Below are 41,992 nucleotides of genomic sequence, written 5' to 3'. Positions count from 1 at the left end.
AGCGCCGATGGTAGTGTGGGGTCTCCCCATGCGAGAGTAGGGAACTGCCAGGCATTAATTTAGTGAAGAAGCCCATCCTGACGGATGGGCTTTTTTGCGTCTGCGGGAAATAGATTATTCATCTTCGTCGGCATATAGCTGCTTAAGTGCAGTGATATTAACGATCAAAATCTTGCCATATTTGGCATCGATCCATCCTAATTTCTCCCATGCCACCAACCGTTTATTGATTGTCTGCCGGGTCGTATTGATGATTGTCGCCAGATCGTCCTGGGTGAGATAGAGATTGATCAGCACTCCTCGCTCATGTGGCTCGCCATATCCCTCCGACAGACTGACTAACCGTTTTGCCAGACGAGCAGAAACGGATAGCAGCGTACTATCATGCAGCATGGTGAAGGCATTACGCACCACTTTGCACAACAGCAAGGCCAAAAAGCGGTGAAGAATAGGGTAGTTTTGCAGGAGATGTTCAACGTCGCGGGGTTTGAGCGTGAGTAATATTGTCTTGCCTACCGCTCTGGCATCGTGGGTACGCGTTGATTTATCGATCATCCCGATTTCGCCAAACCAGTTACCCGGCGAAAGATAGCGGAAGATACATTCCCGGCCGTCGGCAGAGACGGAACTGACCTTCACAGAGCCGGTGATGACGGCATATAACCCAAGCGACTCATCACCGCGGTAGTGAATAACCTCTCCATTGTCATATTGATATAAGCTGGCCAGGGATATCATCTGTTCAATAAGATAATCAGGTAACGCCCTGAACCAGCTGCTGCCCAGCAGGACAGTGTTGAGATCTTCCTGCGAAATGATGGGGTCATGCGATTGTGCTACGGCAAATATCTTAACCATTGTTGCGACTGCCCTGCGGTTGACCGTTGTCATAGCACTGTATCATTTCCCATCAATCAGAGTGACGCAGATATTTTGCCTCGCTGGCTGGAACGTGATGGGATGAAGGCGGTGCGCTCATCGGTTTCTCAATCCCGAAACGACGCAGTGCCAGAATCATCAGACTGCCTGCGGCGGTAACCGCTGCCAGGAAGTAAAGCCCCGCTTGCGCAGAATTAAACGTCTGCTCAGCCCAGACGCGCAGGTTTGGCGCAACAAATCCACCGAGATTGCCCATCGAGTTAATCAATGCAATACCAGAGGCCGCTGCTGCGCCGCCGAGGTAAGAAGATGGGAAGGTCCAGTACAACGGTTGCATGGCAAGATGCCCAGCGGCGGCGACACATAGCGCCACGATCGCAATGACGGGAATACTGTCGGCCAGACCGGATACGGCGATCCCCGCCGCGCCTGACATAAAGGTTACCGCAGCCACGCAGCGACGCTCCTGCAGTTTTTCAGAAATACGCGGCACGTAGTAAACCGCAATGGCGGCACAAAGCGGTGGAATGGCGGTGACAAAGCCCACTAACAGGCCGACTTTCGTCCCCATCAAGGTCGCTATCTGCGTTGGCAGGAAGAAGTAGATCCCATAGCCGCATACTTGTACGGTGAACCAGATGAGACACAGATAGAGCACGCGAATATCCAGCAGCGCTTGCCATACCCCTTTCGGGCCGTGGGCGAGCTTCACCTGCTCCTCCAGATTCAGCGTGTGGTTGAGTGCTGCTTTCTCCTGCTGCGTTAACCATTTTGCGTTATCAGGGCGATCGTCCAGATAGAAGAAGACCCATACCCCAACGGCGGAGGCCAGAAGTCCTTCGACAAGGAACATGAGCTGCCAGCCGTGCAGGCCAAATGCTAGGACCGTTCCTTCTAGTGAGAGCAACGAACCGGAAAGTGGGCCACCGATGATAAAGGCCAGCGGTGCGCCAAACAGGAAATAGCCGGTAACGCGCGCACGGATATGCTGCGGGAACCAGAAGGTGAGATAGAGGATAACCCCCGGGAAGAAGCCCGCTTCACTCACGCCGAGTAAGAAACGTAAGAATATAAATACCGACTCGGTGTGGGCGAACATCATGGCAGATGACACCAGCCCCCAGGTCACCATTATACGGGCGAGCCAGACGCGAGCGCCGATGCGGTAAAGCAGGATATTGCTAGGGACTTCGAATAGGGCATAACCAATAAAGAAGATCCCAGCACCGAAGGCATAAGCGGCATCGCTGAGGCCGGTATCTAGCTGAAATTCTTGTTTTGCAAAGCCAATGTTGGAACGATCCAGATAGGCCAGGATAAACATCAACGTGACCATCGGGATGATCCGACGTATAGATTTGCGTATTGCCAGGGATAAATCCTGATCGGTAGGGGCGGGCATAAATCACCTCTGATTATTTTGTCATTATTGTTGTGACCCGGACTCATCGGTCCGGGCTATGCAGGTTGCCTTATCTTACGCTAAAGCGCTCAAGTGCATCCCGACGTAGAGTTGTACCCGCACCCGGAGCGGTGGGTAGGGTGTAGTACCCTTCTTTGACTTCCACCGGATCGACGAAGCAGTCCAGTGTCCAGGGGATAAACTCCAGCAGCGAGCAGGATGGGTGTGACATCACAAGGTGCAGCTGTGCCTGCATCATGTCGCCGTGGTGTGGTGTGACCGGCAGATTAAAGGCCTGGCCGAGGTCGGCAATTTCCCACACGGCGGTCAGACCGCCGCAGCGCGTAGCATCGGGCTGCAGGTAGTCTACTGCGCCAGCCAGGACGAACTCTTTAAAGGAGTCGAATTGATAAAGCAGTTCTCCCAGCGCGATTGGCGTGCTGATATGCTCCGACAGCGTACGGTGGCTTGCGATGTCATCGTGCCACATGGGCTCTTCAAACCAGGTAATATCAAAGTCGGCCAAACGCGAACCGTACTGTTTCGCCGTGCTGATATCCCACTTGGCGTTAGCGTCTACCATCAGGTTAACGTCATCGCCAATGGCTTTTCTGACCGCTTCAATGCGTTTAAGGTCTTCACGTGGGTCAGGCTTACCAATTTTCATCTTGATAGCGCTAAACCCTTCCTCAAAAATCATCTTCTTACAGTCATCAACCAGCTCTGCTGTATCGCGTACCAGCCAGCCGCAATCGGTGTTATATGCCAGAACCCGGGCATGTTTTGAGCCACCAAATACCTTCCACAGCGGCTGCTCTACCATCTTGGCTTTAAGATCCCACAGGGCGATATCAATGGCGGAGAGGGCCATTTGCATCAATCCTCCGCGACCTACCCAGATATTCGTCGAACTGCGCGACATTTTACGATGCAGGTGGCGTACTTCGCTCGCGTCTTCGCCGATCAGCATCGGGCCAAAAACATCGCTAATAATGGTGGTGATAAGACGGTCAGTGGTGATATCGGCATGTGTTCCGGTGTAGCCGTAGCCGACAAGACCGGTATCCGTTTCAATCATCACCCCCGGCATCCCCCAATGGGTGATGCTATGGGTGGAATCGCCAATAATATTTTTGGTTACCGGCACGTGCATAATAAAGGTGGTGAGTTTGGTGATTTTCATTGCTGCTTCCTGTGTCTGAATGTCCTGACTGATGCCCGCAATCTAGCAATGGCGTTTAGGCAAGGCTGTCAAACGGTTTACACATCATGGGAAGCGAGCGGGAATAACTGAATTCTTTGAAGTGGATCGCGAATTTGACGTCTGCCCGCCGGGGAGGCGGGCAGTGAAAGATCAGGCCATTTCGCCGATGGTTTTACGAAAACGTACCAGTGCAATACCAAAGAACGCTCCGCCAATGGCCAACAGCGTCAAAAACTGCGGCCAGACGATAGCAAAATCGGCACCGCGATAAAGAATAGCCTGCGCCAGGCTCACGAAATGCGTGGTGGGCATGGTAAGCATAATGTCCTGCACCAGCTGCGGCATGCTCTCTCTCGGCGTTGAACCGCCGGATAGCATCTGCAACGGCAGCAGCACGAGGATCATCAACAACCCCAGCTGCGGCATCGACCGGGCAATCGTACCCATAAAAATGCCGATCGACGTGGTCGCAAACAGACTTAGCGCGACCCCCAGCATAAATAGCGGGATTGACCCCTCTATCGGCACCTGCAGGATCCCCTGCACCATCAACATCAGCGACAGCCCCGACACCACCAGAACCACCAGTCCCATCGACCAGATCTTAGCGAGCATAATCTCAAACGGCGTCACCGGCATCACCAGCAGATGCTCAACCGTGCCGTGCTCGCGCTCGCGGATCAACGCCGATCCGGTAAGCACGATCGCCAGCATCGTAATGTTGTTGATGATCGCCATCACCGCGCCAAAACGTGCCTGTTCAAGGTTCGGGTTAAAGCGCATCCTCACTGCCAGCTCCACCGGCAACGCACTGTTATCCCGATACCGCGCGACAAAACTGTTCACCTCGCCGGTCACGATATTCTGGATATAGCTGTTGCCGGTGAACGCCTGGCTCATACGGGTGGCATCGACGTTAACCTGCAAATCCGGCCGCCTTCCTGCCAGCACATCCCGTTGAAAATTAGGCGGAATATTGATGGCGAAGGTATAGCGCCCGGCATCCAGCCCTGCGTCCATCTCGTCGGCGGTAATCAGCTCAGGCTCAAGGAACCATGGCCGATAGAAGCCGTTGATAATCCGTGATGAGAGCTGCGATTTATCCATATCGGCGATGGCAATCGGCGCCAGATGCAGAGAGCCCGGCATTACCGTTGCCGAAGAGTAGACCGAAACGGTAAAGGCAAACACAATCAGCGTCAGCATCGCCTTATCGCCCAGCAGGCTGCGCAGTTCCTTCACGCCGAGGTTATAAATATTGCGTAATCCGCGCATCATCCCTCCTGTTTTTTCAGCAGCCACACGCTTAATCCCAGCACCAGCGGCACGGCAATCAAGAGCGGAATAAACGATGCCCACAGGTCACCTAGCCCCAGCGCTTTTGAGAAGGTACCGCGTGCGATGGTCAGGAAGTGGCTGGTCGGGTAGATCTGGCCAATCCAGCGCCCGGGCCCTTCAAGCGACGCGACCGGATCGATCATCCCGGAGAACTGGGTGGCGGGAATCAGCGTAATGATCGCCGTCCCGAAAATTGCCGCGATCTGGCTCTTCATAAAGGTAGAGATCAACAGCCCCAGCCCGGTGGCGATGGTGACATACAGCAGCGCCGCTAGCGTCAGCGTCAGGAAACTCCCCTTATGTTGCACGCCAAAAACGAACACCGACAGCGCGCAGAGCAGCAGGAAGTTGAACATCCCCAGCACGATGTAAGGCATCTGCTTACCGAGTAGAAACTCGGTGCGGGTGGTGGGCGTGACGTACAGGTTGATGATCGAACCCAGCTCTTTCTCCCGCACTACGCTCAGTGCGCTGAGCATCGCCGGGATCATCATCAGCAGAAGGGGGATCACCGCCGGAACGATCGCTGGCAGGCTTTTCACATCCGGGTTATAGCGGTAGCGTGTTTCAATAGAAATCAACGATGTATCACGGTTGGCGGAAGGCTGCCGCCCCGCCATCTCCTGTAACCACGAAAGGTGCATCGCCTGCACGTAGCCGCGCACCGTTTCCGCGCGGTTTGGCATCGCGCCATCGACCCACACGCCTATCTGCACCGGCGTGCCGCGGGCAATATCGCGGCCAAAGTTTGGCGGAATTTCGATGGCGACCGCCAGCTCGCCATCGCGCATTCGGCGGTCCAGTTCGTCGTAGCTATGCAGCGGCGGCTGTTCGATAAAATAGCGTGAACCGGCAATGTTCTGCGACCAGCCCTGGCTGCTGACGGTTTGATCGCGGTCGAGCACCGCAAAGCGCAGATCCTCTACGTCCATGCTGATCCCATAGCCCATGATAAACATCAGGATCACCGTTCCCAGCAGCGCCAGCGTCGATCGCACCGGATCGCGTCGTAGTTCCAGCGCTTCGCGGCGGCTATAGCTGAACAGACGGCGCAGGCTAAAGGCCTGACGCGGTGGTTCGCTCTCGGTTTTCACGGGCGCTTCCGCCATCTCTGCAACGGGAATCGGATCGGAAGCCTCCTGCAGGTAAGCGATAAACGCCTCTTCCAGCGTGGCCGCACCGCGCCGTTCGACCAGCGCCTGCGGGGTATCGCTGGCCAGCACTTTGCCCGCGTGCATCAGCGAAATACGGTCGCAGCGCTCCGCCTCGTTCATAAAGTGGGTGGAGATAAAAATGGTGACCTTATCCTGGCGCGCCAGGTCGACCATCAGTTGCCAGAACATATCGCGGGCCACCGGGTCCACGCCGGAGGTCGGTTCGTCGAGGATCAGCATCTCCGGGCGATGAATAACCGCCACCGCGAGAGACAGGCGCTGGCGAATACCGAGCGGCAGCGCGGCGGGCAGAGCGTTTTCTACCTCGGTGAGCATAAATCGCTGGCTCATCTCGGCAACCCGTGCGGGGATTTCGTCATCCGGGATATGGAACAGCTTCGCGTGCAGTTCCAGGTTCTGCCGCACGCTTAGCTCGCTGTAGAGCGAAAAGGCCTGCGACATATAGCCTACCCGGCGGCGAGTCTCGATATCTTTTGGATCGACCGGCTGACCGAAGAGCCAGGCTTCCCCTTCGCTGGCGGGCAGCAGCCCGGTCAGCATCTTCATGGTGGTGGACTTGCCGCAGCCGTTGGAGCCGAGAAAGCCGAAAATCTCGCCGCGGGCGATACGGAAATTCACGTGATCCACCGCGACAAAGTTGCCAAAGCGCATGGTCAGCCCGCGCGCTTCAATGGCGATTTCTTCTTCGCGGGTATCGCGGGGCGGGATGATAACCTGCTGGTGCGCGTTGCGCTGCGCTTCTGGCAGCAGGGCGATAAACGCCTGCTCCAGCGTCTGGCTATGGGTGTGGTGACGCAGTTCTTCCGCGCTGCCGGTGGCCAGCACCTCCCCGGCGTTCATCGCCACCAGCCAGTCGAAGCGCTCGGCCTCTTCCATATAGGCAGTGGCGACCAGCACGCTCATCTCCGGCTGGCGCTCGCGGATGCTGTCGATAAGCTCCCAGAACTGCGCGCGCGAGAGCGGGTCCACGCCGGTGGTCGGTTCATCGAGGATCAGTAACTCTGGGTCGTGGATCAGCGCGCAGCACAGGCCGAGTTTCTGCTTCATCCCCCCGGAGAGTTTCCCCGCCGGGCGGTCGCGGAACGGCGCCAGCCCGGTGCTTTGCAGCAGCTCGTCGATGCGCGCTTCACGCTCGCTTTTATCGTGACCAAACAGCCGCGCGAAGAAGTCGACGTTTTCGTAGACCGACAGGGTGTGATAGAGGTTTTTGCCCAGCCCCTGCGGCATCCAGGCAATTTTCGGGCAGACGTCGCGGCGGTGCCGGGCATCGCGCATATCGCCGCCGAGCACCATCACGTTGCCTTGCTCAATCACCCGTGCGCCGGCAATCAGCGACAGCAGGCTCGATTTCCCCACGCCGTCCGGGCCAATCAGCCCCACCATACGGCGGGAGGGGATGGTCAGCGTGATATCGCGCAGCGCGACGGTGGCACCGAAATGCTGGCCGACGTGCTCCAGTCGGGCGACGGCGGGGTGGATATCCTGTTTCATTGCGGCAACCTCACCATCAGCGTGGCAGGCCACGGCTGCTGGTTATCCAGGCGCACATAGGCCATCACCGGCAGGCCGGTTTTCACGTACTCAAGGTGTTCAGCCAACAGTTCCGGCGGAATGCGCGCTTTAACGCGGAACATCAGCTTAAGCCGCTCATCGCTAGTTTCGACGGTTTTCGGCGTGAACTGGGCGACGCTTGCCACAAAGCTGATATTGGCAGGGATCACCAGATCCGGCGCGGCATCCAGAATGATACGTACCTCGCTGCCAATGGCTAACAGCCCGGCCTGCTCGGTCGGCAGGAAGAAGGTCATGTAGACGTCGGCGAGGTCGACCATATTCAGCACGCGCCCACCGGCAGCCAGCACTTCACCCGGTTCGGCCACGCGGTACTGAATGCGCCCATCGCGCGGGGCTTTCAGTTCGCTATCGTCGATATCGGCCATGATGCGGCGCTCGGTTGCCTGGGCGGCTTCAACGCGGGTTTGCGCCTGGATGATGCTGGTGCGGGCGGCTTCTATCGCCGCACGGGCGGCAGAGACCTGCGCACGCGCGGACTCGAGTGCAGCTCTGCCGCTTTCGGCAGCGGCACGGTCATCGTCGAGCTGCTGAGCGGACACGGCGCCGCGCTGCGACAGCGTGCTGGAACGGGCGTGACGTTTGGAGGTGGAATCCTGCTCTGCCTGGCGCTGTTTAACGATGGCTTCGCTAGCGCGCATTTCACTCTGACGCTGATCCAGCAAGGCTTTAGCGGCGGCCACGGCGCTCTGTGCCTCTTTAATTTGTGCAGCGGCTTCCAGGCGCTGTTCGTTCAGCACCCGGGTGTCCATGCGGGCCAGCACTTCACCCTGGCGGACAAACTGCCCCTCTTTGACGACAATCGATTCGATACGCCCGGCGGTTTTGGTGGCGATATCCACTTCAGTGGCTTCAATTCTGCCGTTACTGCTGGCGAACCCCGCCGGTAGCCCCGGCGGACGAAGCATCCACCATGCGATAGCGGCAATCACCACCGCGATACCGACGATATACCAGGCCCAATGCTGCTTGAATTTGTCCATACGCTACCCGCTCTGTTCCCTGTTGCTGAGTGCGCGCGTTTCGTCTTGAACGAAAGGAAAGGATGCTGTGAAGAGTGCTACTCATGTGGTCATCGTCAGCAATCCTGGCCGTAAATGAAACACGCATAAATATAGCTACTGTCAATGTCATACTAACACCGACATCTGTGATGTCCATGCTGTTAACATGGGTTTGCGAAAGCATTAACACAATTATTCAAAGTGGATGAGGGCTCGGCAACGTCCGTGCCCTCATGGCGTTCAGAACAGCACCGGCAGCCCAAGCCCGCGTTTGACCGCATGTAGCGTCTTCTGGGTCACCTCGTGCGCCCGTTCGCTGCCTTGACGCAGCAGCTCCAGCAGCATGCCTTTATCCTGAATCACGGTTGCACGGCGTTCACGGATAGGGGCCAGCAGTTCCTGTAAGCACGCTTCCAGCTCGTTTTTACACTGCCGGTCACCCAGCCCGCCCCGCTGGTAGTGCGCCTTCATCTCTGCGACCAGCGCTTTATCGGGATGGAATGCATCGAGGTAGGTGAAGACCACGTTGCCGTCGACTTGCCCGGGATCGGCTACGCGCAGGTGGTTAGGGTCGGTGTACATGGCACTGACGGCCTGGTGAATTTCTGTCTCGCTGGCGCCAAGGGTGAGCGTATTGCCCAGCGATTTCGACATCTTCGCGCCGCCATCAATGCCCGGCAGGCGGCTCACGTCGCTCAGCAGCGCTTTGCAGTGGCGCAGCACCGGCTCGGTGGTCAGGCTATTCATTTTGTGCACGATCTCGTTGGTTTGTTCGATCATCGGCAGCTGATCGTCCCCCACCGGTACGAGATCGGCGTGAAAGGCGGTAATGTCGGCGGCCTGGCTAATCGGATAGGCCATAAAGCCAACCGGCAGCGAGCGGGAGAAGCCTTTCTGCGCAATCTCGTTTTTCACCGTCGGGTTACGCTCCACGCGGGCCACGGTAACGATATTCATGTACAGCGCGGTCAACTCCGCCAGCGCGGGTAGGGCGGATTGCAGACAAAGGGTGGTGCGGCTTGGGTCAATGCCCACCGCCAGATAGTCGGCCATCACTTCCAGGAGATTGTGGCTGATTTTTTGCGGGTTGCTGCCGTTGTCGGTCAGTCCCTGCAGGTCGGCAATCAGAATAAACTGCTGATGTTCATGCTGTAATTGCACGCGCTGGCGCAGCGAACCGACGTAGTGGCCAAGATGCAGTTGGCCGGTAGGACGGTCGCCGGTCAGGATAGTATGGGTGGTGTTCATCAGTCGTTCCTTATGAGATATAAAGCCGAAAGACGAGACAGAGAAACAACAAAGCCGCCTTTCGGCGGCTTTGAAAAAAGATAACGTAACCCGAGCCGCCTGTTATGAAGGCAGCCACCAACGGTTGGAGCGGGTAACGGTTACGTTTGTGTTCATCTTTTTATCCTGCCACCAAACTGCCTACGCTGTCTACCCTTTCACCATAAAACGACTTTATTTCTGGAAACGGGTCGCCAGAAATATATAAAAATAGGCGTTTTGTATTATTAGACTTCGTTATTTTGATGGTGTAAAAATAAATAGGAAGATTAATTAAGGTAACGGCATAAAACAATTAAAGGAGATTAACAACAATCAGTATGCATATATTATGGTAACTCATCTTTTTTACTGAGTTATTTATTCGATATTTACGCAACAATACCAACGGGTGGGTTTACATACCCCCTGATGTTTCTAGAATACCCGATGTGATAATACGTTAACTCAACCTAACCTACCTTCAGCATGAAAAAGACATTATTAGTGACTGCACTATTTTGTGGCCTGCTGACTGCAGGCGTTTCGACGATTTGCGTTGTTCATGAAACCTTCCACGATACGACATCGGCCTGTCGTCCGGATTTCTCCCGTAAAGCGCTGCTGCGGGTGAAAGAGGACTATTTACGCGGCCGCTTCCCACACTGGTATCAGGAAAAAAGTCAGCTCGGTACGATGACCCCCGAACTTCGTTTCGGCGAGGTGACCATTGAAGATGAAGAGTACCATGTCCCTTTTACCGCGCGGGGGCCCATCACCTCGCTGGCGCGCATCGGCCTTGTTGACTGCGTGTCCATGGATGTGGAGTACATCGCCGCCAGGTAGGCCCGTTTTACAATCCATGCGGTTTAGCCTCTCCGTTCCTTGATACTTATCATGGTAAGTATTATCGTAGTGGTACGAAACGATCGGAGAGTGTGATGACCGAAGAAGAGCTGTTTGCCCGCCGCCCAATGGGCATGCGTATGGCGATGGTGGTACGCCAGTGGCGTTCAATCATCGATCATGCCATTACCGATACCGGCCTGACGCAGTCTAGCTGGACGGTGCTGATGCAGCTTCATCAGCTGGGTGACAATGTTTCGGTCAGTGAGCTTGCGGAGACGCAGGGCATTGAACTGCCGCCGCTGATGCGCACGCTCACGTTACTGGAACAGCAGGGCTACCTGCAGCGCACCGTCTCACCGTACGACAAACGCATCCGCCTGCTGACGCTCACCGACGAAGGTCGGGCCGTGCTCCAGACGCTAAACCAGGTGATTGAAGCCTTCCAGACTCGCGTCGCTAACGGCATTCCCGCCGCCGACATCGCGAAGTTTAGCGACACCCTGAATCAAATAGCCTGCAATCTGCGGAATATCCGCGAAGAAAATAATAAAACCGACTAAACACCATGATGACGCCAGAACAGAAGTTTGCCCGCTGGGTAAGGGTCAGTATTGCCTCTTTCCTGCTGATGTTTCTCTATTTTATCGTTGCCGATATCTGGATCCCGCTGACGCCGGACTCCACGGTGATGCGCGTCGTGACGCCTATTTCTTCGCGCGTCTCCGGCTACGTTTCACAGGTCTACGTGCACAACAACAGCACGGTGAAAAAGGGCGATCTGCTGTATGAACTGGATCCAACCCCATTCCAGAATAAGGTCGATTCCGCTGCGTTAGCGTTGGCGCAGGCCAAGCTGAGCAATCAGCAGCTTGATGCCCAGATTGCTGCCGCGCAAGCGAACCTCAAGACCGCACAGCTCACGGCCCGCAACGACCGCGTGACCTACGATCGCTACCAGAGCCTGAGCCGGATGCAGAACGTCTCGCAGTCAGATCTCGATAAAGTTCGCACCACCTGGCAGACCAGCGAGCAGTCGGTTAGCGCGCTGCACGCCTCCATTCATAACCTGCAAATTCAGCGCGGCGAGCGTGACGATAGCCACAACGTCACTCTCCAGCAGTATCAGACGGCGCTGCGGGAAGCCCAGCTCAACCTCGACTGGACCAAAATCCGCGCCGAAGCGGACGGTACCGTCAGTAACCTCCAGCTTAGCCCCGGCCTGTATGCCTCGGCGGGCAGTGCGGTGATGGCGGTGGTGAATCAGAAAACCGATATCGTGGCCGACTTCCGCGAAAAGAGCCTGCGTCATACCAAACAGGGGACCGATGCCGCGGTGGTGTTTGATGCGCTGCCGGGTCAGGTGTTTGCCGCGAAGGTCACCAGCAGCGATGCGGGGATCCTCGCCGGCCAGGAAGCGGTGAACGGTGAATTGTCTCAGCCGGAGCAGTCCACCCGCTGGGTGCGTGACGCGCAGCGTATGCGCATTCACGTCGCGCTGAACGAACCGCTGGATAAAACCCTGCCGACCGGCGCGCGCGCCACGGTGCAGTTGTATAACAGCGAGGGCGGCTTTGCCCGCTTCTTCTCAGGGCTGCAAATCCACCTGATTAGCTGGTTGCACTATGTCTATTAAAACCCTCGCGCAGGTCTTTACCCCTCACGGCAACATCGTCTACACGGCGAATGATTTCCGTCAGACCTTGCGCATTGCCTTTGCCGGTATGGTGGCGCTGAGTATCTCGACGTTTTACGATACTCACTACGGCGTGTTCTTCGTCGTTTACCCGCTGCTGTTAATGTCTTTAGTACCGGTATTTAACCGCCACGTCGCCAAGCAGTTTATCTTCAGTGCGTCGTTGAACTGCCTCGAAATGGTACTGATCATCGGCTATCTCAGCCAATGGCCGGTTATCATGACGGCGGTAGTGTTTGCGCTGTACGTGGTGCGTTTTCGTTTTATGAGCCAGGGACCGCTGTTCCTGTTTGGCTCGATGGGCGTGGTCTGCCAGAGCGTGATGCTCAACTTTATGAGCTACCCTTCCGCCAACTGGCACACGCTGCTGTTTTCCAATATTGAGGCCAGCGTGATGGCGGTGGCATTGAGCGCGCTGATGCATTACCTGATCCCGGATGCCGAACCGCGTAAGCCGCCGCCGTTGATTGAAAAAGATGCAGCGCGGGTGCGCCATGAATCGCTGCTGTCCGGCACGGTGGCGACGATTATCTTTATCGTCTTCCAGGTGAGCGACCTGAGCGATTCGCTCTCGGCGCTGATGGCCGGGATCCTGATCCTCTTCCCGATGCACTATCGCGGCGCGGTGATCAGCTCCATCTGGCGCGTGGCGGGTGTGGTGCTGGCCTGCCTGTACATTCTGGTGATACAGCTGATCCTCTACGATCACAGCAGCCATATGCTGTTGATGATGCCGCTTATCGGCTTAGGGCTGGCATTCAGCGCACGGCTGCACGTGATGGAAAAAGTGGGGGCGGGCGTTGGTTTCGCCAGTATCACCACCATCGGCATTATGTTTGGTCAGAATCTACAGCCGGACGGCGATCTGGTGTTCAGCGATGTGTATCGCGCCACCTCGGTGACCATCTCGCTGCTGGCGACCCTGACGATGGTATTTATCCTGCATCGCCTGCTCAACTGTTTCGCCCCAACGCGCTTTATTGTGAAGTAGCGCACTTCAGGACGCTGATTCTTCTCCCCCATTTGTGCTAACAATAGCCGCTCGCCACGGTGGCGTGAGGGAGAAGACGATGTGGAAAACGCGTGCGCTGGAACTGAATAATCAAGAGTTCTGGAACTGGGAGAAAGCCTGCGAGCTGGTGCAGTGGGCCGCTCGCCATGATTTTAATACCGTGATTGTCGGCCAGGTCGACCTGTTCGACAAGCTGGTCTCGCCGAAGGGCTACACGCCGCACCAGTACAACGATCGTCTCTCCAGCCAGCAGCGCGCCCGCTGCGTCTACCTCAACCGTCTTGCCGGTTATTGCCACAAACAGGGGCTGCGTTTTTACCTCCAGGCCAAAGAACTCAGTTTCCCCGCCGACCTGCTGGCGGCGCACCCGCAGCTGATTGATAAAGACGGCAGCATTCGTTTTGACGTGGAATTCTGGTGTCAGTATCTGGCGGATAAACTCATGCTGCTGTGTCAGCAAATTCCCGCCATGAGCGGGTTGCTGGTGGCGCTCTCCAATACCGACGGCCTGCTGCCGGTCTCTCGCCCCAACTGGGAGTTGACCGGGCAGGACGACCCCTCGCCGCACATCGACCCGCGCAGCCTGTCGCGCTATACCCAGTGTTTTAGCGCCATGGCGCGGGCGATGATGCGCGAGAACAAACATCTGGTGCTGCGCGCCTTCCCGGCGGGCAACCACGACATCGCCAACGTGATGGAGGCGATTCGCACCCTGCCGGAATGCGTGTCGGTGTCGATAAAACTCACGCCGGAGCGTTTCTGGCCGACGTTCCCCAATAACCCGGCGCTGCTCGACGTAGAAAATCGCGATGTTTGGGTGGAACTGGATCTGGTGGGTGAAGAGGTGGGCTGGGGCGTGTTTCCGTTTCCGCGTATCGACGAACTTCAGGGGCGCTTGCTGTGGTGCCGGGGCAATACCAGCATTAACGGCGCGGTGTGCAAAACCAGCTGGGAAGGGGTCGATAACCACTGGGTGATCGGCACGCTGAGCGAGTGCAACCTGGTGGCCTGTAGCCAGATCCTCTCGCGGGAAAATGAACACCTGACCCGTGCAGCGCTGCTGACGCACTGGCTGGATGAATGCTACGGCTGGCGGCCCGATGAGGCGACGTTTGAGGAATTTCAGTCGCTGATGGCGCAGGCCGGACAGGTGCTGTATCAGGCCATCTACGTGCGCGATCACGTCTTCCATCGTCACAGCCAGGTGCCGGCAAGCTACGGCCAGGCGGTCTGGAGCCTGTACGGCCAGCTCAACCGCAACCACTGGCTGCCGGGCTCTGAGCGCGACATCTTCTTCAGTGCCAGCGACGTTGAGACCTCCGGGCGCAACCTGTCGCTGATTGCCGAAGAGAAAGACGGTGCCTGGCAGGCGGCGGTGACGCTGCGCGAACAGGCGCTGGCCTTTGCCGACCGCGCGGCGTTCCCGTATTCATTGCAAAAACGCTGGCAGGAGGAGTGGCAGGGCTTCGACCTCTACTGCCTGCTGTTCCGCCACGCCCAGAAAGCCTTCTTCACCCTCCACTTTGCGCGGCTGGTGGAAAACAGCTGGAGCATGCGCGAGATTTGTCAGGTCAATATCCAGGAGCTGTACCGCTGCGCGGCGGAAATGGACAGCTTCTGCGCCCTGCACACCGACGCGTCGCCGGGGCTGCACGTGATGTTCGACCCGACCCGCGTGCGCATGCTGGCCGACAGCTTGAGCCACGAACTGACGCAGTTGAAAGGGTAAAGTGTGATGGCGATCACCATGCTTTCAACCGCCGCAACCGTGAAACGTGAAATTCCCCGTTTCATCGCAGGTGACTGACTCTCTTCATGTGATATTCATCACGTTTTATCCCCGCGCCCGGTCAGGATTGTGAATGACCGGGCAGTTCCGCAAAACCCCGCCCTTATCCGCGTAGCCTGCGGCATACCGTTTCCAGAGAATAACGAGCAATTACTTAGCGGTTATTGAGGAAAGCATAATGAGGCTGGTTGCGGGCGAAGCGCTGACGCGTTTTACGGTGTCACTGCCGCACAATGAGCGGTTTGCGGAGTTTTTTACGGGTGAAGCGATCGATGAGCCGATGGACTATCGGTTCGCCAACGGCAAAGGCCCGGCGGAGGACGCATTTTGTCGGCACATCTTCCGTCGTGACTTTGCGCAGCGCGCCGTATCGCCAGAGAAGGCGTTACCGGCAAGCGAAGTTACCTGGACCGGACACAGCGATACCGTGACCTTTTCGGGCGTGCAGCCCGTCGCCACCCACAGCCAGCGCTGGCTGCGCGTCACCCTGCATGCACCGCAAACCGGTCGCTACCCTTTCGAGATTGCCACCTGCGGCGGCGTGCGTATCTGGAGCGGCGACGAGCAGGCCGTCTGCTTCACACCGTTTACCCGTAATACGCTGCAAACGCAGGCCGTGGAGATTCCTCTGCTGCAGGGGGAGAACGCGCTGCTTATTCACCTCGACGAGCTGTTTGAACGCGACACCATTTTTGCCTTCCGCATGATCTATCTTGGCGAGCACCCGCTTGAGGCAGGGCTGCCGACGCTGGATACAGCGTATGTGGAAGCGCTGGCGCAGTTTATGAGCTCGCTGCCCGCAACCATCACCGTGCGCGACCAGCGCCTGGCGCTGGCCTGCCCGGCGAATCTAACCCTGACGCTGCGCGGCGCGGTGCACAGCCTCGGCAACGACTGCATTCCAACGATCCCGCTGGATTTCGGCCTGGTCGCCACCGGTAACGGCGAGCTAGCGCTTCCGCTTCCCGCCTCTATCGGTATGGGCCACTACCGCCTGATACTGACCGCCTCGCTGGGGGATGTCACCATGAGCCGCGCGCTTAGCGTCACCGTGCTGCCCCAGGAGGCGCTGCCCGGTGGTGAAGGCGTGCTGGAGACCCGCAAACGCGTGGCCCTGAGCTACATCGCCGAGCACGGCGTACCGCGCACCGGACGTTTGCTCGCCATGCTGCACGTGGGTGATACCGGCTCGCTGGCGCAGAACCTGCTGATTCGCACCCTGCAACGTATCAGCGCCCGTCAGGACTGTTCGGATTTCTCGATGGTGCCGCTGCTGTGGATCTGGCATGACTTCCACGGCGAACACTTCCCGGCGGTGCTGTGGAAGCGCGTACGCTCCGCCATTGTCGGCTATCGCTACTGGTACGACGAACTGGGCAACGACGTGATGTGGTACTGGAGCGAAAACCACGCGCTCTGCTTCCACACCGCGCAGTATCTGGCCGGGCAGATGTTCCCGGAGGATCGTTTTATTGCCTCTGGCCGTACGGGTCGCGAGCAACAGGCGGTGGCTGCCCAGCGCCTGAACGCCTGGTTTGATGCTGTCGAGCAGCAGGGCTTTGTCGAGTGGAACTCTGCGCCGTACTACCCGGTGGACTACATCGGCCTGTTCGCGCTCTACCAACTGGCCGACGATGCTACGTTGCGCCAGCGCGCTCAGCGTTTAATCGACCGCCTGATGCAGACCAGCGCGCTGCATTACCAGTCCGGCATTGCTGCGGGCACCATGGGCCGGGTGTATGAAAAAGAGCTGCTGGCAGGCCAGATGACCGAGCTTTCCGCTTTTGGCCACGTGGCCTGGGGCGGCGGGCACGTCAACCGCAAGTGCGCCTCGCTGCCGTTTTTCTGCCTGAGCGACTACGTGCCGCCGTTGGAGTCGGCACGCTATGCGCGCTTAACCCACGGTATGCTCAGCGCCCACTATCAGTGCGGCGGCGGCAATATTGTGGCGTGGAAACAGCCAGCGGTAAGCCTCTCGAGCTGCGTGGATCACCACAGCGGCGAGCGCGGGCATCAGCAGCACCTGGTGGATGTGCAGTTTGCCGCGCGTCCCGAGGCGCGGCTGTGGGTAAACCATCCGGGCGACGTGGCCCCGGGCAGCGAAGCGCGTCCCTCTTTCTGGGCGGGCAACGGCGTGCTGCCGCGCGTGATGCAGGTGGAGAATCAGACCATGCTGCTGTGGCAACTGGACGAGCGTGATGCGCTGGGCTGGACGCATCTGCATCTTCATGCCGAAGCTTTTGATGACGTTCGCCCGCTGGCGCAGGGCTTTGCCGTGCGGGCGGGTAACGCCTTTGCCGCCGTACTGTGCTCACAGCCGCTCACCATCAACGGCGATGAAGTGCGCGCCGAAGGCCGCCGTGTGGCGTGGTGGCTGGAGGTGGGCGAGGGTGATTTTAGCGCCTTCTGCCAGCGCGTTCAGGCGCTGCGCATTGAACATCAAGGCGACATCGCACGGGTGATAGATAGCCAGCACACGCAGATGCAGCTCGACGGGCAGGGTAACTGCCAGCACAACGGCAAGGCCACCGCGTTCCCGACGCTGGTGGGCAATGAAATTCAGGTCACGCTGTCAGGAGACGCGCAATGAACAATGCAGCATTAAACGGCCTGCTGGAGCAGGTGGTTCAGGGCTTCTGCCGCCTGAAAAATATGGGTGAAGTGGGTACCCGCGGCGACGAGGGCTTTGCCATCCACTTTGAAGAGTGGGAATGGGAAGTGGGCGTCGGCCTGTACGGCTTCTGGCAGTATGCGCGCCAGCAAAATGATGCCCGCCTCCAGCAGTCGATCCTCACCTGGTATGAAGATCAGCTGGCGAAAGGGCTGCCGGAAATTCAGATCAACACCACTGCGCCGATGATCACGCTCGCGCTGGTGGCCGGGCACACCGGGAGAGGCGATCTGCTGAAGGTGGTGAACGACTGGGCCGATGCGCTGTTGCGTACTCTGCCAAAAACCGAAGAGGGTGGCTTCCAGCACGTGGTGAAAGAGCAGCCGAACACCGGACATCTGTGGGACGACACGCTGTTTATGACCTGCCTGTTCCTCGGCACGGCGGGCGTGGTGCTGAAGCGCAAAGACCTGATCGACGAAGCCTCATACCAGTTCCTGCTGCACACCCGATACCTGTGCGAACCGGCGAGCGGCCTGTGGTATCACGGCTGGACGTTCGTCGGCAAACACCATTTTTCGGCAGCGTTCTGGGGGCGCGGCAACGCGTGGATCACCGTGGCGATCCCGGAATTTATCGCCCTGCTCGGCGACAGCCTGGATGCCAGCGTGAAGCGCTACCTTTCGGTGGTGGTGGCGCGTCAGGTGAACACGCTCTGCGAACTGCAGGCCGACAACGGCATGTGGCACACGCTGCTCGACGATCCGTTATCGCCGCAGGAATCTTCCGCTACGGCGGGGATCGCCTACGGCATGCTGCGCGGCGTGCGGATGGGGATCCTCGACGAGAAGGTGGCCGATCATGCGATGCGCGCCTGGCATGCGCTGCGCGACAGAATCGACGATGGGATCTTGCTGGAAGCGTCGAAAGGGACGATGGTCGGGCCGGATCTGCAATATTACTGCGATATCGCCATGGCCCCGGTGCCGTATGCGCAGGCGCTGATGATGCTGTTATTACTGGAGTTACAGCAGGAGAAATGGTGCCGCTAATTGCCTGATGGTGCTGCGCTTATCAGGCCTACGTCGCAGTTTGTAGGCCGGGTAAGGCGCAGCCGCCACCCGGCAAAACACCAAACTACCCTGGGAACGTATGCAACAACACAAACCCTTCGCCGCAGCGATAAATACTCTCCGTTGCGCCGGGCATCACCCAGCGTAACTCGCTGCCTTCCTCGCAATGCAGATAAATACACAGCCCGCAGCCGCCGCGAAGCTGGCGCGGAATATCCACCACCCGGAAGGATATCTCTGCGGCCTGGAGCGCTTTGCGGGTTTGCATCACGCCCAGCGTCGAGTGGAACAAAAACAGATACTCCGTCATTTTCTCATCCGTTGCCCAATCATCGCCGCGCCAACTGCCCCGGCAAACTGCGCGTCGGGATGCGTGTGCACCGGCATGTTCACGTGCTCTGAAAGCATCCGCCCAAACGCCGCGCAGTGACTCACGCCGCCGGTAAACAGCAGCGGCCCTTGCGCCGACAGTCGGCTAATAAAGTTGGCGCTACGTCGCGCCATCGCGTTAACCACCCCCGCCAGAATCGCCTCCGGCGGGACGCCCGCGGAGCGTAGGCTAATCACTTCGGATTCGGCAAACACCGTGCACATACTGGTAATGGCATGCGGCTCAACCCCTTCCGTCAGCGCATCCAACTGCTCGACGCTGGCCCCCAGTGTGTGGGAAATCACCTCCAGAAAGCGCCCGGTCCCTGCCGCGCATTTGTCGTTCATCAGGAAATCGGTGAGGTTGCCATCCTCATCCAGCTGAATCACCTTACTGTCCTGACCGCCGATATCAATCACCGTACGGGTTTCCGGCAGCAGCAGCCGTGCGCCGCGCCCGTGACAGGATATTTCCGTCATCTGCTTGTCGGCAAAATCAACCAGCTGGCGGCCGTAACCGGTAAGCGTCAAAAATGGCCGCATTTCGAGCCCGGCGCGCAGCGTTTCCCATGCCTCAACAATCGCATCGGCGGGGCGAAACGGCGTGGGTGTGAGGAAGCGGCGGCGAATCACGCCGTCTTCCAGCAAAATGCCTTTGGTCGCAGTGGAGCCTGAATCAATGCCTATTGAAAACATCACAAGCGCTCCTACAGCATTTCAATAAATGCCGCGACACGGGTACTCAACTGGCCAATGTCGGCGGTCGAGTAGTCGGTCTCGATGGCGATATAGGGAATGTTGTTCTGCTGGCGTACGTGGCGCTTAATTGCCATTGATTCAACGGCATAGGTATGACAAGCCTGCAAAATCACATCGACGACGCCATCGGCCTGATACTCTTCAACCATCTGGCTGAGCAGGGTCAGGCGCTGGTCGTTGGGTGAGATGCACGAGCAACCGATGGCGAGGTATTTATCGGTCAGCGCGTCGTAGACGTCGCCGTCTTCGTCCACGCAGCGCTCGGTGGCCTTCGCACCGGTGCAGTTTTCATAGCCCACCACCCAGCCGCCGTTGTCCTCAATGGCTTTGACCACTTTCTCCGCCGCACCGCCGATCGGGCAGCCGGTGATCAGAATGCGCGGGCGCGCGTCCAGCCGCTTGCCGCTTTCCCACTCCTGACGCACGCGCTCGGCCATGCCGTTCAGCTCATCAATCAGCGCCTCTTTATCGAAGCGGAAGGTTGCGCCATACACCACTTTCAGAATGTCGCTGCCGCTTAATGCCGGTGGATTGAGCTGCCCGACGCGGTAGAAGTTGGCCAGCGCCCGGCGCTCGCGGTTCTTGAGGGCGATCGCCTCGCGCAGCGATGCTTCGGAAATTTGCGTGCCAAAACGTGCTTCAACCACCTGCTGAAGACGCAGGATTTCCGCCTTCCACAGCGCGCGGGAAGCCGCGTCGGCGGCGCTGTTCGGCAACTGCATTACGTGCACTGGCTTAAACTCGGCCATGTACTCGTACATCTTCTTTTTGCCGTCGCAGGTGGTTTCACCGACCACCAGATCGGAGAAGTAGAAGTAGGGGCATTTGTCAGTTTTGCCAAAGCCGTAGCTGCTTTTGATAAGCGGGCACAGATTGCGTGGTAGGTCTTTCTCCGCTTCTTCGATGGTTTCATCCGACGTAGAGCAGAGTGACACAACGACCGCGCCCGCCGCCATCGGGATCTCCTGCGGCATAAAGGTGCAGTAGGTGCCGACCAGAGGCGTGCCTTGCTCTTTGAGATCCATGACGGTAAGAAAGCCTTTCTGCCGGGCTTCGGAGAACTGATCGAAAATGGCGGGTAGATCGGTGATAAGCGACATGATTTTCCTTCCCCGTAACACGGGAGACGATAAAATAAGTCGCCATTATACCCCTATTTAAAATATGGTTTTGTTGATCATACCCCCAGCTCTCGGCTGTAGACCCGCGAAGATTCTCCCCACGGATGGTAGCCTAACCCGTTAAATATGAACCCTGATTTCTCGTAAAACCCGTCGATGTCGGTGCACAGATGCAGCTGGCTAAACCCCAGCGTGTGGGCGTGCCGCGCGATATGCTCAATCAACCGCCGCGCCAGCCCTTGCCGACGATACGCCGGCTCGATATAGAGCGCGCACAGCCACGGGTACAGCTCGCCGCGGCTGATAAAATCGTTGGTAATCAAGCCCGCGCAACCGATGATCCGCTCGCCATCCTGCAGCCAGTACCACTGCGGCAGCGGGTTTTTCGCCCCCGGCGTGCGGCGCAGCGCGTCGTCGTAAACCATCATCGAGGCTTCCGAGGCCCACTGCTGCTGGAAATAGGCGATAACCGCCTCCATCTGCTCGGGATGGTCGCGTAAAGAGCGAATAGCGTGCTGTGAACTCATAGAATTTTCTTCAGATCCATCTCTTCCTGAATGCGCTCGCTCCACGCAAAGTGGGTGCGAATCGCCTCATCAATCCCGGCGTTATAAAAGGCCGGCCCCAGCTTCTCGATAATAAAATCGATAAAGAACTCCGCGTCGAACTGCTCCAGCTCGAGGTCGAACTGTTTGGCGCAGTAATCCGTTAGCTGATCGCGCAGCTTCTCGCGCTCGGCGGGGGTGAGGTTGATTTCCGTGCTCATAAAGACTCCTGTGTCATTCCCGGCGGCGCTGCGCTTGGCCGGGCTACAAGTTGGTAGCCCGGGCGAGGCGTTTACGCCGACCCCGGGGCGGCTCGATGCCGAATAATGCAATCCCAAGTGGCAGCTATCAATATCACAAACTCGACTTTGTGACCCGGTGGAATATTTCTATATTCGGGTTTCTGACGATTTTAAAGGGGCGCAATCATGACTGCTGTGAACACTGCTGATACCGATTTTCCTTTACTGAACGTACGCCGCGTGGCGGGCAACATTGGCGCGGAGATCCGCGACATTCGCCTCTCCGCCGATCTGGATGCCGACACCTTCGCCCAGCTCGACGCCGCGCTGGTCAAATACAAAGTGCTGTTCTTCCGCCAGCAAGGTCATCTGACCGATGCCGAGCATCAGGCTTTCGGCGCGCGCTTCGGCAAGATTGTTCCCCACCCAACGGTCCCGTCCCCGGAAGGCACCAAACTGTTCGAACTGGACGCCTCCAAAGGCGGCGGACGCGCCGACTCGTGGCACACCGACGTCACCTTCGTTGACGCCTTCCCGAAAATCTCCATCCTGCGCGGCGTCACCATCCCGGAATACGGCGGCGACACCGTGTGGGCCAATACCGCCCGCGCCTACGAACAACTGCCGGAGACGCTTAAGCGCTTCGTCGACACCCTGCACGCGGTGCACAGCAACGATTATGACTACGGTGCCGAGCGCGTCGTCGTCGAAACGCACCGCCTGGCGCATCACCAGAAAGTGTTCGTCTCATCCCTGTGGGAAGCCGAGCACCCGGTGGTGCACGTCCACCCGGTCAGCGGCGAACGCGCGCTGCTGCTGGGGCATTTCGTCAAACGGCTGGTGGGCTTCAGCTCGCGGGAATCCGCGCAGCTATTCGAGCTGCTGCAAAACCGCATCACCCGTCTCGACAACACCGTGCGCTGGCAGTGGCAGCAGGACGACGTGGTGATTTGGGACAACCGCAGCACCCAGCACTACGCGGTGAACGACTACGGCACCCAGCCGCGCGTGGTGCGCCGGGTGACGGTGGAAGGGGAGATTGCGGTTGGGGTAGATGGCAGTAAAAGCCGCACGGTTTCACGACCGCAGGATGCGGCTAATGGGGAAGGTGCAGTGGGTAAGGCGTCGTAGAATTGCAGGCCGGGTAAGCGCAGCGCCACCCGGCAATAACACGCGCTCAATCGCGCAAACTGACCTTACGCTTCCCGTCGGCGAGGCTTACTCGAAATCACCCCGATAAACTCCTGCACCTGCTTTTGCTTACGTGCAGATAACTTACCCACCTGACGCAAAGAGCGTGTTAATTCAGGCTCTGGTTGCTTTGCGGTGATCACAATACAGCCGTTCATCACCCTCACATCCACCTCGGTACCGGTGGCGAAACCGGCGGCTGCCAGCCACTGGCCTTTCATGGTGAGCGCGGGAATGCGGGTATAATCCGGATAACGACTCGCATAACTCACGGTAAGGTGACGGTTATTTGTTGGGGAGACTTCTGGATCGTTGAATTCTGCAATAGAATGCGTGGTAGTCATGGTCTCTATTCCTATTCCAATAGTGATTGTGATTAGCGAGGCGCTCGTGTTCCACCACGGGCGTCTTGCGATAAATAACACCTGTAAAAATAACCAGTAAATAAAAATAAAGCCAGCTAAAAATAGACAATAATAAACACGTAACTGGAAATATAAATACGGGAATTAAATCGAAGGGAAATATAAAGTAGGCCGGATAAGCAAGGCGCCATCCGGCAATAATATTTGTGAAGCATATTACTACCCGCGCAGAATACGAAAATTTAATCCGCTATTACAGGAAGAATAAAGAATGCTCACGAACGCTGCAGAGAGCGATTACCGCGAAGCTCTGGCGCTGGTGGACTACCTGATCGAGAACGACGAAGATAACAGCGAACGCGTTGCGGAATTCAACAAAGCCGTCGCTGAGATGCCGGTCGGCGTTGCGCTGCTGCGCACTTTGATTGACCAGCACAAGCTGTCTTACGCAGTTCTGAAAGAGGAGATCGGCTCTAAGTCACTGGTGAGTCAGATCTTATCCGGCCAGCGTTCTTTGACTATCGCTCACATTAAGGCGTTATCCGCGCGTTTTGGCGTGAAACCAGAGTGGTTCCTTTAACCGCTATAAACGAATGAGGGCCGCTTTTCTCCCTCTCCCTTTTCAGGGAGAGGGCCGGGGTGAGGGTGATAACTCGTTGCTACATTAACAAATTTCCCCTCACCCTAACCCTCTCCCCAGAGGGGCGAGGGAACCGTCCGTGCTATTTTTAGGTTTGTCAGCAGTCTGAGACCGACCTTCACTCCATCGCCACCTTCACCGCTTCCCCCAACCGCACCATCACCTCCCGATGTTTCTCAATCGGCGGCAGCGCGCAGTTGATCCGCAAGCAGTTCCGATACTTCCCCGACGCGGAAAACAGCGATCCCGGCGCCACCTGGATCTTCATCCGGCACAGCTGCTGGGCGACGCAGACCATATCCACCTGCTCGGGCAGTTCCACCCACAGCATAAAGCCGCCGGTTGGGCGGGTGACGCAGATCCCGCAGGGGAAGAACTCGCGCAGCCAGCAGGTGTAGATCTCCATGTTGCGCTGGTAGATCTGCCGCATCCGCCGCACGTGGCGGTGGTAGTGGCCTTCGCGGATAAAGTTAGAGGCGGCAAGCTGGGTCGAGGGCACGTTGGTGCCGCTGGCGGCGTATTTCATCTGCAACAGCTTGTCGTAATAGCGGCCCGGCGCTATCCAGCCAATGCGCAGGCCGGGGGCGATGGTTTTGGTAAATGAGCTACACAGCATCACCCGGCCGTCGATATCCCATGAGTGGATGGTGCGCGGGCGCGGATACTCGGTCGCCAGTTCGCCGTAAATATCATCTTCAAAAATCACGATATCGTAGCGCTGGGCAAGGCTCAGCACCGCGCGCTTGCGGGCGTCGGGCATGATAAAGCCCTGCGGGTTGTTGCAGTTGGGGACGAGGATCACCCCTTTGATCGGCCACTGATCCAGCGCCATCTCCAGCGCTTCGATGCTGATCCCGGTATTGGGATCGGTCGGGATCTCAATGGCCTTCAGCCCTAAACCGCGCAGTAGCTGCATGGTGCCGTAATAGGTGGGCGATTCAACGGCAATAATGTCGCCGGGCTGGCATACCGACAGCAGCGCCAGCGACAGCGCGCTGTGGCAGCCGCTGGTGATGATCAGATCGTCGGCGGTCACCACCGAACCGCCATCGAGCATCAGGCGGGCGATCTGCTCGCGCAGTTCGCGGCGACCGGCCAGTTCGTCGTAGCTCAGCACATCAACGATGTTGTGCTGTACCACCCGGCTCATCTCGCGCCAGAGCGGCTTCAGGCTGGGCTGGGTGACGTCCGGTGAGCCGCCGCCGAAAGGGATAATTGATTTATCGCCGCGGGCTTCCAGCATATCCAATACCTGATCCCACTGGGTGATCTCCACCGGGCGCTGTACCGGGCGCGACATCGGTGGTACCGGCGGCTGGGCTTTTTGCGGCGCGACGAAGTAGCCGGAACGCGGCTGCGGGGTAATCAGCTGGCGCTGCTCCAGCGTCTGATACGCCTGCTGTACGGTGCTGATACTGACGCCGTGCTCCTGACTCAGGCTGCGCACGGAAGGCAGCTTCTCGCCATGACGATACAGCCCTTGTTCAATCCGCTCGGCCAGCAGGTTGGCCAGATGTTGGTAACGCGTCATCGCTGTATCCTCAGTTTTCGCCATACAGATGAAAAAACCAGTACAGTCAGGCGAGAAAAACCGCACGCAGATACCGTTTTAGCGAATCTGTATGTTAAAGAAAAGTGTTTTTTGAATCTGTATTGCAAGGCCTGAAATCCGTGAAGATAAAGCCTCTGACAAGGTGAGGAGGTGGAGTATGGAATTTCACGAGAACAGGGCGAGACAGCCTTTTATCGGCTTTGTGCTGGTGGGACGTTTTATCAAAAAATGGTGGATACAGCAGCAAACGCGCCGCATATTGCAGCGAATGAGCGACGAACAGTTAAGAGATATTGGACTGCGACGCAATGAGCTGCGTTAAAATACGGGCGGCGTGTTAAGACACGTCGCCCGCCATCGTTTTAGCTGGCGACAAATTGCCACAGGATCCAGCCGCCAAAACCGATCAGTATGCCACCGGCGGCCCGTTCAATTTTCCAGACAAGATTGCCCAAACGGCGCTGAACCTGAGGCAGTGCGATCAGCACGATCAACAGCAGATCCCATAGCAGCACAACGCTGGTCATCCAGACGCCGCATATCGCCTGCTGCGCCACGGTCACATCCGGGCCCAGCAGCGCCGTCATCAGCGCCAGATAAAACAGCGCATTCTTTGGATTGAGTAGCGAAGAACCTAATCCTAATAACAGCTGTTTGACGAGCGAAGGTCGTGATGATGATGCGGTATGTTGCCACTCCCGTTTCCCGGCGCGGCTTTTCAGTAGCTGGATGCCGACCCAGAGCAGATAGGCGGAGCCTAACAGTTCGATAAGGGTGAAAAGCAGCGGCGCCTGGCGCAGCAGCCCCGAGCCAATTACCACCAGTAAAATATACAGCCCGTTCCCCGCCGCAATACCAAAGCACAGCCCCATGCTGCCGCGCAGCCGATAGCGGATGGCGTAGCCAATCAGCAAAAAGAAGTCCGGACCCGGGCTGAGCAGCGCCATAAAGTGCGCCAACGCCAGTGCGGGAAACGCCGGAGGAAATAACGATGTGACCTGTTCCATAGCGACCTCAATGAAAAACGTGAGGTCAGCGTATGCTGGTGAACGCGTTAATTATTGTCAGATATTGACTGACCCAACGCGTATTGTCGCGGCGTGGCGGCTGTGTAGCTGACGAAGGTTTTGTGGAAATGGCTCTGGTCGGCGAAGCCGGTCTGGTAGGCCACGTCGGCAATCTCGTCCCCGGCCCGCAGGCGTGCTTTCGCTAACTCCACCCGGGAATTGTTGAGAAAGCTACCGGGCGTCAGGCCCGTATCCTGCTTGAACGTCCGGATTAAGGTCTCTTTGCGCAGCGAGAAGCGCGCGGCGAACTCATCAAGGGAGGGCGGAGAGACGGGGTCAGCCAACAGCGCCTGCTGTAATTGTTGGCTGGTGGCGCGCAGCGTTTCCCCGGCGTGAGCGTTCAGGGAAAGCGCGGATAATAGCGCGGTTAGCGCGTCAGCGGACATCTGCTCGACAACGTTGAGATACAGACGGAACAGCGCGTCGTGGTGAACTACCTGTTGGGCTAATGGCTGTGGGGTGTCGATATAGAGCATATGGTAGCTGCGCGGTTTCCCCTGTATCGGGTTGCAGCTGTGTGGCGCGTTGGCGGGGATCACGATGAGGTCACCGGGGGATAAAAGGTACTCCTGCCCATTGCAGACGCAGCGCGTTCCGCCTTCCACAATCGCCCCGATTGAGAGCAGCGGGTGGCTGTGACGCTTATAGGCCTGCGTGCTCTGCCAGGTGCTGCGCCGCTCCAGTCCGGGCTGTCGGGTGAAGGTCTGATGAATATCGCGTGGTGTGGTCATTCGTTCGTCCCGGCGGTTTTTTATTTTTATACCACATCAGGGGAAAGCGGGCAGGGATGGATGAAAATTAAACGATTCGTTTTAGATCGCATTAAGTAATTTTATGTATCAAATAACTGATATCAGACTCACATTTTGCACTGAAATCATTCACATGAGATAGATAAATACCGCTTAGAAGCTAGTATCAATTCGCTAATCATACACCTGCAAGAGGATACAATGAAAAATACAAATCGTATGATCGTGAACTATGTTGCTGCTTCCCTGATGTGTTCCTGGAGCCTTTCCGCGCTGGCGGCAGGCACCCAGACCGAGGTCAAGATTGTTCGCGATGAATACGGCATGCCGCATATTTACGCCGATGATACCTATCGGCTGTTTTACGGCTATGGCTACGTGGTGGCGCAGGATCGCCTGTTCCAGATGGAGATGGCGCGGCGCAGTACTCAGGGCACGGTCTCTGAAGTGCTCGGCAAATCGTTTGTGCGCTTTGATAAGGACATTCGCCAGAACTACTGGCCGGACTCGATTCGGGCGCAGATCGCCGCGCTCTCGCCGGAGGATAAGTCTATCCTGCAAGGCTATGCCGACGGTATGAACGCCTGGATTGATAAGGTGAACGCTAACCCCGGTAAGCTGCTGCCAAAGCAGTTTTCTACCTTCGGTTTCGCCCCACAGCACTGGCAGCCTTTTGATGTAGCGATGGTTTTTGTCGGCACCATGGCGAACCGTTTCTCTGACAGCACCAGCGAAATTGATAACCTGGCGCTGCTGACGGCGCTCAAAGACAAATACGGCAAACAGCAGGGGATGGCGGTCTTTGACCAGTTGAAATGGCTGGTGAACCCGTCTGCACCCACCACCATTTCTCCTAAGGAGAGCCACTACCCGCTCACCTTCGACCTTAAGAACGCACAAACGGCAGCGCTCCTGCCGCGCTACGATCGCCCGGCACCGATGCTCGACAGGCCAGCAAAAGGTGCCGACGGTGCGCTGCTGGCGCTGACGGCGGGGCAGAACCGCGAAACCATCGCCGCGCAGTTTGCGCAGAGCGGAGCCAACGGGCTGGCGGGCTACCCTACAACCAGCAACATGTGGGTGATCGGCAAAAGCAAAGCGCAGGATGCGAAGGCCATTATGGTCAACGGCCCGCAGTTTGGTTGGTATGCGCCTGCCTATACCTACGGCATTGGCCTGCACGGTGCGGGCTATGACGTCACCGGGAATACACCGTTCGCCTACCCTGGTCTGGTGTTTGGTCATAACGGCACAATTTCATGGGGTTCTACCGCTGGTTTCGGCGATGATGTCGACATCTTTGCCGAAAAACTGTCGAAGGATAAACCCGGCTATTACCAGCACAACGGCCAGTGGGTGAAAATGCTGAGCCGCGAAGAGACCATTAAGGTCAAAGACGGCCAGCCGGAGACCTTTACCGTCTGGCGTACCCTGCACGGCAACGTGATTCAAACCGACCCTGCTACCGAAACGGCCTACGCCAAAGCGCGCGCGTGGGACGGCAAAGAGGTGGCATCGCTGCTGGCGTGGACCCACCAGATGAAGGCCAAAAACTGGCAGGAGTGGACGCAGCAGGCGGCAAAACAGGCGCTGACCATCAACTGGTACTACGCCGACGTCAACGGCAATATCGGCTATGTGCACACCGGCGCGTATCCCGACCGCCAGCCGGGGCACGACCCGCGTCTGCCGGTGCCCGGCACCGGGAAATGGGACTGGAAAGGGCTGCTCTCCTTCGATTTGAACCCGAAGGTGTATAACCCGCCGTCGGGCTATATCGCCAACTGGAACAACTCGCCGCAAAAAGATTACCCAGCGTCCGATCTGTTTGCCTTCCTGTGGGGCGGCGCGGATCGCGTAACCGAGATTGACCGTATTCTTGATAAACAGCCGCGCTTTACCGCTGACCAGGCCTGGGACGTGATCCGCAAAACCAGCCGTCAGGATCTGAACCTGCGACTGTTCCTGCCTGCACTGAAGGACGCGACGGCGAGCCTGCCGGTGAGCGACCCACGTCGTCAGCTGGTGGATAAACTGGTGGGCTGGGATGGCACCAACCTGCTGAGTGAAGGTGGTAAAACCTATCAGCAGCCAGGTTCCGCGATCCTGAACGCCTGGCTGACCAGTATGCTCAAGCGTACGGTTGTCGCGGCGGTGCCGAAGCCGTTTGGCGACTGGTACAGCGCCAGCGGCTATGAGACGACGCAGGACGGTCCAACCGGCTCGCTGAACATCAGCGTGGGGGCGAAGATCCTCTATGAAGCGCTGCAGGGCGAGAAGTCGCCGATTCCGCAGGCGGTCGATCTGTTTGGTGGAAAACCGCAGCAGGAGGTGGTGCTGGCGGCGCTGGACGATGCCTGGCAGACGCTGTCAACGCACTACGGTAATGACCTGAACGGCTGGAAAACCCCGGCGATGGCGCTGACCTTCCGGGCCAATAACTTCTTCGGCGTGCCGCAGGCGGCGGCAGAGGAAGCGCGTCATCAGGCGGAGTACCAGAACCGCGGCACGGAAAACGACATGATCGTGTTCTCACCGTCGGCCAGCAAAAGCCCGGTGCTTGCCTGGGATGTGGTCGCGCCGGGTCAAAGCGGGTTTATTGCCCCAGACGGCAAAGTGGATAAACACTATGACGATCAGCTGACGATGTACGAAACCTTTGGGCGTAAACCGCTGTGGTTAACGCCACAAGAGGTTGATACACATAAGGAATCCCAGGAAGTCCTGCAGGTAAAACGATAAGCCAACGTATCCCGGCCGAGCGCAGCGACGCCGGGATTTGCACCGCGCCGCTCCCGGCGTCGCTTCGCTTGGCCGGGCTACGGGGTATGGGTTATTTTTTCAGGCTGGCAAACGCCGCGCGGATTTCTTCTTCCGGCAACTGAATACCAATAAACACCAGCGTGCTGTGCGGCGCTTCGTCGCCCCATGGTCTATCCCAATCGGCGCTATACAGACGCTGCACACCCTGGAACAGCAGGCGGTTCGGTTCGTCGTCAATCCACAGCATCCCTTTGTAGCGCAGCAGCTTGTCGGCGAAGTCCAGCAACAGGTTCTCCATCACGCGGGAGACGTCGCTGATATCCACCGGATAGTCCAGCTCGACCACGATAGACGACACGTCGTTTTGCTGGTCGGCCATAAAGTGGAAGCGCGGCTTCGAGGTGACATTCTCTTCCAGCATAAAACCGTTGGTGTTGAACAGCAGGCCCAGGTCGATATCGCCGTGGGTGACGGTGTAAATCGGTGCGCGGGCGTTGACGCGGGTCAGGCGCTCACGCAGTTTTTCAGCCTCGCCTGCGACGTCGGTTTTGGTCAGCAGAATACGGTCGGCGTAGCCCACCTGCGACTGGGCGATGGTGAACTGGTTCATCTGCTCGTTGGCGTGGACCGCGTCAACCAGCGCAATCACACCGTCCAGCAGGTAGCGCTCGCACAGTACCTCGTGGGAGAAAAAGGTTTGAATGATCGGGCCGGGGTCGGCCATGCCGGTGCATTCAATCACCAGACGGTCGAAGCTGATGTTGCCCTGGTCGAGGTTATCGAGCAGATCTAACAGCGCGTCTTCCAGCTCGTTAGAGCGGGTGCAGCAGATACAGCCGTTGGTCAGGGTTTTGATCTGGGTGGCGCGGTCGCCAATCAGTTGGTCGTCGACGGAGACTTCGCCGAATTCGTTTTCAATCACGGCGATTTTAAAGCCGTGCTGTTCGTTGAGGATGTGGCGCAGCAGGGTGGTTTTGCCCGCGCCGAGGAAGCCGGTAAGTAGGGTTACTGCAATCGGTGCCATGATGTCTCCTTTAACAGCAGCGTATGCCGCCTTTTCCATCGCCGCCGTAGCGTGCCTGCTGGCGTTCGCGGAAGAACTCTTCGTAGGTCATGTACGGTTTATCCGGATGGTTGGTCTGCATATGCTCGACGTAGTTGTCGTAATCCGGAATGCCAATCAGCATTTTTGCCGCCTGACCGAGATATTTTTTAGCTTGCCCTAAGTTACCAAACATAGACCATCCTGATAAGACAAAGCCCGATGAGGTTATCTCTATCGGGCTGGGGAACACGTTTTCCCTCACCCCGACCCTCTCCCGGAAGGAGAGGGAGGGTTCGGTGGTTTAGTGGTGTGAAGAGGTCTTCACGCCGCCTTCCGGTACCGGCACGTATGGGGTCTCTTTGTCGGTACGTTTATCGCTATTGCGCACCTGCATCCAGGTTTTGAAACCGTAGAAGATGATGCTGTACACCACCACCAGGAACAGAATACTCAGGCCTGCGTTGGTGTAGTTGTTGATAACGATGTGGTTCATGTTGGCAATCTGCTGGGCGGTCAGTTCACCACCGGCAGCAATCTTCTCTTTGTACTGGTTAGCCATAAAGAAGAAGCCTTCCATCTGCGGGTTGGTGCTGAACAGTTTCAGGCCCAGCGCCCAGGTGGTGCAGATAAGCAGCCAGACCGCCGGGATGGTGGTTACCCAGATGTACTTGGTGCGCTTCATCTTAATCAGGATAACGGTACCCAGTACCAGCGCCACGGCGGCCAGCATCTGGTTAGAGATACCGAACAGCGGCCACAGGCTCTTCACGCCGCCCAGTGGGTCAACCACGCCTTGATACAGCAGGTAACCCCACAGGCCTACGCAGCCCGCAGTGGCGACCACGCCAGCGACCAGAGAGTCGGTTTTCTTCAGGAACGGTACGAAGTTACCGAGCAAATCCTGCAGCATAAAGCGGCCCGCACGGGTACCGGCATCCAGCGCGGTGAGGATGAACAGCGCTTCGAACAGAATACCGAAGTGGTACCAGAAGCCCATATCGGCCATCGGCAGCACTTTGTGGAACACGTGAGCAATACCGACCGCCAGGGTTGGCGCGCCGCCTGCGCGGTTCAGTACCGACGGTTCGCCGATATCTTTCGCCGTTTGCAGGATCTGCTCAGGGGTGATGACGAAGCCCCAGGAGCTGACGGTCGCTGCCGCATGGACGGTCACATCTTTCAGCTGTGCCGCAATCAGCGCCGCGTTCTCGCCGCCCATCTCATGCAGGTTTGGCATGGTGATGCCAAGGCCCGCCGGAGGGGTGTTCATCGCGAAGTAGAGGCCCGGTTCGATGATAGAGGCTGCAACCAGCGCCATAATCGCCACGAAGGACTCCATCAGCATGGCGCCATAACCAATCAGACGCGCATCGTTTTCGTTCGCCAGCAGCTTCGGCGTGGTGCCGGAGGAGATCAGCGCGTGGAAGCCAGAAACCGCGCCACAGGCGATGGTGATAAACAGGAACGGGAACAGCGCGCCTTTCCACAGTGGGCCGGTACCGTCGATGTACTGGGTCACGGCTGGCATTTTCAGATCCGGGTTGAGGATCACGATGCCGAGCGCCAGGCCAACGATAACGCCGATTTTCAGGAAGGTGGCGAGGTAGTCGCGCGGTGCCAGAATCAGCCATACCGGCAGCAGGGCAGAGATAAAGGCGTAACCAATCAGCGCGAAGGTGATGGTGGTATCTTTAAAGGTCAGCGCCGGGCCCCAGTACGGGTCGTGGGCAATCACGCCGCCGAAGTAGATAGAGGCAACCAACAGCACGATACCAATCACCGACACTTCGCCTACGCGGCCCGGACGGATAAAGCGCATGTAGATACCCATAAACAGCGCAATTGGCACGGTCGAGCAGACGGTGAACACGCCCCACGGGCTTTCTGCCAGGGCTTTCACCACGATCAGCGCCAGCACCGCCAGGATGATGATCATAATCAGGAAGCAGCCGAACAGGGCAATGGAGCCCGGCACGCGGCCCATCTCTTCTTTGACCATTTCACCCAGCGACGAACCGTTACGGCGTGTGGAGATAAACAGCACCATAAAGTCCTGCACCGCACCCGCGAGCACCACGCCCGCCAGCAGCCAGAGCGTACCCGGCAGGTAGCCCATCTGCGCGGCCAGTACCGGCCCTACCAGCGGGCCCGCACCGGCGATAGCGGCGAAGTGGTGGCCGAACAGCACGTAGCGGTTGGTCGGCACGTAGTTCAGGCCATCGTTGTTAATGACCGCCGGCGTTGCACGCGTGGGGTCGAGTTTCATCACCTTCTGGGCGATGTAGAGGCTGTAGTAGCGATACGCCACCAGATAAACAGAAACCGACGCGACGACGATCCACAGGGCACTGACGTGCTCACCGCGGCGCAGTGCGACGACCGAGAGGCAAAATGCACCGATGATTCCGAGAATCACCCAGGGTATGTGCTTGAATAGCTTTTTCGTATCCATAGTAAAACCTGGTTCTAATAGGATGAATAATCAGCCGAAGCTGCCGTTGTTTTGAGTTTGGGTTTGAGGAGGTATTGACCGTTATGCTGATGACAAGCTTGCCAGAGATACGCGCGCGTAAAGTTGGGTAAATCGGTGAGCGGTTGAAAGCGATGGCTAAGCGGTTATGAGAGGGGGTAAGCGGTTGGCTACATGCTGAACGGCGGCTAAATATGTGATTGAGATCTCAAGTTTTTTCCTCGGCGTCGTTTCCCTACGACGGACTTCGTATGATTAAAAACCAATTAAAAACACTATTGTCACTTATTGATCACAACTCCGGGTCCTGGTCTGCTCCACATCGTCCGTTTTTTCCGACTATTTGACTCATCTTCGGACGGTGAGCCACGTCGCTCATCGGCCTGTATCCTTAAAAAGGACGAAAACAATGAAAAAAATGCGGCTAAAAGTGATGTGTTGCGTGCTGGGGGCGGGAATGTTGTGGCCGATGATGGGTCAATCCGCCACCGAGTTACGTATGTCGTGGTGGGGCGGTAACCAACGGCATCAGGCCACGACGGAAGCGATTAAAGCCTTCGAAGCACAAAACCCTGACGTCAAAATCAATACCGAACCCAGCGGCTGGGATGGCTATTTATCACGCCTGAGCACCCAACTGGCGGGAAATACCGAGCCGGACGTGATGCAAATAAACTGGAACTGGCTGGTGATGTTTTCCAAAAACGGCGACGGTTTTTATGACATTAACCGCCAGGCATCGCTTATCGACCTGACGCAGTTCTCGAGCCAGGGCAAACAGCTGGTGACGGTGAACGGCAAACTCAACGGTGTACCGGTGGCCATGACCGGGCGTTCGATGTACTACAACCCCGATCTGTGGAAAAAAGCGGGCGTGGCGTATCCACAAACCTGGGAGCAGATGATTGCGGCAGGCCCGGTGTTTAAAAGCAAACTGGGGGACGATTACTACCCGTTTATTCTCGCTAATCACGACACCACCATCATGACGTTCCTGAACTCGTATATGGTGCAGAAATACAATATTTCGATGATTAACCCGCAGACCAAAGCCTTTAACTACAGCCGTGAACAGTGGCTGGACTATTTCGGGCTGTATAAAAAGCTGGTGGATAATCACGTTATCCCGTCCATGAAATATCTGTCGTCGTTCGGTAAGGCCAACGCCTGGGAAATTAAACCGTGGCTGGAGGGCAAAATTGGCGGCGTACACACCTGGAGCACCGATGGCACCTTTGCGGGAAGTCTGCGCGCGCCCGCACATCTGGAAGTGGGCCCTTACCCTATGCTGCCCGGTGCCACCGACGCGGGGATCTTCTTCAAGCCAGCAATGATGTTCTCTATCGGCAAAAACAGCCGCCATCCCGAGCTGGCGGCGAAGCTTATCAATTTCCTGCTGAACGACCCGCAGGGCATCAAGGCGATGGGGTTACAGCGCGGCGTCCCGCTGAGCGCTGAAGCGGTGAAAGTGCTGCAACAGAACGGCGTGCTGGATAGCAGCCAGATTCAGGTTCAGGGGCTGGCGCAGGTCGATAAGTTAATGGGCAAAATCGAACCGTCGCCATGGTTTGAAAACCCGCAGCTGCTGGCCTACTTCCTCGACGCGGTGCAGCGTTTTGATTACGGGCAGCTCACGGTTGAACAGCTGGCCGATGAATTCCCGCAACGCGCGCAGCGTGTGCTGAAAAAAATCATGTAAATGAGGTGGTTATGTCGCAATTATTGAAAGAGTCCATTCTAAGCAAACTGGATACGCTGTTTAATGAGCTGATTGTGGTACGCACCAACGATGCCGAGCTTAAAAAACAGAAGGTTATCGCCTCCGACTTGTCGATTGAAAACTGGGACTGGTCGCAGGGCGTTGGGATTTACGGCATCTGGCGGCTGTACCACATCACCCGCGAGCCGCGCTACCTGGCCTACCTCAACGGCTGGTTCTCGCGTCGCATGGCGGAAGGTCTGCCGGAAAAGAACATCAACCGAATGGCGCCGATGCTGACGGCCACCTGTATGGCGATGGAATCAGGCGAAACGGCCTGGCAGGCAGACATTGCCGAGTATGCCGACTGGATTGATACGCGCCTGCTGCGCACCCAGGAAAATGGCTTTACCCACTGTACCAGCGACCACCTGAACGAAGAGCAGCTGTGGGTGGATACGCTGTTTATGAGTGGCTTATTCCATGCGAAAGCGTCGCTGCTGCTGGATAAGCCGCGCTATATGGACGATGTGGCGTACCAGTTTTTACTGCACATCAAGTACCTGATCGACCGCCGTAGCGGGCTGTGGATGCACGGCTGGAGCTTTATCGACCGCAACAACTACGGTGCGGCGCTGTGGGGGCGTGGCAACGGCTGGGCCGCTGCGGGCAGCGTGGATTTTCTGGAGATGGTGACGGAAGAGACGGCGAATACCCGTTTTATCCGCGAAGCGTTTGTTCGACAGATGCTGGCGGCGGTGCACTATCAGCACAGCAACGGCATGTGGTCGACGCTTATCGATCACCCCGAAAGCTACGAGGAAGCATCGGGCACCGCTGGGCTGACCTATGCCTTGCTTAAAGGCGCGCGGCTTGGCCTGCTGGATAACCGCTGCCGCGATGCGGGCTGGGCGGGCGTGCAGGCGTTGATGGCACGAATTAATGAACACGGTGAAGTGGCGGATGTGTCAGCCGGAACGTCAGTCGGGCGCGATTTGCAGCATTATCTGGATATTCGCGTACGCCAGCGAGCCTACGGGCAGTCGCTGGCGATGCTGGCATTAGGGGAAGCGCTCGCCCATTTATAATCTGAACTTAAGGATAAGGTGATGACCATAAACCCCAGCGTAGTGCTGAGCGTGGAGGAAGAGAAAAAGATTCTGGCGCGGATCCGCGACCCGCAGTTTCCCGCCAGAGAGATAAACGTACGCGACTGTGGTGCGGTCGGTGACGGGACGACGCTGGATACCGATGCCCTTCAGCGGGCGATTTCCCAACTGCACGCGCTGGGCGGTGGTCGCGTGGTGGTGCCCGCTGGGCGCTACCTTACTGGCTCGCTGGAGCTATTGAGCAACATTGACCTGCATCTGGAAAGCCGCCAGAGCGTGCTGCTGTTCACCACCGATACCACCGAAGCGCACTATCCGCTGGCCTATGGTCACTGGGAGTGCTCGCCCCTGTGGAACTACCGGGCGCTGATCTACGCGCGTCATGCGCGGAACATCGCGTTGACCGGCTGCGGTACTCTGGACGGGCAGGCCAGCGAAAGCGTGTGGTGGCACTGGACCCACCAGATTGAACACGCCTGGTCGACTCACGCGCAAAATTTGCAGCGCCCCGCGAGCCTGCGGCTACGCGAAATGAACCTCAACGGAGTGCCGGTGGCGGAGCGCCGCTTTGGCGACGGCCACTATTTACGCCCGATGTTTATCCAGACGCTGCACTGCCAGAACGTGCTGCTGGCGGGAGTCACGCTACGCAACTCGCCGATGTGGCAGGTCAACCCGGTCATGTGCCGCAACGTGACGGTGCGCGGCATGACGCTACGCTCGCACGGCCACAACAACGACGGTGTGGATCCGGAAAGCTGCTGCGATGTGCTGATTGAAGACAATCTGTTTGATTCCGGTGATGACTGCATTGCCATTAAATCTGGGCGCGATCGCGACGGACGTGAAGCCAATATTCCCTGCGAAAATATCATCATCCGTAATAACCGTTTCGCCGATGGCCACGGCGGCATCGCGCTGGGCAGTGAAATGAGCGGCGGCATCCGCAACGTTTTTGCCGCGGGTAACGAATTCGACAGCCCGGCGTTAACCTATCCTCTGCGCCTGAAGGCCAACGCGCTGCGCGGCGGGGTGATTGAAAACGTCTGGCTGCGTCACTCTAAGGTGAAGCGGGTGCGCGATGCCGTGGTCCACGCCACCATGAACTATGCCGAAGGGGTCTACGGCAGCCACTTACCGCGCTTTCGCAATATCGTCATTGAAGATCTGGAAGCGAGCGGCGGAGAGTACGGCCTGTTTATTGAAGGGTTGCCGCAGTCGCCGATTGACGGGCTGGTGCTGAAAGATATCCGCCTTCACGACGTCGAGAACCCGCTGCATGCCGCCCACTGGGGACGCGGCGTTAAAATGGAAAACGTGGTGATTAACGGGCTCGATTATCCGCGTCCGGTGCAGCTTTTTGTCCGTGGATTGCCGCAGGTAGGGGATTATCTGCGCGCGGTGGCGACGCTACCGGGGAACGATGACGCGGTGCTGCGCTACGATTGGTGGCTGGGTAAAACGGCGGACGGGCCAATGACGCCGCTCGGTGAAGGCGACATTCTGGCGCTGACGCCGACCATGAGCGGGCGTTTTGTTCGCTGCCAGGTACACCATGGGCAGATGAGCCTGCTCGGCAAGCCCTGGCTGATAGGGCCGGAGGGCAGCATTCAATTGGCAAGCGGCGAGTCGGTCAACGCGGGCATTTTGCGGGCGCGGGGCATTCTCGATAACGACAGCGGCGCGGAGTGCATCACCCGGTTTGAGCTGGCGCAAATGGTGATCCGGCTATGGGGGTTGCAGTATCAGCCGTCCTCCGGCCTGGTGATTGACGATCTGGCGGCGGATTCCGTCTGGTATCCGGGCATCGAAGCGCTGATTCAGCGCGGTATGATGGCGCTTGATAAAGGGAAGTTTAACCCGGATAAACCGATTCGCCGCGAAGAGGCCGCCACGGTTGCCATGATGAGCTGCGGGGTGTCGTATCGCAACGCCTCAACGATGCTGCAATCAACCTTCACCGATGGCCGCCTTCTGCGGGATATTTACCTCACTAACGCCCAGCGCGCCGTGGCTTTTGGTTTTCTGCGCTGTAATCACGAAGGGCGCTTTCACCCTCGGCGCTATCTGCGCCGCCATGAAGCGCTGGAAATGCTGCTGGCGATGAGCCACTTTATCGGCGATCAGGACCGGCCTCAGCGGCAGGTGCAGACGCTGCCGTAGCGGGGTTAACGGCGAGCGGTTTGATCGATCGAACGGATCATCGACTGCTTCGCCGTCATTAAATGGTTACGTAACGCCAGAGTGGCGTCGAGATCGTTCCGGCAGATCAGGGCGATCAGGATCATCATATGTTCGTCGATGGCGATAATATTGCGCTGTTTCAGATCGCTTTCATCCCATTGATAGTGGAAGTGGAAAATAACCGAGATAATTTCTAATGACTGATTGAAAAATATATTATCGGCTGCGGAGAGCAGCAGTGAATGAAAATCACGATCGAGCTGCGAGAATGTTTTGACATTATCGCCAATATTGTCACGTAGCTGGCGATGATATTCCAGAAGGGTTTTTGCCCGTAGCCAGTGCGGGTCATTATCGGGCAGGCTTAAAAACGCTGTAAAGCATGTAACTCTAAAATTTCACGTAATTCAAATAGCTGCTCGGCGTAAGCGCGATCGAACTCTTTCATTCGCCATAGGCCACGTTTTTCGCTCACGATAAGATTATAGCGGCCAAACTTCAGTAAATATTCCCGCGCGGCAACTGGACTCACTCCCGCCATTTTTGCCAGCTGAATTTCACTCATCACTTCCCCGGCCTTTAACTGCCGTTGGTTGATCATGGAGAAAAACGCCTGCTCAAAAATCTGCGTCTGCTCCTCAAGCGGTGCCTGGGTGCACTCAAAGCCATCCAGAGCATCAGGCTTACGTATCACGATGTAATCGTTATTGATTTTTTCCAGTACGCCGCGCTGTTGCAGATGCGAAAGAATGTGGCGTACGGTGGTGCGGCTGATGCTGTACATGTCGCCCAGCGAGGACTGCGCCGGTAGCGGCGACGGAATATGGCCTTGGGCGATGCCATCAATAATTTGGTTGACGACGCTGCGGCGTAAATTTTGCGAACGGCTCATGGTTATCTCCCCCTGTGGTTTATTAAAGACGAATTTAAAACATATTTCTGCGCTGATATTCACAAGAATTTATTCCGCTGATGCTGAAACGCTCTGAAATCCACAATAACAACCATAATGAAAACAGGAGGCGTCGTAATGGCAATGATGAAAACATGGGTTTGTCAGCAACCGGGTGAATTAACGTGGCAATCAAGAGATATTCCAAAACCACAACAACATGAGGTCTTAATAAAGGTAAAAACGGTTGGTATCTGCGGAACGGATATTCATGCGTGGCGAGGGAAACAACCTTTTTTCAGCTACCCTCGCGTATTAGGACATGAAATTTGCGGGACGATCGTCGCGCTCGGCAGCCAGACTGACCATTGGCACGTTGGCCAGCAGATCGCGGTGATCCCCTATGTCTCCTGCCATGAATGTTCTGCGTGCCGGAGCGGGCGGGAGAACTGCTGTGAAAATATTGCGGTGATTGGCGTCCATCGCGATGGCGGGTTCAGCGAATATTTATGCGTGCCTGAGCAAAACATCCTGCTGGCGGAAGGCATTGCACCCGAAGCGGTTGCGTTGATCGAGCCGTTTGCCATCAGCGCACATGCGGTTCGCCGCGCGGCGGTGAAGCCCGGTGACGCGGTTCTGGTGGTGGGCGCGGGGCCAATTGGCCTGGGGACGGCGGCCATTGCGGCGGCAGAAGGCGCGCAGGTGGTGATGGTGGATACCAGCCCGGAGCGCCGCGCGCACGTGGCGCACCAGTTGGCGTTACCGGCCCTCGATCCGCTGGCCGATGACTTCCTCACTCAGTTGCGCGATAGCTTTGGCGGCGACCTCGCGCAGACGGTGATTGATGCTACCGGTAGCGCGCAGTCGATGAATCGCGCGGTGGAGTTGATTCGCCACGGCGGCAGCATTGTGTTTGTCGGCCTGTTTAAAGGCGACCTGCAGTTCTCTGATCCGGAGTTCCATAAAAAAGAGACCACGCTGCTGGGCAGCCGCAACGCCACAAAAGCGGACTTTGCGCGAGTGGGGGAGCTGATGCAGCGCGGGCTGCTGCGCGCCGATATGCTGCTGACTCACCGGTTGCACTTTGATGAGTTGGGTAGCACCTATGAACGAGATGTCATCAATAATCCACGGCTGATTAAAGGCGTGATAGAGTTTAGCGAGAACATTGCTGGCGCTTAATAAAATAAATGTGATGTAAATCACTATGTTAACTAAGTAAAACCTGCGCCTCCGTCTACGCTAAAGCCTGTCCGACAATATGGAGAAAAACATGACAACGGTAAACATCGCGCTTAAGGAAGCCTATCAACTGGCCTTCGACGTCCTCAGTTCCAATGGATTCTCGTCAGCTCATGCCGACGCTATCGCCCGCAACGTCACCGCGGGTGAACGCGACGGCTGTGCTTCACACGGCCTGTGGCGCCTGCTGGGAATCGTAGAAACCCTGCGCAAAGGCAAGGTGTCGCCAGATGCGGAACCGACGATTGTCGATCAGGCGCCCGCTATCGTTAAAGCGGACGCCAACGGGGCGTATTCGCTGTGTGCCTATGAAAAGGCGCTGCCGTTGCTGATTGAAAAAGCTCGCGACTGTGGCATTGCGGCGCTAGCGATCAACCGTTGCGTGCACTTCTCGGCGCTGTTTGCCGACGTGGAACCGCTGACCGACGTGGGGCTGGTGGGTTACGCCTGTACGCCAAGCCACGCGTGGGTGGCCCCGGCGGGCGGCACCCAGCCGCTGTTTGGCACCAACCCGATTGCGTTCGGCTGGCCGCGCGGTGCGAAGCCGCCGTTTATTTTTGATATGGCGACCAGCGCTGCGGCGCGCGGTGAGATTCAACTGCACCAGCGGGCGGGTAAGCCAATTCCAGAAGGCTGGGGGATTGATAGCGACGGCCAACCAACCACCGACCCGCAGGCGGTGCTGGACGGGGCGATGCTGACCTTCGGCGGCCATAAAGGCTCGGCGCTGGCGGCGATGGTGGAACTGTTCGCCGGCCCGCTGATTGGCGATATGACCAGCGCCGAATCGCTGGCGTGGGATAACGGCGCGGGCGGCCTGCCGTACGGCGGCGAGCTGATTCTGGCGTTTGATCCGCAGCGTTTCCTGGGGGCAGAGGCTGGGACGCATCTGGCGCGCGCCGAGACGTTGTTTAGCGGCATGCAGGCGCAGGGCGCGAGACTGCCTGGCGAGCGGCGCTATCTGGCGCGCGAGCAAAGTGAGCTGCATGGGTTGGATGTTTCTCGTGGCCTGTACGACGAGATTTGTGCGCTGCGCGGGTAATGAGCATCCCCGGCGGCGCTGCGGTACAAACCGGAAACATAGGTAACACTTTAGACCGGATACATGGGTAACAGTT

35 protein-coding genes and 1 pseudogene are annotated in these 41,992 nt (G+C 57.5%); 16 read left to right on the top strand and 20 right to left on the bottom strand.

Going from position 1 to position 41,992, the window contains the following annotated elements; all coding sequences use genetic code 11:
- Positions 1-114: 114 nt before the first annotated feature.
- The 7 genes from V6944_RS22120 to trpS all read right to left on the bottom strand — a co-directional run bounded on the left by V6944_RS22120 (position 115) and on the right by trpS (position 9,822).
- A complete protein-coding gene (locus V6944_RS22120; protein WP_333500544.1) occupies positions 115-891 on the bottom strand; it encodes a Crp/Fnr family transcriptional regulator in 777 nt (258 codons plus the stop codon).
- 19 nt (positions 892-910) lie between these two features.
- Positions 911-2,281 carry an MFS transporter gene (locus V6944_RS22115; RefSeq protein ID WP_333500543.1) on the bottom strand — a complete coding sequence of 457 codons (1,371 nt, stop codon included), beginning with the start codon at positions 2,279-2,281 and terminating at the stop codon, positions 911-913.
- Positions 2,282-2,351: 70 nt separating this feature from the next.
- Complete coding sequence (locus tag V6944_RS22110) at positions 2,352-3,464, bottom strand: mandelate racemase/muconate lactonizing enzyme family protein (protein ID WP_333500542.1); 1,113 nt, start codon at positions 3,462-3,464, stop codon at positions 2,352-2,354.
- Between the two features lie 171 nt (positions 3,465-3,635).
- Positions 3,636-4,760 (bottom strand): ABC transporter permease, encoded by a 1,125-nt coding sequence (locus V6944_RS22105; RefSeq protein WP_333500545.1) that lies wholly within the window; start codon positions 4,758-4,760, stop codon positions 3,636-3,638.
- Positions 4,760-7,489, bottom strand: a complete 2,730-nt coding sequence (gene rbbA, locus V6944_RS22100; RefSeq protein WP_333500541.1) for a ribosome-associated ATPase/putative transporter RbbA — start codon at positions 7,487-7,489, stop codon at positions 4,760-4,762. The genes V6944_RS22105 and rbbA overlap by 1 nt, the downstream gene beginning before the upstream one ends.
- The gene (locus V6944_RS22095) at positions 7,486-8,553 is read right to left on the bottom strand and encodes an HlyD family secretion protein (RefSeq protein ID WP_333500540.1); all 1,068 of its coding nucleotides are present in this window, start codon (positions 8,551-8,553) and stop codon (positions 7,486-7,488) included. Before V6944_RS22095 ends, rbbA begins: the two co-directional genes overlap by 4 nt.
- A 261-nt stretch (positions 8,554-8,814) precedes the next feature.
- Positions 8,815-9,822, bottom strand: a complete 1,008-nt coding sequence (gene trpS / locus V6944_RS22090; protein WP_333500539.1) for a tryptophan--tRNA ligase — start codon at positions 9,820-9,822, stop codon at positions 8,815-8,817.
- Between the two features lie 525 nt (positions 9,823-10,347).
- Between trpS and V6944_RS22085 the strand changes: the two genes are divergently transcribed.
- From V6944_RS22085 to bglB, 7 genes are all read left to right on the top strand, one after another.
- Positions 10,348-10,686: a YebF family protein gene (locus tag V6944_RS22085; protein WP_333496119.1), complete on the top strand. Its 339-nt coding sequence runs from the start codon at positions 10,348-10,350 to the stop codon at positions 10,684-10,686.
- Positions 10,687-10,781: 95 nt separating this feature from the next.
- Positions 10,782-11,249, top strand: a complete 468-nt coding sequence (locus V6944_RS22080; RefSeq protein ID WP_185668192.1) for a MarR family transcriptional regulator — start codon at positions 10,782-10,784, stop codon at positions 11,247-11,249.
- A 5-nt stretch (positions 11,250-11,254) separates the two neighbouring features.
- Complete coding sequence (locus V6944_RS22075; protein ID WP_333500538.1) at positions 11,255-12,322, top strand: HlyD family secretion protein; 1,068 nt, start codon at positions 11,255-11,257, stop codon at positions 12,320-12,322.
- Positions 12,312-13,373: a DUF2955 domain-containing protein gene (locus V6944_RS22070; protein ID WP_123651571.1), complete on the top strand. Its 1,062-nt coding sequence runs from the start codon at positions 12,312-12,314 to the stop codon at positions 13,371-13,373. Before V6944_RS22075 ends, V6944_RS22070 begins: the two co-directional genes overlap by 11 nt.
- Before the next feature lie 79 nt (positions 13,374-13,452).
- On the top strand, positions 13,453-15,123 hold the full coding sequence (locus V6944_RS22065; protein WP_333500537.1) for a hypothetical protein: 1,671 nt from the start codon (positions 13,453-13,455) through the stop codon (positions 15,121-15,123).
- Between the two features lie 238 nt (positions 15,124-15,361).
- Entirely contained in the window at positions 15,362-17,773 is a 2,412-nt protein-coding gene (locus V6944_RS22060) for a hypothetical protein (protein ID WP_333500536.1), read from the top strand.
- Positions 17,770-18,846 (top strand): beta-galactosidase BglB, encoded by a 1,077-nt coding sequence (gene bglB / locus V6944_RS22055; protein ID WP_333500535.1) that lies wholly within the window; start codon positions 17,770-17,772, stop codon positions 18,844-18,846. Before V6944_RS22060 ends, bglB begins: the two co-directional genes overlap by 4 nt.
- An 85-nt stretch (positions 18,847-18,931) precedes the next feature.
- On the opposite strand, the gene V6944_RS22050 is transcribed toward bglB, so the two are convergent.
- The 5 genes from V6944_RS22050 to V6944_RS22030 all read right to left on the bottom strand — a co-directional run bounded on the left by V6944_RS22050 (position 18,932) and on the right by V6944_RS22030 (position 21,882).
- Positions 18,932-19,177: a DUF3343 domain-containing protein gene (locus tag V6944_RS22050; protein ID WP_333500534.1), complete on the bottom strand. Its 246-nt coding sequence runs from the start codon at positions 19,175-19,177 to the stop codon at positions 18,932-18,934.
- Positions 19,174-19,932 carry a putative 2-hydroxyacyl-CoA dehydratase activator YjiL gene (gene yjiL / locus V6944_RS22045; protein ID WP_442910765.1) on the bottom strand — a complete coding sequence of 253 codons (759 nt, stop codon included), beginning with the start codon at positions 19,930-19,932 and terminating at the stop codon, positions 19,174-19,176. The genes V6944_RS22050 and yjiL overlap by 4 nt, the downstream gene beginning before the upstream one ends.
- 11 nt (positions 19,933-19,943) lie before the next feature.
- Complete coding sequence (locus V6944_RS22040; RefSeq protein ID WP_333500532.1) at positions 19,944-21,095, bottom strand: double-cubane-cluster-containing anaerobic reductase; 1,152 nt, start codon at positions 21,093-21,095, stop codon at positions 19,944-19,946.
- A gap of 77 nt (positions 21,096-21,172) precedes the next feature.
- Complete coding sequence (locus tag V6944_RS22035) at positions 21,173-21,643, bottom strand: GNAT family N-acetyltransferase (protein WP_333500531.1); 471 nt, start codon at positions 21,641-21,643, stop codon at positions 21,173-21,175.
- Entirely contained in the window at positions 21,640-21,882 is a 243-nt protein-coding gene (locus tag V6944_RS22030) for a DUF2164 domain-containing protein (RefSeq protein WP_185668202.1), read from the bottom strand. Before V6944_RS22030 ends, V6944_RS22035 begins: the two co-directional genes overlap by 4 nt.
- A 207-nt stretch (positions 21,883-22,089) precedes the next feature.
- Between V6944_RS22030 and V6944_RS22025 the strand changes: the two genes are divergently transcribed.
- Complete coding sequence (locus tag V6944_RS22025; RefSeq protein ID WP_333500530.1) at positions 22,090-23,034, top strand: TauD/TfdA dioxygenase family protein; 945 nt, start codon at positions 22,090-22,092, stop codon at positions 23,032-23,034.
- A 65-nt stretch (positions 23,035-23,099) separates the two neighbouring features.
- On the opposite strand, the gene symE is transcribed toward V6944_RS22025, so the two are convergent.
- A complete protein-coding gene (gene symE / locus V6944_RS22020; RefSeq protein WP_333500529.1) occupies positions 23,100-23,438 on the bottom strand; it encodes an endoribonuclease SymE in 339 nt (112 codons plus the stop codon).
- A gap of 292 nt (positions 23,439-23,730) precedes the next feature.
- Between symE and V6944_RS22015 the strand changes: the two genes are divergently transcribed.
- Entirely contained in the window at positions 23,731-24,039 is a 309-nt protein-coding gene (locus V6944_RS22015) for a helix-turn-helix domain-containing protein (protein ID WP_333500528.1), read from the top strand.
- A gap of 178 nt (positions 24,040-24,217) precedes the next feature.
- Here the strand turns inward: V6944_RS22015 and V6944_RS22010 are convergent, their stop codons facing one another.
- Positions 24,218-25,630, bottom strand: a complete 1,413-nt coding sequence (locus tag V6944_RS22010; protein WP_333500527.1) for an aminotransferase-like domain-containing protein — start codon at positions 25,628-25,630, stop codon at positions 24,218-24,220.
- Positions 25,631-25,808: 178 nt separating this feature from the next.
- Between V6944_RS22010 and V6944_RS22005 the strand changes: the two genes are divergently transcribed.
- Positions 25,809-25,973, top strand: a complete 165-nt coding sequence (locus V6944_RS22005; RefSeq protein ID WP_333500526.1) for a DUF1127 domain-containing protein — start codon at positions 25,809-25,811, stop codon at positions 25,971-25,973.
- 40 nt (positions 25,974-26,013) lie between these two features.
- Here V6944_RS22005 and V6944_RS22000 read toward each other — a convergent pair whose 3' ends face one another.
- Both V6944_RS22000 and V6944_RS21995 read right to left on the bottom strand, forming a co-directional pair.
- Positions 26,014-26,658 (bottom strand): LysE family translocator, encoded by a 645-nt coding sequence (locus tag V6944_RS22000; protein ID WP_333500525.1) that lies wholly within the window; start codon positions 26,656-26,658, stop codon positions 26,014-26,016.
- A 47-nt stretch (positions 26,659-26,705) separates the two neighbouring features.
- Entirely contained in the window at positions 26,706-27,449 is a 744-nt protein-coding gene (locus V6944_RS21995; protein ID WP_333500524.1) for a helix-turn-helix transcriptional regulator, read from the bottom strand.
- A 222-nt stretch (positions 27,450-27,671) separates the two neighbouring features.
- Here V6944_RS21995 and V6944_RS21990 point away from each other — a divergent pair, with 222 nt between their 5' ends.
- Positions 27,672-30,212, top strand: coding sequence for a penicillin G acylase (locus tag V6944_RS21990; RefSeq protein WP_333500523.1), 2,541 nt, complete (start codon positions 27,672-27,674; stop codon positions 30,210-30,212).
- A 91-nt stretch (positions 30,213-30,303) separates the two neighbouring features.
- On the opposite strand, the gene yjiA is transcribed toward V6944_RS21990, so the two are convergent.
- The 3 genes from yjiA to btsT all read right to left on the bottom strand — a co-directional run bounded on the left by yjiA (position 30,304) and on the right by btsT (position 33,730).
- Positions 30,304-31,257 (bottom strand): GTPase, encoded by a 954-nt coding sequence (gene yjiA / locus V6944_RS21985; RefSeq protein WP_333500522.1) that lies wholly within the window; start codon positions 31,255-31,257, stop codon positions 30,304-30,306.
- A gap of 10 nt (positions 31,258-31,267) precedes the next feature.
- Entirely contained in the window at positions 31,268-31,471 is a 204-nt protein-coding gene (locus V6944_RS21980) for a YbdD/YjiX family protein (RefSeq protein WP_185668211.1), read from the bottom strand.
- Positions 31,472-31,579: 108 nt separating this feature from the next.
- Positions 31,580-33,730: a pyruvate/proton symporter BtsT gene (gene btsT, locus V6944_RS21975; RefSeq protein ID WP_333013053.1), complete on the bottom strand. Its 2,151-nt coding sequence runs from the start codon at positions 33,728-33,730 to the stop codon at positions 31,580-31,582.
- A gap of 427 nt (positions 33,731-34,157) precedes the next feature.
- Between btsT and V6944_RS21970 the strand changes: the two genes are divergently transcribed.
- From V6944_RS21970 to V6944_RS21960, 3 genes are read left to right on the top strand one after another with little or no spacing between them, the layout of a single operon-like run.
- Entirely contained in the window at positions 34,158-35,447 is a 1,290-nt protein-coding gene (locus V6944_RS21970; RefSeq protein ID WP_333500521.1) for an ABC transporter substrate-binding protein, read from the top strand.
- Positions 35,448-35,458: 11 nt separating this feature from the next.
- The gene (locus V6944_RS21965) at positions 35,459-36,535 is read left to right on the top strand and encodes a glycoside hydrolase family 88/105 protein (RefSeq protein WP_333500520.1); all 1,077 of its coding nucleotides are present in this window, start codon (positions 35,459-35,461) and stop codon (positions 36,533-36,535) included.
- A 21-nt stretch (positions 36,536-36,556) separates the two neighbouring features.
- Complete coding sequence (locus V6944_RS21960) at positions 36,557-38,719, top strand: glycosyl hydrolase family 28 protein (RefSeq protein WP_333500519.1); 2,163 nt, start codon at positions 36,557-36,559, stop codon at positions 38,717-38,719.
- 5 nt (positions 38,720-38,724) lie between these two features.
- On the opposite strand, the pseudogene V6944_RS21955 reads toward V6944_RS21960, so the two are convergent.
- Positions 38,725-39,632: pseudogene (locus V6944_RS21955) on the bottom strand (GntR family transcriptional regulator).
- A 138-nt stretch (positions 39,633-39,770) separates the two neighbouring features.
- Here V6944_RS21955 and V6944_RS21950 point away from each other — a divergent pair.
- Both V6944_RS21950 and V6944_RS21945 read left to right on the top strand, forming a co-directional pair.
- A complete protein-coding gene (locus V6944_RS21950; protein WP_333500518.1) occupies positions 39,771-40,814 on the top strand; it encodes a zinc-binding alcohol dehydrogenase family protein in 1,044 nt (347 codons plus the stop codon).
- A 91-nt stretch (positions 40,815-40,905) separates the two neighbouring features.
- Positions 40,906-41,916: an Ldh family oxidoreductase gene (locus V6944_RS21945; RefSeq protein ID WP_333500517.1), complete on the top strand. Its 1,011-nt coding sequence runs from the start codon at positions 40,906-40,908 to the stop codon at positions 41,914-41,916.
- Positions 41,917-41,992: the final 76 nt, after the last annotated feature.

The organism is Kluyvera sp. CHPC 1.2972 (assembly GCF_036759925.1).
In the GTDB taxonomy this organism is placed as follows: domain Bacteria; phylum Pseudomonadota; class Gammaproteobacteria; order Enterobacterales; family Enterobacteriaceae; genus Kluyvera.
Note: the sequence above shows the minus strand (reverse complement) of the source record. Positions and strands in the feature narration are given on the sequence as shown.

Excerpts from the sequence above, each read along its gene's own strand:
- V6944_RS22120 (WP_333500544.1), bottom strand. The coding sequence starts at position 891 with ATGACAACGGTCAACCGCAGGGCAGTCGCAACAATGGTTAAGATATTT.
- V6944_RS22115 (WP_333500543.1), bottom strand. The coding sequence starts at position 2,281 with ATGCCCGCCCCTACCGATCAGGATTTATCCCTGGCAATACGCAAATCT.
- V6944_RS22110 (WP_333500542.1), bottom strand. The coding sequence starts at position 3,464 with ATGAAAATCACCAAACTCACCACCTTTATTATGCACGTGCCGGTAACC.
- V6944_RS22105 (WP_333500545.1), bottom strand. The coding sequence starts at position 4,760 with ATGCGCGGATTACGCAATATTTATAACCTCGGCGTGAAGGAACTGCGC.
- rbbA (WP_333500541.1), bottom strand. The coding sequence starts at position 7,489 with ATGAAACAGGATATCCACCCCGCCGTCGCCCGACTGGAGCACGTCGGC.
- V6944_RS22095 (WP_333500540.1), bottom strand. The coding sequence starts at position 8,553 with ATGGACAAATTCAAGCAGCATTGGGCCTGGTATATCGTCGGTATCGCG.
- trpS (WP_333500539.1), bottom strand. The coding sequence starts at position 9,822 with ATGAACACCACCCATACTATCCTGACCGGCGACCGTCCTACCGGCCAA.
- V6944_RS22080 (WP_185668192.1), top strand. The coding sequence starts at position 10,782 with ATGACCGAAGAAGAGCTGTTTGCCCGCCGCCCAATGGGCATGCGTATG.
- V6944_RS22075 (WP_333500538.1), top strand. The coding sequence starts at position 11,255 with ATGATGACGCCAGAACAGAAGTTTGCCCGCTGGGTAAGGGTCAGTATT.
- V6944_RS22070 (WP_123651571.1), top strand. The coding sequence starts at position 12,312 with ATGTCTATTAAAACCCTCGCGCAGGTCTTTACCCCTCACGGCAACATC.
- V6944_RS22065 (WP_333500537.1), top strand. The coding sequence starts at position 13,453 with ATGTGGAAAACGCGTGCGCTGGAACTGAATAATCAAGAGTTCTGGAAC.
- V6944_RS22060 (WP_333500536.1), top strand. The coding sequence starts at position 15,362 with ATGAGGCTGGTTGCGGGCGAAGCGCTGACGCGTTTTACGGTGTCACTG.
- bglB (WP_333500535.1), top strand. The coding sequence starts at position 17,770 with ATGAACAATGCAGCATTAAACGGCCTGCTGGAGCAGGTGGTTCAGGGC.
- V6944_RS22050 (WP_333500534.1), bottom strand. The coding sequence starts at position 19,177 with ATGACGGAGTATCTGTTTTTGTTCCACTCGACGCTGGGCGTGATGCAA.
- yjiL (WP_442910765.1), bottom strand. The coding sequence starts at position 19,932 with ATGTTTTCAATAGGCATTGATTCAGGCTCCACTGCGACCAAAGGCATT.
- V6944_RS22040 (WP_333500532.1), bottom strand. The coding sequence starts at position 21,095 with ATGTCGCTTATCACCGATCTACCCGCCATTTTCGATCAGTTCTCCGAA.
- V6944_RS22035 (WP_333500531.1), bottom strand. The coding sequence starts at position 21,643 with ATGAGTTCACAGCACGCTATTCGCTCTTTACGCGACCATCCCGAGCAG.
- V6944_RS22030 (WP_185668202.1), bottom strand. The coding sequence starts at position 21,882 with ATGAGCACGGAAATCAACCTCACCCCCGCCGAGCGCGAGAAGCTGCGC.
- V6944_RS22025 (WP_333500530.1), top strand. The coding sequence starts at position 22,090 with ATGACTGCTGTGAACACTGCTGATACCGATTTTCCTTTACTGAACGTA.
- symE (WP_333500529.1), bottom strand. The coding sequence starts at position 23,438 with ATGACTACCACGCATTCTATTGCAGAATTCAACGATCCAGAAGTCTCC.
- V6944_RS22015 (WP_333500528.1), top strand. The coding sequence starts at position 23,731 with ATGCTCACGAACGCTGCAGAGAGCGATTACCGCGAAGCTCTGGCGCTG.
- V6944_RS22010 (WP_333500527.1), bottom strand. The coding sequence starts at position 25,630 with ATGACGCGTTACCAACATCTGGCCAACCTGCTGGCCGAGCGGATTGAA.
- V6944_RS22005 (WP_333500526.1), top strand. The coding sequence starts at position 25,809 with ATGGAATTTCACGAGAACAGGGCGAGACAGCCTTTTATCGGCTTTGTG.
- V6944_RS22000 (WP_333500525.1), bottom strand. The coding sequence starts at position 26,658 with ATGGAACAGGTCACATCGTTATTTCCTCCGGCGTTTCCCGCACTGGCG.
- V6944_RS21995 (WP_333500524.1), bottom strand. The coding sequence starts at position 27,449 with ATGACCACACCACGCGATATTCATCAGACCTTCACCCGACAGCCCGGA.
- V6944_RS21990 (WP_333500523.1), top strand. The coding sequence starts at position 27,672 with ATGAAAAATACAAATCGTATGATCGTGAACTATGTTGCTGCTTCCCTG.
- yjiA (WP_333500522.1), bottom strand. The coding sequence starts at position 31,257 with ATGGCACCGATTGCAGTAACCCTACTTACCGGCTTCCTCGGCGCGGGC.
- V6944_RS21980 (WP_185668211.1), bottom strand. The coding sequence starts at position 31,471 with ATGTTTGGTAACTTAGGGCAAGCTAAAAAATATCTCGGTCAGGCGGCA.
- btsT (WP_333013053.1), bottom strand. The coding sequence starts at position 33,730 with ATGGATACGAAAAAGCTATTCAAGCACATACCCTGGGTGATTCTCGGA.
- V6944_RS21970 (WP_333500521.1), top strand. The coding sequence starts at position 34,158 with ATGAAAAAAATGCGGCTAAAAGTGATGTGTTGCGTGCTGGGGGCGGGA.
- V6944_RS21965 (WP_333500520.1), top strand. The coding sequence starts at position 35,459 with ATGTCGCAATTATTGAAAGAGTCCATTCTAAGCAAACTGGATACGCTG.
- V6944_RS21960 (WP_333500519.1), top strand. The coding sequence starts at position 36,557 with ATGACCATAAACCCCAGCGTAGTGCTGAGCGTGGAGGAAGAGAAAAAG.
- V6944_RS21950 (WP_333500518.1), top strand. The coding sequence starts at position 39,771 with ATGGCAATGATGAAAACATGGGTTTGTCAGCAACCGGGTGAATTAACG.
- V6944_RS21945 (WP_333500517.1), top strand. The coding sequence starts at position 40,906 with ATGACAACGGTAAACATCGCGCTTAAGGAAGCCTATCAACTGGCCTTC.